At 61.2% G+C, this 54436-nt stretch carries 65 protein-coding genes and 1 tRNA gene (1 of these 66 cut by a window edge); 10 read left to right on the top strand and 56 right to left on the bottom strand.

What is annotated here, in order from left to right; all coding sequences use genetic code 11:
• A protein-coding gene (gene mfd / locus NDI72_RS15940) for a transcription-repair coupling factor (RefSeq protein WP_283800929.1) crosses the window boundary here: on the bottom strand, window positions 1-891 show its start. The gene continues 2613 nt to the left of window position 1, outside the view; 891 of the gene's 3504 nt are visible here — the first part of the coding sequence; the start codon lies at window positions 889-891; its stop codon lies off the left edge, out of view.
• A 12-nt stretch (window positions 892-903) separates the two neighbouring features.
• A complete protein-coding gene (locus tag NDI72_RS15935; RefSeq protein WP_113156306.1) occupies window positions 904-1182 on the bottom strand; it encodes an FAD assembly factor SdhE in 279 nt (92 codons plus the stop codon).
• Between the two features lie 131 nt (window positions 1183-1313).
• Between NDI72_RS15935 and recG the strand changes: the two genes are divergently transcribed.
• Window positions 1314-3422: an ATP-dependent DNA helicase RecG gene (gene recG / locus NDI72_RS15930; RefSeq protein WP_283800928.1), complete on the top strand. Its 2109-nt coding sequence runs from the start codon at window positions 1314-1316 to the stop codon at window positions 3420-3422.
• Here recG and NDI72_RS15925 read toward each other — a convergent pair.
• The 9 genes from NDI72_RS15925 to NDI72_RS15885 form a co-directional block, all read right to left on the bottom strand.
• Complete coding sequence (locus tag NDI72_RS15925) at window positions 3374-4078, bottom strand: DUF502 domain-containing protein (RefSeq protein WP_206545500.1); 705 nt, start codon at window positions 4076-4078, stop codon at window positions 3374-3376. The genes recG and NDI72_RS15925 overlap by 49 nt on opposite strands.
• A 121-nt stretch (window positions 4079-4199) precedes the next feature.
• Complete coding sequence (gene glmS / locus NDI72_RS15920; protein ID WP_283800927.1) at window positions 4200-6023, bottom strand: glutamine--fructose-6-phosphate transaminase (isomerizing); 1824 nt, start codon at window positions 6021-6023, stop codon at window positions 4200-4202.
• Window positions 6024-6162: 139 nt separating this feature from the next.
• Window positions 6163-7518 carry a bifunctional UDP-N-acetylglucosamine diphosphorylase/glucosamine-1-phosphate N-acetyltransferase GlmU gene (gene glmU, locus NDI72_RS15915; RefSeq protein ID WP_283800926.1) on the bottom strand — a complete coding sequence of 452 codons (1356 nt, stop codon included), beginning with the start codon at window positions 7516-7518 and terminating at the stop codon, window positions 6163-6165.
• A 73-nt stretch (window positions 7519-7591) separates the two neighbouring features.
• Entirely contained in the window at window positions 7592-8350 is a 759-nt protein-coding gene (locus NDI72_RS15910; protein WP_283800925.1) for a cytochrome c biogenesis CcdA family protein, read from the bottom strand.
• Between the two features lie 295 nt (window positions 8351-8645).
• Window positions 8646-8870 (bottom strand): hypothetical protein, encoded by a 225-nt coding sequence (locus NDI72_RS15905; RefSeq protein ID WP_283800924.1) that lies wholly within the window; start codon window positions 8868-8870, stop codon window positions 8646-8648.
• A gap of 139 nt (window positions 8871-9009) precedes the next feature.
• Window positions 9010-9085 (bottom strand) — tRNA-Lys (locus tag NDI72_RS15900).
• Between the two features lie 131 nt (window positions 9086-9216).
• Window positions 9217-10713, bottom strand: a complete 1497-nt coding sequence (gene glpK, locus NDI72_RS15895) for a glycerol kinase GlpK (RefSeq protein WP_283800923.1) — start codon at window positions 10711-10713, stop codon at window positions 9217-9219.
• 164 nt (window positions 10714-10877) lie between these two features.
• Window positions 10878-12413, bottom strand: a complete 1536-nt coding sequence (gene glpD, locus NDI72_RS15890; protein WP_283800922.1) for a glycerol-3-phosphate dehydrogenase — start codon at window positions 12411-12413, stop codon at window positions 10878-10880.
• A 98-nt stretch (window positions 12414-12511) separates the two neighbouring features.
• Window positions 12512-13285: a DeoR/GlpR family DNA-binding transcription regulator gene (locus NDI72_RS15885; RefSeq protein ID WP_206545245.1), complete on the bottom strand. Its 774-nt coding sequence runs from the start codon at window positions 13283-13285 to the stop codon at window positions 12512-12514.
• A gap of 194 nt (window positions 13286-13479) precedes the next feature.
• Here NDI72_RS15885 and NDI72_RS15880 point away from each other — a divergent pair, with 194 nt between their 5' ends.
• On the top strand, window positions 13480-13893 hold the full coding sequence (locus tag NDI72_RS15880) for a DUF4864 domain-containing protein (protein WP_113155250.1): 414 nt from the start codon (window positions 13480-13482) through the stop codon (window positions 13891-13893).
• Window positions 13894-13915: 22 nt separating this feature from the next.
• Here NDI72_RS15880 and NDI72_RS15875 read toward each other — a convergent pair whose 3' ends face one another.
• The 9 genes from NDI72_RS15875 to coaD form a co-directional block, all read right to left on the bottom strand.
• Window positions 13916-14644 carry a proteasome-type protease gene (locus NDI72_RS15875; RefSeq protein ID WP_206545244.1) on the bottom strand — a complete coding sequence of 243 codons (729 nt, stop codon included), beginning with the start codon at window positions 14642-14644 and terminating at the stop codon, window positions 13916-13918.
• 34 nt (window positions 14645-14678) lie between these two features.
• A complete protein-coding gene (locus NDI72_RS15870) occupies window positions 14679-15473 on the bottom strand; it encodes a transglutaminase family protein (RefSeq protein ID WP_206545243.1) in 795 nt (264 codons plus the stop codon).
• 10 nt (window positions 15474-15483) lie between these two features.
• Entirely contained in the window at window positions 15484-16425 is a 942-nt protein-coding gene (locus NDI72_RS15865) for an alpha-E domain-containing protein (RefSeq protein WP_206552522.1), read from the bottom strand.
• Between the two features lie 35 nt (window positions 16426-16460).
• Window positions 16461-17870, bottom strand: coding sequence for a circularly permuted type 2 ATP-grasp protein (locus NDI72_RS15860; protein WP_206545241.1), 1410 nt, complete (start codon window positions 17868-17870; stop codon window positions 16461-16463).
• 162 nt (window positions 17871-18032) lie between these two features.
• Entirely contained in the window at window positions 18033-19163 is a 1131-nt protein-coding gene (tgt, locus tag NDI72_RS15855; protein WP_283800921.1) for a tRNA guanosine(34) transglycosylase Tgt, read from the bottom strand.
• On the bottom strand, window positions 19160-20236 hold the full coding sequence (queA, locus tag NDI72_RS15850) for a tRNA preQ1(34) S-adenosylmethionine ribosyltransferase-isomerase QueA (RefSeq protein ID WP_206545239.1): 1077 nt from the start codon (window positions 20234-20236) through the stop codon (window positions 19160-19162). Before queA ends, tgt begins: the two co-directional genes overlap by 4 nt.
• A 54-nt stretch (window positions 20237-20290) precedes the next feature.
• Window positions 20291-20767, bottom strand: a complete 477-nt coding sequence (locus NDI72_RS15845; protein WP_113155257.1) for a peptidylprolyl isomerase — start codon at window positions 20765-20767, stop codon at window positions 20291-20293.
• 128 nt (window positions 20768-20895) lie between these two features.
• Window positions 20896-21486 carry a peptidylprolyl isomerase gene (locus tag NDI72_RS15840; RefSeq protein WP_206545238.1) on the bottom strand — a complete coding sequence of 197 codons (591 nt, stop codon included), beginning with the start codon at window positions 21484-21486 and terminating at the stop codon, window positions 20896-20898.
• Window positions 21487-21504: 18 nt separating this feature from the next.
• On the bottom strand, window positions 21505-22005 hold the full coding sequence (gene coaD / locus NDI72_RS15835; RefSeq protein ID WP_113155259.1) for a pantetheine-phosphate adenylyltransferase: 501 nt from the start codon (window positions 22003-22005) through the stop codon (window positions 21505-21507).
• A 220-nt stretch (window positions 22006-22225) separates the two neighbouring features.
• Here coaD and NDI72_RS15830 point away from each other — a divergent pair, with 220 nt between their 5' ends.
• Entirely contained in the window at window positions 22226-22360 is a 135-nt protein-coding gene (locus NDI72_RS15830) for a hypothetical protein (RefSeq protein ID WP_256370529.1), read from the top strand.
• A 48-nt stretch (window positions 22361-22408) separates the two neighbouring features.
• Here the strand turns inward: NDI72_RS15830 and gyrA are convergent, their stop codons facing one another.
• The gene (gene gyrA / locus NDI72_RS15825) at window positions 22409-25276 is read right to left on the bottom strand and encodes a DNA gyrase subunit A (RefSeq protein WP_206545236.1); all 2868 of its coding nucleotides are present in this window, start codon (window positions 25274-25276) and stop codon (window positions 22409-22411) included.
• A 231-nt stretch (window positions 25277-25507) separates the two neighbouring features.
• Here gyrA and NDI72_RS15820 point away from each other — a divergent pair, with 231 nt between their 5' ends.
• Together NDI72_RS15820 and lexA are read left to right on the top strand one after the other, a co-directional pair.
• Window positions 25508-26140, top strand: a complete 633-nt coding sequence (locus tag NDI72_RS15820; RefSeq protein WP_283800920.1) for a MarC family protein — start codon at window positions 25508-25510, stop codon at window positions 26138-26140.
• Between the two features lie 86 nt (window positions 26141-26226).
• Window positions 26227-26949 (top strand): transcriptional repressor LexA, encoded by a 723-nt coding sequence (gene lexA, locus NDI72_RS15815; protein WP_113155262.1) that lies wholly within the window; start codon window positions 26227-26229, stop codon window positions 26947-26949.
• Between the two features lie 92 nt (window positions 26950-27041).
• On the opposite strand, the gene NDI72_RS15810 is transcribed toward lexA, so the two are convergent.
• Window positions 27042-28547, bottom strand: a complete 1506-nt coding sequence (locus NDI72_RS15810) for an NAD(P)H-hydrate dehydratase (RefSeq protein WP_283800919.1) — start codon at window positions 28545-28547, stop codon at window positions 27042-27044.
• 281 nt (window positions 28548-28828) lie between these two features.
• On the opposite strand from NDI72_RS15810, the gene NDI72_RS15805 reads away from it, so the two are divergent.
• Both NDI72_RS15805 and glnA read left to right on the top strand, forming a co-directional pair.
• Entirely contained in the window at window positions 28829-29167 is a 339-nt protein-coding gene (locus NDI72_RS15805) for a P-II family nitrogen regulator (RefSeq protein ID WP_007009552.1), read from the top strand.
• Window positions 29168-29235: 68 nt separating this feature from the next.
• A complete protein-coding gene (glnA, locus tag NDI72_RS15800; protein ID WP_206545233.1) occupies window positions 29236-30645 on the top strand; it encodes a type I glutamate--ammonia ligase in 1410 nt (469 codons plus the stop codon).
• A gap of 63 nt (window positions 30646-30708) precedes the next feature.
• Here glnA and NDI72_RS15795 read toward each other — a convergent pair whose 3' ends face one another.
• Window positions 30709-31485, bottom strand: a complete 777-nt coding sequence (locus NDI72_RS15795; RefSeq protein WP_246746307.1) for a hypothetical protein — start codon at window positions 31483-31485, stop codon at window positions 30709-30711.
• 38 nt (window positions 31486-31523) lie between these two features.
• Here NDI72_RS15795 and NDI72_RS15790 point away from each other — a divergent pair, with 38 nt between their 5' ends.
• From NDI72_RS15790 to NDI72_RS15780, 3 genes are all read left to right on the top strand, one after another.
• Window positions 31524-31796 (top strand): DUF4212 domain-containing protein, encoded by a 273-nt coding sequence (locus NDI72_RS15790; RefSeq protein ID WP_113155266.1) that lies wholly within the window; start codon window positions 31524-31526, stop codon window positions 31794-31796.
• Window positions 31797-31808: 12 nt separating this feature from the next.
• Window positions 31809-33620, top strand: coding sequence for a sodium:solute symporter family protein (locus NDI72_RS15785; RefSeq protein ID WP_283800918.1), 1812 nt, complete (start codon window positions 31809-31811; stop codon window positions 33618-33620).
• Window positions 33621-33785: 165 nt separating this feature from the next.
• A complete protein-coding gene (locus NDI72_RS15780; RefSeq protein ID WP_210343937.1) occupies window positions 33786-34163 on the top strand; it encodes a YggT family protein in 378 nt (125 codons plus the stop codon).
• A 370-nt stretch (window positions 34164-34533) separates the two neighbouring features.
• Here the strand turns inward: NDI72_RS15780 and NDI72_RS15775 are convergent, their stop codons facing one another.
• From NDI72_RS15775 to NDI72_RS15615, 33 genes are all read right to left on the bottom strand, one after another.
• Entirely contained in the window at window positions 34534-35328 is a 795-nt protein-coding gene (locus tag NDI72_RS15775) for an ATP12 family chaperone protein (protein WP_283800917.1), read from the bottom strand.
• A 73-nt stretch (window positions 35329-35401) separates the two neighbouring features.
• A complete protein-coding gene (locus tag NDI72_RS15770) occupies window positions 35402-36382 on the bottom strand; it encodes an RluA family pseudouridine synthase (protein WP_283800916.1) in 981 nt (326 codons plus the stop codon).
• A gap of 51 nt (window positions 36383-36433) precedes the next feature.
• The gene (gene crcB / locus NDI72_RS15765) at window positions 36434-36811 is read right to left on the bottom strand and encodes a fluoride efflux transporter CrcB (protein ID WP_113156310.1); all 378 of its coding nucleotides are present in this window, start codon (window positions 36809-36811) and stop codon (window positions 36434-36436) included.
• Window positions 36812-36857: 46 nt separating this feature from the next.
• Complete coding sequence (locus NDI72_RS15760) at window positions 36858-38171, bottom strand: replication-associated recombination protein A (RefSeq protein WP_206545231.1); 1314 nt, start codon at window positions 38169-38171, stop codon at window positions 36858-36860.
• Window positions 38172-38241: 70 nt separating this feature from the next.
• Entirely contained in the window at window positions 38242-39747 is a 1506-nt protein-coding gene (locus NDI72_RS15755) for a DegQ family serine endoprotease (protein ID WP_283800915.1), read from the bottom strand.
• A 276-nt stretch (window positions 39748-40023) separates the two neighbouring features.
• The gene (gene rplQ, locus NDI72_RS15750; RefSeq protein ID WP_206545229.1) at window positions 40024-40455 is read right to left on the bottom strand and encodes a 50S ribosomal protein L17; all 432 of its coding nucleotides are present in this window, start codon (window positions 40453-40455) and stop codon (window positions 40024-40026) included.
• Between the two features lie 50 nt (window positions 40456-40505).
• Window positions 40506-41516, bottom strand: a complete 1011-nt coding sequence (locus tag NDI72_RS15745) for a DNA-directed RNA polymerase subunit alpha (RefSeq protein WP_113155272.1) — start codon at window positions 41514-41516, stop codon at window positions 40506-40508.
• A gap of 98 nt (window positions 41517-41614) precedes the next feature.
• Window positions 41615-42004 carry a 30S ribosomal protein S11 gene (gene rpsK / locus NDI72_RS15740; RefSeq protein WP_007009537.1) on the bottom strand — a complete coding sequence of 130 codons (390 nt, stop codon included), beginning with the start codon at window positions 42002-42004 and terminating at the stop codon, window positions 41615-41617.
• A 91-nt stretch (window positions 42005-42095) separates the two neighbouring features.
• Window positions 42096-42464, bottom strand: coding sequence for a 30S ribosomal protein S13 (gene rpsM / locus NDI72_RS15735; protein ID WP_113156312.1), 369 nt, complete (start codon window positions 42462-42464; stop codon window positions 42096-42098).
• Between the two features lie 208 nt (window positions 42465-42672).
• Window positions 42673-43257 carry an adenylate kinase gene (locus NDI72_RS15730; RefSeq protein ID WP_113155273.1) on the bottom strand — a complete coding sequence of 195 codons (585 nt, stop codon included), beginning with the start codon at window positions 43255-43257 and terminating at the stop codon, window positions 42673-42675.
• Entirely contained in the window at window positions 43254-44594 is a 1341-nt protein-coding gene (secY, locus tag NDI72_RS15725) for a preprotein translocase subunit SecY (protein WP_113155274.1), read from the bottom strand. The genes NDI72_RS15730 and secY overlap by 4 nt, the downstream gene beginning before the upstream one ends.
• 132 nt (window positions 44595-44726) lie before the next feature.
• Window positions 44727-45203 carry a 50S ribosomal protein L15 gene (rplO, locus tag NDI72_RS15720; RefSeq protein WP_206545498.1) on the bottom strand — a complete coding sequence of 159 codons (477 nt, stop codon included), beginning with the start codon at window positions 45201-45203 and terminating at the stop codon, window positions 44727-44729.
• Between the two features lie 19 nt (window positions 45204-45222).
• Window positions 45223-45423: a 50S ribosomal protein L30 gene (gene rpmD / locus NDI72_RS15715; protein ID WP_113156314.1), complete on the bottom strand. Its 201-nt coding sequence runs from the start codon at window positions 45421-45423 to the stop codon at window positions 45223-45225.
• Window positions 45424-45491: 68 nt separating this feature from the next.
• Entirely contained in the window at window positions 45492-46049 is a 558-nt protein-coding gene (gene rpsE / locus NDI72_RS15710; protein WP_283800914.1) for a 30S ribosomal protein S5, read from the bottom strand.
• Window positions 46050-46128: 79 nt separating this feature from the next.
• Entirely contained in the window at window positions 46129-46488 is a 360-nt protein-coding gene (rplR, locus tag NDI72_RS15705) for a 50S ribosomal protein L18 (RefSeq protein ID WP_113155276.1), read from the bottom strand.
• 11 nt (window positions 46489-46499) lie between these two features.
• Entirely contained in the window at window positions 46500-47033 is a 534-nt protein-coding gene (gene rplF / locus NDI72_RS15700; RefSeq protein ID WP_113155277.1) for a 50S ribosomal protein L6, read from the bottom strand.
• Between the two features lie 38 nt (window positions 47034-47071).
• Window positions 47072-47470, bottom strand: coding sequence for a 30S ribosomal protein S8 (gene rpsH / locus NDI72_RS15695; protein ID WP_025030949.1), 399 nt, complete (start codon window positions 47468-47470; stop codon window positions 47072-47074).
• 12 nt (window positions 47471-47482) lie between these two features.
• Window positions 47483-47788 carry a 30S ribosomal protein S14 gene (gene rpsN, locus NDI72_RS15690; protein WP_113155278.1) on the bottom strand — a complete coding sequence of 102 codons (306 nt, stop codon included), beginning with the start codon at window positions 47786-47788 and terminating at the stop codon, window positions 47483-47485.
• 27 nt (window positions 47789-47815) lie between these two features.
• The gene (rplE, locus tag NDI72_RS15685; RefSeq protein ID WP_113155279.1) at window positions 47816-48373 is read right to left on the bottom strand and encodes a 50S ribosomal protein L5; all 558 of its coding nucleotides are present in this window, start codon (window positions 48371-48373) and stop codon (window positions 47816-47818) included.
• Window positions 48366-48680 (bottom strand): 50S ribosomal protein L24, encoded by a 315-nt coding sequence (gene rplX / locus NDI72_RS15680; protein WP_113155280.1) that lies wholly within the window; start codon window positions 48678-48680, stop codon window positions 48366-48368. Before rplX ends, rplE begins: the two co-directional genes overlap by 8 nt.
• A 12-nt stretch (window positions 48681-48692) precedes the next feature.
• The gene (rplN, locus tag NDI72_RS15675) at window positions 48693-49061 is read right to left on the bottom strand and encodes a 50S ribosomal protein L14 (protein ID WP_007009523.1); all 369 of its coding nucleotides are present in this window, start codon (window positions 49059-49061) and stop codon (window positions 48693-48695) included.
• 69 nt (window positions 49062-49130) lie between these two features.
• Complete coding sequence (gene rpsQ / locus NDI72_RS15670; protein WP_113155281.1) at window positions 49131-49370, bottom strand: 30S ribosomal protein S17; 240 nt, start codon at window positions 49368-49370, stop codon at window positions 49131-49133.
• Between the two features lie 11 nt (window positions 49371-49381).
• Window positions 49382-49582 carry a 50S ribosomal protein L29 gene (rpmC, locus tag NDI72_RS15665; protein ID WP_113155282.1) on the bottom strand — a complete coding sequence of 67 codons (201 nt, stop codon included), beginning with the start codon at window positions 49580-49582 and terminating at the stop codon, window positions 49382-49384.
• Between the two features lie 14 nt (window positions 49583-49596).
• Window positions 49597-50010: a 50S ribosomal protein L16 gene (rplP, locus tag NDI72_RS15660; RefSeq protein WP_113155283.1), complete on the bottom strand. Its 414-nt coding sequence runs from the start codon at window positions 50008-50010 to the stop codon at window positions 49597-49599.
• 20 nt (window positions 50011-50030) lie between these two features.
• Window positions 50031-50738 carry a 30S ribosomal protein S3 gene (gene rpsC / locus NDI72_RS15655; RefSeq protein ID WP_113155284.1) on the bottom strand — a complete coding sequence of 236 codons (708 nt, stop codon included), beginning with the start codon at window positions 50736-50738 and terminating at the stop codon, window positions 50031-50033.
• Window positions 50738-51127: a 50S ribosomal protein L22 gene (gene rplV / locus NDI72_RS15650; protein WP_113155285.1), complete on the bottom strand. Its 390-nt coding sequence runs from the start codon at window positions 51125-51127 to the stop codon at window positions 50738-50740. Before rplV ends, rpsC begins: the two co-directional genes overlap by 1 nt.
• Before the next feature lie 2 nt (window positions 51128-51129).
• The gene (gene rpsS, locus NDI72_RS15645) at window positions 51130-51408 is read right to left on the bottom strand and encodes a 30S ribosomal protein S19 (RefSeq protein WP_009452531.1); all 279 of its coding nucleotides are present in this window, start codon (window positions 51406-51408) and stop codon (window positions 51130-51132) included.
• 16 nt (window positions 51409-51424) lie between these two features.
• The gene (gene rplB, locus NDI72_RS15640) at window positions 51425-52261 is read right to left on the bottom strand and encodes a 50S ribosomal protein L2 (protein ID WP_113155286.1); all 837 of its coding nucleotides are present in this window, start codon (window positions 52259-52261) and stop codon (window positions 51425-51427) included.
• A gap of 21 nt (window positions 52262-52282) precedes the next feature.
• Window positions 52283-52576: a 50S ribosomal protein L23 gene (locus tag NDI72_RS15635; protein ID WP_113155287.1), complete on the bottom strand. Its 294-nt coding sequence runs from the start codon at window positions 52574-52576 to the stop codon at window positions 52283-52285.
• Window positions 52573-53193, bottom strand: a complete 621-nt coding sequence (rplD, locus tag NDI72_RS15630; protein WP_206545228.1) for a 50S ribosomal protein L4 — start codon at window positions 53191-53193, stop codon at window positions 52573-52575. Before rplD ends, NDI72_RS15635 begins: the two co-directional genes overlap by 4 nt.
• Window positions 53193-53906, bottom strand: a complete 714-nt coding sequence (rplC, locus tag NDI72_RS15625; protein WP_113155289.1) for a 50S ribosomal protein L3 — start codon at window positions 53904-53906, stop codon at window positions 53193-53195. The genes rplD and rplC overlap by 1 nt, the downstream gene beginning before the upstream one ends.
• Window positions 53907-53991: 85 nt before the next feature.
• Window positions 53992-54300: a 30S ribosomal protein S10 gene (gene rpsJ, locus NDI72_RS15620; protein ID WP_007009511.1), complete on the bottom strand. Its 309-nt coding sequence runs from the start codon at window positions 54298-54300 to the stop codon at window positions 53992-53994.
• 60 nt (window positions 54301-54360) lie between these two features.
• Window positions 54361-54436: EF-Tu C-terminal domain-related protein (locus tag NDI72_RS15615; RefSeq protein WP_502888421.1), on the bottom strand; the 76-nt coding region annotated here is incomplete at its 5' end.

Raw genomic sequence — 54436 nt, 5'->3', positions numbered from 1 at the left:
AAGCGCTTCCTCGGCCAGATGGTCGAAGATAACGGGCGCATCGGGCAGATAATCCAGCGCGCTTTCGAGGCGTTCGTGAAAAAGCGGCAGCCAGTGCTCCATGCCGGCAAAACGCCGGCCCTCGCTGACGGCGGCATAAAGCGCATCGTCACGCGATGGGGCGCCGAACATCTCGATGTAATTGCGGCGAAACCGGCTGATAACCTCCGGCGTCAGCGTGATCTCGCTCATCGCCTGAAGCGCGACTTCGGTGCGCTGGCCGGTGGTGCGCTGTGTGGCGACATCGAAGGAGCGGATCGATTCCAGCGTGTCGCCGAAGAAATCGAGCCGCAGCGCTTCGTCCCAGCCGGGCGCGAAAAGGTCCAGAATGCCGCCGCGCACCGCATACTCGCCCACGTCGCGCACGGTGGAAACGCGCTCGAAACCGCTGGTCTCAAGCCGGCCCGTGAGCGCGGTCATGTCCACCTGGTTGCCGGGTTTGGCGAAAAAGCCCTGCGCGCCGATCTGATCTGCCGGCGGCATGCGCTGCAAGAGCGCGTTCGCGCTGACGATGACAATGGCGCGGTGCGGGTTCTTGCGCAGATCCGCCATGGCGTTCATGGCTGCAAGCCGGCGCGCAGCCGCATCGCCGCCCGGCGACACGCGGTCATAGGGCAAACAGTCCCAGGCCGGCAGGTCGAGCACGGGCAGGCCCGGATCGGCAAAGCGCAGCGTGTCGATGAGTGCTGGCAGACGCTGGCCATCGCGCAGAACGAAGATCACCGGCCCATTCGGGGCGATCTCACGCGCGACCGTTGCCAGTGCGAAGGCTTCAAAGCCGTCGGCAACACCGTCCACCGTTACCGCGCCAATGCCCTCGCGCGGCAGTTTCAAAGCAGTCATCAGGCTCATCAGCGTCGTGCCTCAGCGGCTCCGCGAGGCGAGAATGCGCCTCCAGAGTGGTGTGTCATACTCCGACGGCACCGGCGTTTCGCCCGTCACCCATTTGAAAAGCCGGGTGTCCGGCACGTCCAGAATGGTTTCCAGCTCGTCCATTTCCTGATCGCTGAGACGGTCGATTTCCGCATCGGCGAAACCGCCGAGAACGAGATCCATCTCGCGCGTTCCGCGACGCCAGGAGCGCACCAGGGCGCGGCGGCGGCGGGGGTCGAGATCGTGGCTGGAACGGGTGGTGCCTGTCATGGTCTGGCCTTCATGGTCTGCGGCATGGTCTGCGGCATGGTCTGCGGCGGTCGGTCGCCCGGGCGGATATAGCGTGTGCATGAGCGTCTGTCAGCCTTGCGTCGCCGAATTTGGGCTTTAATCATGACACCATGCGCCCTTCACTTCTTGATCCCCTGTTCGCCCCTGTCACGACGCTCGATGGCGTCGGGACCAAGGTTGCCGATCTTCTGGCCAATATCGTGCCGGGCGACGCCGCTGGCCGTGAGCTGCGCGTCGGCGACCTGATCTTTGTTCTGCCGCACTCGCTGATCGACCGGCGCAACCGGCCGGGCATCGCCAATGCGCCCGAGGGCGCGATCGTCACGCTTGAAGTGACAGTGGGCCGCCATCATCCTTCGCCGCAGGGGCGCAGGCACGTGCCCTACCGGGTCTTCGCGTTCGATGACACGGGCGAGATCACGCTGACCTTCTTCCATGCCCGCGCGCCATGGATCGAAAAGATCCTGCCGGAGGGCGAGAAGGTTCTGGTGAGTGGCCGGATGGAATGGTTCAACGGGCGCGCATCGATGGTGCACCCGGATTTCATCGTACCGCTTTCCGAAGCGCACACGCTGCCGGCGCTCGAACCGGTCTATCCGCTGACGGCCGGCCTTTCGGCAAAGGTGCTTCGGCGCACCATCGGCCAGTCGCTTGAACGCCTTCCAGACATGCCCGAATGGCAGGATGCCGCATTCCTGTCGCGCAACGGGATGCCGCCCTTCGCAGACGCACTGAAGCGGCTTCACGATCCGCAGACGCCCGAAGACGTGCAGCCGGAAAGCCCGTTCTGGCGGCGCATCGCCTATGACGAATTTCTGGCAGGGCAGCTCTCCCTGGCGCTTGTGCGGGCGAAGGTGAAGCGCCTTTCCGGCCGGCCGCTGACGGGCGATGGACGCCTTGAGCGCAAGATCCGTGCGGCGCTTCCCTATACGCTCACGGGCGCGCAGGAGGAGGCCGTCAAGGACATTCAAGCGGATCTGGGCAGCACAGAGCGCATGGTGCGGCTGCTTCAGGGCGATGTGGGTGCGGGCAAGACCGTTGTTGCACTGCTTGCCATGGCGCGCGCCGCCGAAGCCGGCGGACAGTCATCCCTCATGGCTCCGACGGAAATCCTCGCCCGGCAGCATGCCGCGACGATCACGCCGCTGGCGCAGGCGGCAGGCCTCTCCGTTGCCGTTCTGACGGGCCGGGAAAAGGGCAAGGAGCGCCAGCGCATTCTTGATGATATCGCATCGGGCGCGGTCGACTTCGTGATCGGCACGCATGCGCTCTTTCAGGAAAGCGTGCAGTTCAGGGATCTGGCGCTGGCCGTGGTGGACGAGCAGCATCGTTTCGGCGTGCACCAGAGGCTCGCCATGACCGCCAAGGGCAATGCGCCCGACATGCTGGTCATGACGGCGACGCCCATTCCGCGCACGCTGGTGCTTTCGGCATTCGGCGACATGGATGTTTCGCGCCTGACCGAGAAACCGGCGGGACGCCAGCCCATCCGTACGGTGACGCTGCCGGTGGAGCGCCTGCCGCAACTGGTCGACCGGCTGCGCAAGGCGCTGGACGAAGGCCAGAAGGTTTACTGGATCTGCCCGCTTGTCGATGAATCGGAGGAACTGCCGTTGATGTCGGCGGAGGACCGGCATGCTTCGCTGCAAAAGGTCTTCGGCAACGCGGTCGGCCTCATTCACGGTCGCATGAAGGCTGCCGAGAAAGACGAGGCTATGCGCGCCTTCAAGGCAGGCGAAACGCGCATTCTGGTTGGCACCACAGTGGTGGAAGTGGGCGTCGATGTGCCCGACGCCACGATTATCGTGATCGAACATGCCGAGCGCTTCGGTCTGGCGCAGCTGCACCAGCTTCGCGGACGCGTGGGGCGCGGCGCCCTCGCCTCGTCCTGTGTGCTCGTCTACAAAGGCCCGCTCGGCCAGACCGCCACCCGGCGGCTGGAAGTGATGCGCGAAACCGAAGACGGCTTCGTCATCGCCGAGGAAGACCTGAAACTGCGTGGCGAAGGTGACCTTCTCGGCACCAAACAGTCGGGCACACCCGGTTTCCGGGTGGCCCGCATCGAGGCGCATGTGGACCTGCTACAGGCCGCGCGTGACGATGCGCGGCTTATCCTGTCGCGCGACCCCGAGCTACAGACCCCGCGCGGTGAAGCGCTGAGGCTGCTTCTTTATTTGTTCGGTCGGGATGAGGCGGTGCGGCTCTTGCGCGCCGGCTGACTGTCTTCGTTCATCGCCTCGGCGGCCAGCGCTGCCGTCTGCTGCTGATATTCAGGCGCAACCAGACCGGCGGAGATAACGAGCTTTGCGCCCTCTTCCACAGTCATCTTGAGCTCGATCACATCCTGCTTCGGGACGAACAGCAGGTAGCCGGAAGTCGGGTTCGGCGTTGTCGGCAGGAACACGGCGATGGTCTGGCCTGCATCGTCATCCACCTTTGCCTGCACCTCGCCGCGCGTCTCTGTGGCAACGAAGACGAGCGCCCAGAGCCCCTTGCGCGGATATTCGATCAGACCGACCTTCTTGAACGTGTCCGAGCGCTCGGAAAGAACCGTTTCGAGGATCTGTTTCAGACCGCGATAGACGCTGCGCACCAGCGGCATGCGACCGAGAATGTTTTCACCGGTGTTGACGATGGTGCGACCGATGAAATTCGCTGTCAGGAAACCGATCAGCGTGATCACGACAAGCGCCACGATCAGACCGAAGCCCGGAAGGGCGAATGGCAGGTAATTGTCGGGATTGTAGCGGAAGGGAATGTAGGGTTTGACCCATGAATCCACCCATCCGATCATCGACCAGGCCAGATAGGCCGTGATTGCGAGCGGCGCAGTGACAATGAAACCCGTAAGAAAATAGTTGCGCAGGCGAGTCATCATGATGTGGGAACGGGCCTCAAGAGTGGCGAATTAACGGGAAGCAGCCCGGTGGACACTACGCCACCAAGCTGAACATTAGAATAGAAATTAGGGCCGCCGTATGACAGCCCTCCTTTCGTTATTCTACGGTAACCGACTTCGCCAGATTTCGCGGCTGATCGACATCCGTGCCCATGATGACTGCCGTGTGATAGGCCAGCATCTGGATCGGCAGTGCATAGATGATCGGCGCGACGAACTCGGGAACATCCGGCAGAACGATGGTCTCGAGCGTTTCGAGCGTGGCGTTCTGTGCGCCCTTCTCATCCGTAATCAGAACGATGCGGCCACCGCGCGCGGCGACTTCCTGCATGTTCGAGACCGTCTTCTCGAAAATGCGGTCATGCGGCGCGATCACGATCACCGGCATCTGCTCATCGATCAGTGCGATGGGACCATGCTTCAGCTCACCGGCGGCATAGCCTTCGGCGTGAATGTAGGAAATCTCCTTGAGCTTCAGCGCGCCTTCCAGAGCCAGCGGATAGTTCGTGTCGCGGCCGAGATAAAGCACGTGGCGCACATGGGAGAGCTCGCGCGCGACCTTCTCGATGCTGGCGCTGAGCTTGAGCGCCTGAGACGCGTAACGCGGTGCTTCGGAAAGCTCACGCACCAGCGCCTGTTCCTCCTCCGGCGAAATCGTTCCGCGCGCCTTGGCGGCCTTCAGCGTCAGCGCTGCAAGCACGCTCAACTGGCAGGTGAAGGCCTTGGTCGAGGCAACGCCGATCTCGGGCCCGGCCAGTGTCGGGAAGATGCCGTCGCTCTCGCGGGCGATGGTCGATTCGCGCACATTGACGATTGCCGAGATCGGGATGCCCTCTTCACGGCAATAGCGCAGCGACGCCAGAGTGTCGGCGGTCTCTCCGGACTGTGAGATGAACAGGGCGGCGCTGTTCTTCGGCAGCGGCATCTCGCGGTAGCGGAACTCCGAGGCGATATCGATATCGACCGGCAGGCGGGCATAACGCTCGAGCCAGTATTTCCCGATGAGACCGGCCAGATAGGCGGTGCCGCAGGCCGAGATTGCCAGACGCTCGATCTTTGCGAAATCGAACGGCAGATCGAAATCGGCAACCGTACCGTCGGCAAAGTTCAGGTAGTTGGCAAGCGTGTGGGAGATGACTTCCGGCTGTTCATGGATTTCCTTTTCCATGAAGTGCCGGTGGTTGCCCTTGTCGACCAGAAGGCTGGTGCCGACCGACTGCTGGCGGGCACGCTCGACCGGCTGGCCGGCCATGTCGAAGATCTCCATCCCGTTGCGGCGCAGCACCACCCAGTCGCCATCCTCCAGATAGGTGATGGCGTTGGTGAAGGGCGCAAGAGCGATGGCGTCAGAGCCGAGATACATCTCGCCCTCGCCATGGCCAACGGCAAGCGGCGGACCATTGCGCGCACCAACGATCAGGTCTTCATCGCCGCGGAACATGATGGCGAGCGCGAATGCACCGCGCAGACGCTTGAGCGCAGCAAAGGCCGCATCCTTCGGCGATGCGCCGTTTTTTACTTCGCGCGCCACGAGATGGGCGACCACCTCGGTGTCGGTCTGCGAAGCGAAGACGAAGCCGTCGCGCTTCAGTTCCTCGCGCAGCTCGGCAAAGTTCTCGATGATGCCATTGTGAACGACAGCCACATCCTCGGCAAAATGCGGGTGCGCATTGGCCTCATTGGGAACGCCATGCGTGGCCCAGCGCGTGTGGCCGATGCCGATCATGCCGCCGAGCGGCTCTTCGCCGAGGCGCTTTTCCAGATTGACCAGCTTGCCCTCGGCGCGGCGGCGGTCGAGCTGACCGTGGTCGAGCGTCGCAACGCCCGCAGAGTCATAGCCGCGATATTCGAGCCGCTTAAGAGCGTCGACGATGAGCGGCGCAACCGGCGTCTGCCCGACAATGCCTACAATTCCACACATATGGCTTCTCAGCCTCCCACCAAACCTAAAACCCCGATTCACGCAGGCGTTTTAGAACGCCCGGGAACTGGATGAAAATCAACAAGTCTTTCAATTCGTATCAAGCCTAATCTGGGTCTGCGACGCCCGCATGTCAGGCTTATCCACGCCGCGCCTTGATCGCTGCCAGACGGTCGCGCAGGCGCTTTCCGAGCCCGGCGCGATTGGACTGGCGGGCACGCCCGAAAGCCAGTGCATCGGCAGGCACCGATTCCGTGATCACGCTGCCGGAGGCCACATAGGCGCCCGCGCCAATGGTGAGCGGCGCGACGAGCGCCGAGTTGGTGCCAATGAAAGCGCCCGGCTCAATATCGGTAAAATGCTTGGAGAAGCCATCATAATTGCAGGTGATGGTGCCGGCGCCCAGATTGGCCTTCGCACCGACACGCGCATCGCCCACATAGGAGAGATGCGGAACCTTCGCACCCGGCTCGACGCGCGTCTTCTTGATCTCGACGAAATTGCCGATCTTCGCGCCTTCCATAATCTCCGCCCCCGGCCGCAGCCGTGCGAACGGACCAACGGATGCGCCTTCATCGACACGCGCTTCTTCCAGATGCGAGCTGGCCCTGATCGTTACATTCTCGCCGACCGTCACGCCCGGACCGAAGAACACGTTGGGCTCGATCACCGTGTCGCGGCCAATCACCGTGTCATGGGAGAAATAAACGGTCTGCGGGTCGATCATCGTCACGCCGTCGAGCATGACAGCGCGCCGGCGGCGGTTCTGCCAGATGGCCTCTGCACCGGCCAGTTCGGCGCGGTTGTTGATGCCAAGCGCGCTCTCGTAATCGGCCTCGATGGCGCGCACGGTCAGGCCGCGACCGGCGGCAATCTCCACGACATCCGTCAGATAATATTCGCCCTTGGCGTTGTCATTGCCGATGGCGTCGAGCAGCTCAAGCGCGCTGTTGCCAGCAATCGCCATCGCGCCGCCATTGCAGAAGGTGATCCTGCGCTCTTCGTCGGAACAGTCCTTTTCCTCACGGATGGCGACAAGCGCATCGCCGTCCGCGATCAAGCGGCCATAGCCGGTGGGGCGCTCGGTACGGAAACCCATCACGACCACATCCGCGCCGGCGGCAAGCCCTGCGCGCAGCGCGGCAAGCGCGTCGAGTGAGATGAGCGGCGTATCGCCGAATGTGACCAGAACATCGTCATAACCGCGGGCAATGGCCGCGCGGGCCGCCAGAACCGCGTGGCCGGTGCCGAGCCGCTCTGCCTGAATGAAGGTTTCCGCGCCCGGCGCAAAGCCTTCAGCAGCACGCGACACGGCTTCCGCGCCATGGCCCACGACCAGCGCCTTGTCGCCGGCACCAGCGGCGTCCAGCGCCCGGGTCACGTGACCGAGCATCTCCAGCCCGGCAATCTTGTGCAGCACCTTCGGTGTGGCGCTCTTCATCCGCGTCCCCTCGCCGGCTGCGAGAATGACGGAAAGGCAGGTGCGTTCGCTCATGGACTGGAAACCCGTTCTGCTTCTGACGATTCGCTTTCTCTTAGCATCCCGTCAGCGCGGCACCAATGGAGGGTTAGCCGAGTTTACCCAGCGCCGGGAAGGTTTCGAGCAGCCAGAAGGCCATGGACTGCATACCGCCCGTCAGGAAGAGCACGCCGGCAAGAACGAGAAGCGCGCCCATGACCTTCTCGACGCGGCCGAGATGCATGCGGAAACGCGACAGGAAGCGCATGAAACTGCCCGAAAACAGTGCGGCGAGAAGAAAGGGGACGCCAAGGCCGAGCGAATAGACGGCAAGAAGCAGTGCGCCATCGCCAACCGTCTCGCGTCCGCCGGCCAGTGTGAGGATCGGCCCCAGAACCGGCCCGATGCAGGGCGTCCACCCAAAGGCGAAGGCCAGCCCCATGATATATGCGCCAAGCCTCGTGGCGGGCTTTCCGCCGGACTGAAAACGCGCCTCGCGCGACAGAAAGGGAATGCGCACCAGACCCAGAAAGTTGAGACCCATGATGATGATGACAATGCCGGCGGCTATGGCAAGTTCCTGCTGCCAGGCGCGCAGGACGGCGCCGATGGTCGAAGCGCCCGCGCCGAGCATCACGAACACGGTGGTGAAGCCGAGCACGAAGGAAAGCGAAGCGGTGAAGAGTGCAAAGCGCGTTGCGCCACCGGAGCTTCCTGCCGGCTTGCCTCCGGCCTCGCCCTGAAACTGCTCAACGGAAACGCCGGCCATGTAGCAGAGATAAGGCGGCACAAGCGGCAGAACGCAGGGAGATAAAAACGACAGCGCTCCCGCACCGGCCGCACTCAAATATCCGACATCAATCGCCATGCTTCAATCTCAATACAACAATGACAGCACGCTCATGCGCGCGCAAAAACAATGGAGCCCATATAGGCAGGCGCGGTGGATGAGGCCAATCACCTTTCCGTGGCATAGGGTCGCCCCATGCGGAAAGAAAATGCGGCAGCGATGCACCGAAGACGCGTGTTGATGTTGCGAAGCATGGTCATGAGCGTTCAGCGTTCAACGCCTGGATCTGCTGATGAAAAGGGCGGTTGTGGGAAACCGTCAAACCTTGTCGATTGCAATGCTGCCTGTGGCCATCCTCTCGCAAGGGGACCACTCAATATGACGCTCCTTCGATAAACCACCTGTTCAGGCCAAATGCGCCTTCGGCCTGACGGCCCCACCAATAGTCATCTATGTCGTTGTAACCGTGCACCGGAAAACCCTGCTGCCATTGCGTGATCATGGCAATTGCAGCTTCACGGGTCTGGGCGGTCTGCTTCAACGTCTCATTGTGCACAATCTCGCCATCGCGGTTCAATATCTGCTTGCGAATATGCATGCCCTCACTCCCGAGCAGTCAATCCGATTGCCCGATCGTGGCAGGAAGCCGCAGACAATCAAGCGCGTCGACGCCCAAACGAACATGCGGCAAGGGCAGAAACTTGCCCGAAGAAGAATTTTGATCTGTTGGAGAATGGTGGTGAGCGCGCAGGGGCTCGAACCCTGGACCTACTGATTAAAAGTCAGTTGCTCTACCAACTGAGCTACGCGCTCCCGTGCGGGTTCTGGCGAACCCCGGAAAGTGGGCGGAACATAGATAGACGCTTATCCATGGTCAACCGGAAAAAAGCGTCTATCTCCCGACTTTTTTCGCCGGGCCCGAAACCGCCCTGTCTGCAAGGGTTTCAGGTGGTGCTCAGCGTGCGCCGCACCGCATCGCGCCAGCCTTTCAGCTTCTCCGCGCGTTCGGATTCGGCCATTTTGGGCTGAAACTGCCGGTCGAGCTCCCATCCTTTGGCGAAGGCCTCAGAATCGGGCCAGACCCCGGCCCGCGATCCGGCAAGCCAGGCGGCCCCGAGCGCCGTCGTCTCAAGCTGGGTCGGCCGGTCCACCGGCGCATCCAGCATGTCGGCGATGCATTGCAGCGTCCAGTCGCTGGCGACCATGCCCCCGTCCACGCGCAGAACCGTGTGTTCGGCGCTGTCGTCCTGCCAGTCCTTGCGCATGGCGTCGAGAAGATCGCGCGTCTGATAGGCCACCGATTCGAGCGTTGCCCTGGCGAATTCCGCCGGACCGGAATTGCGCGTGAGGCCATAGATCGCGCCGCGCGCTTCGGCATCCCAATAGGGAGCCCCCAGCCCCACAAAGGCGGGCACGAGGTAGAGGTTCTGGGTTGGATCGGCCTCGGCGGCAAGTGCGCCCGAATCGGCTGCCTGATCGATCACCTTCAAACCATCGCGCAGCCACTGAACCGCCGCACCGGCCACGAAGATCGAGCCTTCCAGCGCATAGGTGGTCTTGCCGTTCAGCCGATAGGCAATGGTCGTCAGAAGACGGTTCTTCGAGGCCACCATCGTCTCGCCGGTGTTGAGGACCGCGAAGCAGCCGGTGCCATAGGTGGCCTTGAGCATGCCGGGCTCGAAACAGGCCTGACCGATCACGGCTGCCTGCTGATCGCCGGCAACGCCGAGTATCGGGATTTCGGCACCGAAAAGCGATTGCTCCGTCACGCCGAAATCATCGGCGCTGTCCTTCACCTCCGGCAGAAGCGCTTTCGGCACATCGAGGATTTCGAGCAGTTCGTCGTCCCAGCGATTGGTCTCGATGTTGAACAGAAGCGTGCGTGAAGCGTTGGTGGCGTCGGTTACATGCGCCCTGCCCCCGGTCAGCCGCCAGATCAGGAACGTGTCGATGGTGCCGGCGAGCAATTCACCGTTCCGCGCCCGCTCCCGCGCGCCTTCCACATGATCGAGGATCCAGGAAAGCTTGGTCCCGGAGAAATAAGGATCGAGCAGAAGCCCTGTCTTGGCCGTGAAGGTCTCTTCCAGCCCCTTCTTTTTCAGCGTTTCGCACAGCGGCGCGGTGCGGCGGTCCTGCCAGACAATGGCCCGGTGGATCGGTTTACCCGTGTCGCGCTCCCAGACCACGATGGTTTCGCGCTGATTGGTGATGCCGATTGCGGCGATGTCGCCGGCAGTCAGCGCCGCTTCTTCCAGCGCATCATGCACGGTGGAGACGACACTGTCCCAGATGTCTTCGGGATCATGCTCCACCCAGCCTGATTTCGGGAAGTGCTGAGGGAATTCCTTCTGCCCGGTCGCCACGGCTTTCATGGCCCTGTCGAAAACGATCGACCTGCTGGATGTGGTTCCCTGGTCGATTGCCAGTATGTAGCCGCTCATGGTTCCTCCGGGTGTAACTGTCGTGCGCCTTGCAACTGACGACTTGAAACCGGCGCATCAAAACTGGCGCAGGCCATCCTCATCCAGACACGACCGCGCCTTGATCCGTCAAGGTCTGGCTCCTGTCCAGCTGGCGCAATTCATCGGCGCGCTGGCAATTCGGTTCAGCCGGCCTTCTGCGCTTCGCAAAGCGTCTGCATAAAACCGTCGACGGCCGCTGCTTCTTCTGCAGAAATGTGCAGGCCGCGCTTGGTGCGCCGCCAGAGCACATCCTCACCGCTGACCGCCCATTCATGCTCGACCAGATAGCGCAGTTCGGCCTCATAGAGATCGTGACCGAAATGCCGGCCCAGATCTTCCGTCGATTCTGCCTTGCCAAGCATGTTCCAGGCGCGCAGACCGTAAAGCCTGACGAGGCGTGCGGCATGGCCGCGCTCAAGGAACGGATAGTCCGCCACGAGCCTGTCCACCTGCGCGTCATATCCGTCGGCAGGGAACTCGCCACCCGGCAGCGCTTCGGCATGCGTCCACGGACGTCCCTTTGCGCCAATCGTGTCAGAGATCTTCTGCAGCGCAGATTCGGCGAGCTTGCGATAGGTCGTGATCTTGCCGCCGAACACGTGAAGCATCGGAGCGCCGGCCTTGCCGGCCTCGTCCTTCAGCACATAGTCGCGGGTTGCTTCCTGCGCCTTGGACGCGCCGTCATCATAGAGCGGTCGCACGCCGGAATAAGACCAGACGATATCGTCACGGGTGACGGGTTCGGCGAAATACTCGCTGGCGCAGGCGCACAGATAATCGGTTTCCTGATCGCTGATGGCGACATCCTTCGGATCGCCATCATAGTCCTGATCGGTGGTGCCGATGAGGGTGAAGTCTTCCTCATAGGGAATGGCGAAGATGATCCGCCCATCAGCGTTCTGGAAGAAGTAGGCGCGCGGATCGTCGAACTTCTTCTTCGTGACGATGTGGCTGCCCTTGACCAGACGCACATTGTGAACATCGTTCTGGCGAAGAACGCCGGAGATGATGTGATCCACCCAGGGGCCGGCGGCGTTCACCAGATAGCGCGCACGCACGGTCTCCTGCTCACCGGTCCGCAGATCCTCGATCTGCACCTTCCAGACGCCGTTCTCGTCTTCGGCGCGCATGACTTTGGTGCGCACCCGCACCTCGGCGCCGCGATCAGCCGCGTCGCGCGCATTGAGCACGACAAAGCGGGCATCATTCACCCAACAGTCCGAATATTCAAATGCGCGGCGGTAATCGGCCTTGAGCGGCTTTCCCGCCGGATCGGTGCGCATGTCCAGTGTCGCGGTCTTGGGCAGAAGCTTGCGGCCGCCAATATGGTCGTAGAGCCAGAGCCCGAGCCGCACGAGCCAAGCCGGACGCAACCCCTTGTGCACGGGCAGGACGAAGCGCATCGGCCAGATGATGTGCGGCGCGTTGCGCCAAAGCACTTCGCGCTCCATGAGCGCCTCGCGCACGAGGCGGAACTCATAATGCTCGAGATAGCGCAGACCGCCATGAATGAGCTTGGTGGAACCGGAAGACGTGCCGCTGGCCAGATCGTTCATCTCCGCCAGAAAGACGGAATAGCCCCGCCCGACGGCGTCGCGCGCGATCCCGCAACCATTGATCCCGCCGCCAACAACGAAAACGTCGTAGATCGCGGACGGATCGGTTTGGGAAGTGGACACGTTCTTCTCCTTCAAAACTCTGGGTAATCAGCAATTGCCAATTCAAAAAGGAATTATTTTGAAAGCATAACGAATGTCAAACGAAAATGAAACTCCGGTTACACACCGGTCTCGATCAATTGCACACCTGCTTCCTTGCAGAGCGCGCGCATGGAAGGTGCGGCGCAGCGGTCGGTGATGAAGGTATGCACCTGAGACAAATGCCCGATGCGCACCGGCGCGCTACGCTCGAACTTGGTGGAATCCGAAACCAGGATCACATGACGGGCATTGGCGATGATCGCCTGCGCCACTTTCACTTCGCGAAAATCGAAGTCGCACAACGCGCCATCCTGATCGATGGAAGAAACGCCGATCACCGCATAATCGACCTTGAACTGACGGATGAAGTCCACCGCGGCTTCACCGACAACACCGCCATCTGATCCGCGCACAACACCGCCAGCGATGATAACCTCCAGGGTAGGATAAACCCGCATCCTGTTGGCAACATTGATATTGTTCGTGATGACCAGAAGCCCCTCATGATCCAGAAGTGCATCACTGACGGCCTCGGTCGTCGTGCCGATATTCACGAAGAGCGACGCCTTGTCGGGGATCAGACGGGCGGCGGCCTGGCCGATGGCGCGCTTCTCATCGGCCGCAATCTTGCGCCGTGCCTCATATTCCATGTTCTCGATGCCGGACGGTATCAGTGCGCCGCCATGGATGCGGGTCAGGAAACGTTTTTCGCAGAGTTCATTCAAATCCCGGCGAATGGTCTGCGGCGTGACATCGAAATGGGCAGCCAGATCGTCGACAAGAACGCGGCCCTGCTCCTTCGCCAGATCGAGTATCTCGGAAAGTCGCGGTGTCAGAAAAGTGTTGTTCATGCCCACTCCAATGTTCGTTTTCGGTATTTAAAACTAAAAACGAACATTGAGCAAGCGCACCCCTAAGCTGGCAAGAACGAAACCATCCCCTATTTTCTTACGTAGCTGAAAGACAGGCGGCGCGGCTGCCTTTGAAAAGAGCCGTGATTGTGTACCGCCGTTCAAGTGGCCGCCGTTCAAGTGGAGGAGCGATCATGCAACGACTGTTACTGACCATCCTTATCTGCCTGACACCCGTTTTCGCTTTTGCAGGTGAGGCAGAAATCCGCGCGGCGCAATCATCCATCAAGGGGCAGATCGAGGCGTTCATCGCCGGCGACGACGCCCGCGCCTATTCCTATGCCGCCCCCAACATCAAGCGCATGTTCCCGACACTGGAGCGCTTCATGGCGATGGTCAGGCAGGGCTATCAGCCTGTCTACCGCCCGCGCAGTCTTGCATTCGACAAGGCTGTGGAGCTTTCCGGCGAAACCATCATGCAGCGTGTTCTGACAACTGCACCGAATGGCAGGAACTACGAAGCAGTCTACACGCTGAAGCGACAGGCAGACGGCACGTTCCGCATCACCGGCGTGAGCCTCAGGGAAGCGGCGTCGCTCGCGATCTGATCCGGCTCATGGTCAGGTTCGTTCAGCGCGTGAAGTCGGGAAGGCTCTTGAACGCAGACTTCAGCGCTTGCGACCAACCCTCTGAAATCGTGCGCATATAAGGATCTTCCGCCTCAATGCGCTTCTCATATCCGATGCGGAAACTGTCCTGTTCGTAATAGAGAAGGTCTATGGGCGGCGCGACCGACAGGTTGGAGCGAAGCGTGGAATCGAAGGAGACGAGAAGCAGCTTCACCGTCTCCTCAAAACTCATTGCGGGATCGAATGCGCGCACCAGAATGGGCTTGCCGTATTTTGTCTCGCCGATCTGGAAGAACGGCGTATCCGCGCTCGCCTCGATGAAATTGCCTTCCGGGTAGATCATGAACAGACGCGGCTCCATCCCGCGGATCTGTCCACCCAGAATGAACGAGGCTCCGAAAGCGTCAGCGCTCTGACCCGCTGGCGCGGACTGGCGAATGACCTCCTTCACCGTGTCGCCGACCAGGCGTGCGGCCTGATACATGGACGGCGTCTCGAGCATGGATGGCGTGCGCTCGTCGGGGGCCTTGGTCCGCTCTTCCAGCAGGCTGACAACAGCCTGCGTGGTCGCCAGATTACCCGCCGATAAAAGAACCAGAACCCGCTCGTCCTCTTTCTGCCAGCAATGCATCTTGCGGAAAACGGAGATGTTGTCGACGCCGGCATTCGTCCGCGTATCGGACATGAACACCAGCCCCTCATGGGTTTTCAGCCCGACGCAATAGGTCATGCGGACTGTGCCTCTTCAGTTTCGTCTGGATAGATTACTGCTCGACGGTGATCTGAACCGCAAGCTCTTCCTGCGCCTGGCCGATCCTGATCCCCATAATCGGCATGGCGTCGCGGTAATCGCGGCCGGTCGCCACACGCACATAGCGGTCGTCAGCCGATATCCCGTTGGAGCAGTCGAATGCGACCCAGCCCAGTCCGTCGAGATGCGCCTCCGCCCAGGCATGGCTCGCCGCCTGTTCGTCCGTATCGTCCATGCGCAGATAGCCGCTCACATAGCGCGCGGGAAAGCCCATCAGGCGCGCCGCCGTGAGAAAGATATGCGTGTGATCCTGACACACGCCCTCGCCATTTGTGAGCGCCTCTTCGGCAGGCGTTCCCGCATCCGTTGTTCCGATCCGGTAGGCCACCTGATCGCGCACCAGCGCCATCAGGCTGTGCAGGCGCTCGACGTCCGTTTCGCCTTCTGCTCGCTTTGCCAGCGCGGATATGCCGTCACCCGCGCTGCAAAGCGTGGTTTCCTGCTGAAACAGCCAGAGCGGCGCGAGCCCCTGATGCCGGCCGGTCACGCCGGCGGTGTCACGGGTCTCCACGATGCCCGAAGCCTCGATCACGATCGTATGGGGTTCGCCATCAATGCTGATAAGGCGCGTGTCGTTTCCAAACCCGTCGATGAACTGCACTTCCTGCGCTGCGCCATCGGTTCGAAGCGACCATTCGATCACCTCCTGCGTCGGGCCACTGCGGGGAACAAGGCGGAGACGCTGCAGCGCGTAGGCGAGCGGGGCGTCGTAGCGATATTCTGAATGATGCGTGATCCTGAGGCGCATGCGACCCTCCTCAATAAAAGCGGAAGTCTGCCGCGATCTGGTTGCCCAGCGCCGCATTGTCACGGATGAAGTCGCTCAGAAACTCGTGCAGCCCGTCATCGAAGACATCCGCAATGTCGGCTGATTTCAGCCGGGTCAGGCGGGCATGCGCGAGTTCGTGGCAGGGCTGGCGCTCTCCATACTCGTCGGCCAGATAATCGAGGGAATCGCAGATGCCGCGATAGGAAAAGGCCAGCGAGCGCGGCATGCGTCGATTGAGGATCAGAAAATCGGCGATCTTCGATGGATTGAAATCGCCATCATAGGTCCAGCGATAGGACCGCAGCGCCGAAACCGAGCGCAGAATGGTCTGCCACTGGCTGTTGTCGAGCGATGAGCCAACCCAGGCGGCCGAAGGCAGGAGAACGTAGTATTTCACGTCGAGAATGCGCGCCGTGTTGTCGGCCCGCTCGATCAGCGTGCCGATCTGCGCGAAGTCGAAAACCTCGTTGCGCAGCATGGTGCCCTGAAACGCCCCGCGAATAAGCGCCGTTTCCCGTTTCACCGCATCAAGAACGGCCGGCAGATCGGGTTCGTCCACGCGGTGCCTGAGCATGCGATGAAGCGCCATCCATGCTTCGTTGACGCTTTCCCAGGTCTCGCGCGTCAACGCCGTGCGCACCATCCGCGCGTTCATGCGCGCTGTGTCGATGGAGGAGAGGACGCTGGAGGGATTGTCCGTGTCGCGGAGCAGGAAGTTCGTCACCGTCGCCGTATCGAAATTGTCGTTCGTCTCTTCGAACAGATCGCGCACGCCGGCACTGGTGAGAACCGAGGCCCATTCATCGGAGGCGGCATTGCTCTGGGTCAGCGCCAGCCGGAGCCCCGTGTCGGCCAGACGCGCCATGTTCTCCGCCCGCTCGATATAGCGCGCCATCCAGTAGAGACCGTTCGCAGAGCGCCCCAAAAGCATGTCAGCCCTTGCTCCTTCCACTCATCGCGCAGCCCTTAATCATCGAGCACCCATGTGTCCTTGGTGCCGCCGCCCTGTGAGGAATTCACCACCAGAGATCCCTTCTTGAGCGCCACCCGTGTCAGCCCGCCCGGCACGATGCGGATGCGGTCGGAGACCAGAACGAAGGGGCGCAGATCGACATGCCGAGGCGCCAGCCCCTTGCCGGTCATGATCGGGCAGGTGGAAAGCGAAAGCGTCGGTTGTGCGATATAGTTCTTCGGCCGGGCCCTGAGCTTTGCGGCGAAGGCCGAAAGCTCCTTCTTCGAGGCAGCGGGACCCACAAGCATGCCGTAACCGCCCGAGCCGTGCACCTCCTTCACCACCAGTTCGTCCAGATGGTCGAGCACATAGGCAAGACTGTCGGGCTCCGAGCAGCGCCAGGTGGGCACATTGGGCAGGATGGCCTTGCTGCCCGTGTAGAACTCGACGATTTCCGGCATGTAGGAATAGATCGCCTTGTCATCGGAAATGCCGGTTCCGGGCGCGTTGGCGATGGTGATGTTGCCGGCGCGGTAGACATCCATGATGCCCGGCACGCCCAGCACGGAATCGGACCGGAAGGTCAGCGGGTCGAGATAGTCGTCATCGATGCGCCGATAGAGGACGTCGATACGCTTGTAGCCCTGTGTGGTGCGCATGGCGACGTGCCCGTCCACCACCCGCAGATCCGGCCCTTCGACCAGCTCCACGCCCATCTGGTCGGCCAGAAAAGCGTGTTCGAAATAGGCGGAGTTGAAGCTGCCCGGCGTGAGAACGGCAACCGTCGGCGCGCCTTCGCAGTTCTGCGGCTTCACCGCATTGAGCGACTGGCGCAGGAGCCGGGGGTAATGCTCCACCGGCAGCACCTTCACCTGCTGAAACAGCTCCGGAAAGAGCTGCATCATCGTTTCGCGGTTCTCCAGCATGTAGGAGACGCCCGACGGCGTGCGCGCATTGTCCTCCAGCACGAAGAAATCATCCTCGCCGGTGCGCACGATATCGACACCGGTGATGTGCGTGTAGACGCCACCCGGCGGCCGCACGCCGATCATCTCGGGCAGGAAGGCCTCATTGTTGGAAATGATCTCCCTGGGAATGCGCCCTGCCCGCAGGATTTCCTGCCGGTGATAGATGTCGTCCAGAAAGGCGTTGAGCGCCTGTACCCGCTGCTCGATGCCCTGAACGAGCCTGCGCCACTCCTTGCCGGAAATGATGCGCGGAACGATGTCGAAGGGAATGAGACGTTCAGCCGCTTCCTGCTCGCCATAGACCGCGAAGGTGATGCCCGTTCTGCGAAACACGCGCTCCGCGTCGTCGGCCTTCTTCTTGAGGCGTTTGGGATCCTGCCGGTCGAACCAGCGCTGATAATCTTCGTAGGGATCTCGTGCCTGGCCCCCCAGGCGCATCTCGTCGAATGGCGTCAAGAAATGCTCCTCTCACGAGCATTTCAACGGGGATACAGCCAAAAAGCAAGTCGTTTCTATAACTTACCGAAAACGCGCCCGGATTGGGCGCGTTCTGCGCATGATCCGGGCACTGCGCTGGCCCCGCGCTGGCCCCTTGAGCAGCGATCACGGCGCGGCCGGTCAGAGCGGCGGCAGGTCGCCTTTTTCCCAGGCAGCGGTGATTTCGGCAGCGCGCTCGGCAAAGCGGCCGGCCTCGATGGCGTCGCGAATATCCTGCATCAGAGACTGGTAATAGGCGAGGTTGTTCCAGGTCAGAAGCATGCCTGCGAGCGACTCGCCCGACTTCACCAGGTGATGCAGATAGGCGCGCGAATAATCACGGGCTGCCGGGCAATCGCTCTCTTCATCCAGCGGGCGCAGATCTTCCGCATGGCGGGCATTCTTCAGATTAATCTTGCCCCGGCGCGTGTAGGCAAGGCCGTGCCGGCCGGCGCGCGTCGGCATCACGCAGTCGAACATGTCTATCCCGCGCGCCACCGATTTCAGAATGTCGTCAGGCGTGCCGACGCCCATGAGATAGCGCGGCTTTTCGACCGGCAGAACAGGGCAAGTGGCTTCCAGCATCTCAAGCATCACCGCCTGCGGCTCGCCCACGGCCAGACCGCCAACCGCATAGCCCTTCAGGTCCATTGCGGCGAGTGCTGAGGCGGAACGCTCGCGCAGATGCGGTTTGTCGCCGCCCTGCACGATGCCGAACATGGCCTTGCCCGGCTGATCGCCAAAGGCGGTCTTGCAGCGCTCGGCCCAGCGCAGCGAAAGCTCCATCGCGCGCTCGATCTCTTTTTCTTCCGCCGGCAGCGCAACGCATTCGTCGAGCTGCATCTGGATATCGGATCCGAGCAGCCCCTGAATTTCGATGGAGCGCTCCGGCGGCATCTCGAACACCTGGCCGTCCACATGCGAGCGGAAGGTGACGCCTTTCTCGGTGATCTTGCGCAGTTCCGACAGCGACATCACCTGAAATCCGCCTGAATCCGTGAGGATCGGATAGGGCCAGCGCGCGAATTCGTGCAGTCCGCCCAGCCGCGCCATGCGCTCCGCACCCGGCCGAAGCATCAGGTGATAGGTGTTGCCGAGAATGATGTCGGCCCCCAGATCGCGTACCTGGTCCATATACATGGCCTTGACGGTGCCCGCCGTTCCCACCGGCATGAAAGCCGGTGTGCGGATCGTGCCGCGCGGCATGGTGATCTCGCCACGGCGGGCCTTTCCGTCCGAAGCGAGAAGGCGAAAGGTGAACCGGTCACTCACGGTTGGTCATCCCTGAAAAGCAGGCTGGAATCGCCATAAGAATAAAAGCGGTACTCATTGCTGATCGCGTGCTCATAGGCGCGCTTCATGCGTTCCGTGCCGCAGAAGGCCGAAACCAGCATGAACAGCGTCGAGCGCGGCAGGTGAAAATTCGTCATCAGCACATCGACGGTGCGGAAGCGATAGCCGGGCGTGATGAAGATGTCGGTCGCGCCGGACCAGGCTTCAAGCGCGCCCGTTCGTTGCGCCGCACTTTCCAGAAGCCTGAGCGATGTGGTGCCGACCGAGACGATCCTGCCACCCCGCGCCCGCACCGCGTTCAGCGCGGCAGCGGTCTGCGCGCTCACCTCGCCACGCTCAAAATGCATCTTGTGGTCGTCCGTATCGTCGACCTTCACGGGCAGAAAGGTGCCAGCCCCCACATGCAGCGTCACGAAGTGCCGCTCAATGCCGGCCGCATCCAGCGCCTGCATGAGTTCCGGCGTGAAGTGGAGCCCGGCCGTGGGCGCAGCCACCGCACCTTCCTCGCGGGCGTAGACCGTCTGATAATCGGTATCGTCGCGCGCATCTTCGGCGCGCTTTCCGGCAATGTAGGGCGGCAGGGGCATGTGGCCCGCAGCCGCAATCGCCTCATCAAGAACCGGACCGGAAAAGTCGAACACCAGCAGGGCTTCGCCGCCCTCGCCCTTTTCGGCGACGGTTGCTTCCAGCGTTCCCAGAAAGCAGCTTTCGCCATCATGGCCGAACTGGATGCGTTCGCCCTGCTTCACCCGCTTTGCGGGTTTCAGGAAGGCGCGCCAGCGGTCCGGGCCTTCGCGCATATGCAGCGTGGCCTCGATGCGGGCCTGAGCCTCGCCACGGCGGCGGATGCCGGAAAGCCGGGCCGGAATAACCTTGGTATCGTTGAAAACGAGTGCGTCGCCGGGCTGAAGCAGCGACGGCAGGTCGCGGACCACGCGATCTTCAAGCGTGTCATCGCGAACCAGAAGCATGCGCGCGCAATCGCGCGGACTGACAGGCCGCAGCGCAATGCGCTCTTCGGGGAGATCGAAATCGAAAATATCTACGCGCATGGCAGGTAAGGCCGGAAAGAGACCGGGCGGCGACTGCCGCCCGGTGTCAGAAATTTAAGCGACGTCAGCCGCAACACGCATGGTGATGATGGAATCGGGCTCCGAAACCGGCTCACCGCGCTTGATCTTGTCGATGCTGTCCATGCCTTCGACCACCTGGCCCCAGGCCGAGTACTGACGGTCAAGCCACGGAGCCTTGTCGAAGCAGATGAAGAACTGCGAGTTGGCGGAATTCGGGTTCTGCGAACGGGCCATCGAGCAGGTGCCGCGCTCATGCGCCGTGTTGGAGAATTCGGCCTTGAGGTCCGGCTTGTCGGAACCGCCCATGCCGGTGCCCGTCGGGTCGCCGGTCTGCGCCATGAAACCGTCGATCACGCGGTGGAACACGATGCCATCGTAGAAGTTCTCACGGGCCAGTTCCTTGATGCGCTTCACATGCTCGGGCGCAACGTCCGGGAAGAGCTGGATCACGACCTTGCCCTTGGTCGTCTCCATCACGATCGCGTTTTCCGGATCCTTGATATCAGCCATTTTTGTACCTTTCTTGTATCGACGCGGTTAGAGCGTTTGCGCTTTTCGGTGAATCGGGAAAACGCTCTAATGCATTGGTTTTGCGCAGTTCCGGACGGAAAAATGTTCCCGCTTATCCTGGAACCGCTTTAATTCGCGCTGTCGCTCGCCATGCGTGCTTTCAGAACCTTGTCCGGGTTCTGCACCATGCCGTTTCTTGCGGAATCACCCTTCTTGATCTTGTCGACCAGCTCCATGCCCGATTCGACCTCGCCGATCACGGTATATTGGCCGTTGAGGTGCGAGGCGGGGGCAAACATGATGAAGAACTGGGAATTTGCGGAATTCGGATCCTGCGAGCGGGCCATGCCGACCGTGCCGCGCGCAAAGTCTGCATCGGAGAACTCAGCAGGAAGATCGGGCTTTTCCGAACCGCCGGTGCCAACCAGACGCGCATCGAAACCATCTTCCACATCGCCGAACTGGACATCGCCGGTCTGCGCCATGAAGCCGTCGATCACGCGGTGGAACGCGACATTGTCGTAAGCGCCTTCTGCCACCAGAGCCTTGATCTGTTCGACATGCTTGGGAGCCAGGTCAGGCCGCAGTCCGATGGTGACATCGCCGTTCTTGAGCGTGAGAATCACCGTGTTTTCGGGTTCGGCTGCAGTAGCAACGCCAAGACCGATCATGAGTGCACCGGCCACGAGCGCAGACGAGGCAAGCTTGCGAAGCTGCATGAAACTCTCCTTTTGGTTTCAGGCGGGGAATTTGGCTTTGAGCGCTTCCAGAACAACGGAAGGAACGAATGGCGCTATATTTCCGCCCATGGAAGCGATCTGCCGTACAAGTGTGGCGGTAATTGTGCGCACGGAAGGACTTGCCGGCAAAAAAACAGTCTGCAGGTCGGGCGCCATGGTTTCATTCATGCCCGCCATCTGCATTTCATAATCAAGATCAGTGCCATCGCGCAGGCCGCGGATCATGATCGATGCGCCATGCTCGCGCGCCGCATCGATGACCAGCCCGTCAAACGCGACAACCTCGATGCGCCCGGCATCGTCACCAAGCTCGGCCAGCGCAGAGCGCTGGATCAATGCGACGCGCTCCTCGTAGGAAAAAAGCGGCTTCTTGCCCGGGTGAAGGCCGATCCCGACGACAATGCGGTCAGATACCGTGAGCGCGCCCTTGAGCACATCCAGGTGGCCATTTGTCAGTGGATCGAAGGACCCGGCATAAAAGGCTGTTCGTTCGGTCATGGCGTGCTTTTATCCGTCTTGCCGGGCGATGGCAATTCAGCAATCACGCCAGGGCAGCCCCGTCGGGCACAAGGCCGCAGAGCGCATGAACGAGGCATGAACGCCCCATTCAAGAACGGTTCGAACCAGTTGGGCTAGTCAGGACACCAATGGCAGGGAGAGCGCCAGCCATGAAACCAAATGGCGTCTCTCTTCGTTAACAGGCCAAAGGAGACAAGCCATGCTTATCTTTACGCTCGCTGCCGCAATGACCGTCGCCATGCTGATCGCAACGGCGGTCGGCCTTCATGAAGAGGCCAACCGCATCAAGCTGGAAAACCGCGTGCGCAACACGGGCCATAGCCGCCTGCGCTAAAAGGCAGGAACGGATCCCTGCCCCTTACGTTTGGAAGAAGGCTGCCGTTTACTCGGCAGCGCCCTCGCCGCCAGAAGCACCGTCTTCGCCAGCGCCATTGTCGGCACCAGTGTCAGCAGCGGTGTCAGGCGTATCCGCGTTGGCCGCAGGAGCATCCCCCGCCTCGGCTGCGGCTTCTCCGTCCAGCGCTTCCATCTCTTCTTCTTCGGCCTGCGTATCGGAAATACGCTCAACCGAAACGACCTTCTCGCCCTTGGCCGTGTTGAAGATGGTCACGCCCTTGGTGGCGCGGCTTGCGATGCGGATGCCACCGACCGGAACGCGGATGACCTGACCGGCATTGGAAACCAGCATGATCTGGTCTTCCTGCTCGACCGGGAACGCCGCGATGAGCGGACCGATCTCGCCGGTTTTGGAGACATCGGTGGCGCGAATGCCCTTGCCGCCACGTCCTGTGACACGGAAGTCGTAGCTGGACGAGCGCTTGCCATAGCCGAACTCGCTGACGGTCAGCACCATCTGCTCGCGCGCCTGAAGCTCTTCGAAGCGCTCCGTGGACAGGCTTTCCTCCTCACCGACATCCTCGTTGGTGAGCGCCACTTCCTCTTCTTCACCCGAAGCCTGACGCCGCTCGGCGGCGGCCTGCTTGAGATAGGCAGCGCGTTCGGCCGGGCTTGCCTCCACATGGGCCAGGATGGCCATGGAGATGACCCGGTCGCCCTCGGCCAGATTGATGCCGCGCACGCCAATCGAGTTGCGCCCGGCGAAGACGCGTACATCGGTGACGCAGAAGCGGATGCACTGGCCCGAAGCCGCCGTCAGCAGAACGTCGTCGTCTTCGGTACAGGTGAAGACGCCGAGGATCTCGTCGCTCGGATCATCCAGCTTCATGGCGATCTTGCCATTGCGGTTGACCTGAACGAAATCCGACAGCTTGTTGCGCCGCACCGTGCCGCGCGTGGTGGCGAACATGACGTCCAGCGCGCCCCAGCTCTCTTCATCCTCCGGAAGCGGCATGATCGTGGTGATGCTCTCGCCCTCTTCGAGCGGCAGCATGTTGCGCAGGAACTTGCCAACCGATTGCGGCGTACCGACCGGCAGACGCCAGACCTTCTCCTTGTAGACAATGCCACGCGAGGAGAAGAACAGGATCGGCGTGTGGGTGTTGGCGACGAAGAGCTGGGTGACGAAATCCTCGTCCTTGGTCGACATGCCCGAGCGGCCCTTGCCGCCACGCGCCTGCGCCCGGTAGATCGAAAGCGGCACGCGCTTGATGTAGCCCTTGCGCGTGACCGTGACGACCATGTCTTCACGCTGGATCAGGTCCTCATCGTCGAGATCTGCGCCACCTTCGGTGATCTCGGTGCGGCGCGGCGTGCCGAACTCGTCGCGCACGCCGATCAGCTCGTCCTTGACGATCTGCTGAATGCGGGCGCGCGAAGACAGAATCTCGAGGAAATCCGCGATCTCCACGCCGATCTTGTTCAATTCGTCGGCGATCTCGTCGCGTCCGAGCGCGGTGAGGCGCTGGAGACGCAGCTCGAGGATCGAACGCGCCTGTTCTTCGGACAGATTGTAGGTGCCATCCTCGTTGATGCGGTGACGCGGATCATCGATCAGCAGGATCAGCGCTTCCACATCGGAGGCCGGCCAGCGGCGCTCCATCAACTGCTCGCGCGCGGTCTGCGGATCGGGCGCGTGACGGATGAGCTTGATCACCTCGTCGATATTGGCAACGGCAATCGCCAGGCCAACGAGGACGTGCGCGCGCTCGCGCGCCTTGCGCAGCAGGTACTTGGTGCGCCGGCTGACCACTTCCTCGCGGAAGTATACAAAGGCCTGGAGCAGATCAAGCAGGTTCATCTGTTCCGGCTTGCCGCCGTTGAGCGCCACCATGTTGGCGCCAAAGGAGGTCTGAAGCGGCGTGAAGCGGTAAAGCTGGTTCAGCACCACATCGGCAACGGCGTCGCGCTTCAGCTCGACCACGACGCGGTAACCCTGACGGTCACTCTCGTCGCGAATGTCGGAAATGCCTTCAATGCGCTTGTCGCGGACCAGCTCGGCCATCTTTTCGATCATCGACGCCTTGTTCACCTGATAGGGAACTTCGGTGATGATGATGGCTTCGCGATCATTGCGCGCCGGCTCGATCGAGACCTTGCCGCGCATGAGGATCGAGCCGCGGCCCGTCTCATAGGCGCTGCGAATGCCCGAACGGCCGAGAATCAGGCCGCCGGTCGGGAAATCGGGACCGGGAATGATCTCCTGCAACTGCGGCAGGCCGAGTGCGGGGTTCTCGATCAGCGCCACGCAGCCATTGATGACTTCGACCAGATTGTGCGGCGGAATGTTCGTCGCCATGCCGACGGCGATACCACCCGAACCATTGACCAGAAGGTTCGGATAGCGCGCCGGAAGCACGCGCGGCTCGCTGGAGGAGCCGTCATAGGTGTCCTGAAAATCGACCGTGTCCTTGTCGATGTCTTCCAGGAGCTCATGCGCGCCCTTGGTGAGACGCGACTCGGTGTAACGCATTGCCGCCGGCGGATCGCCGTCGATGGAGCCGAAATTGCCCTGCCCGTCGACCAGCGGCAGGCGCATGGACCAGTTCTGCGCCATACGCACCAAGGCGTCGTAGATGGCGGCATCGCCGTGCGGGTGATACTTACCCATCACGTCGGCAACAGGACGGGCCGATTTCACATATTTGCGGTTCCAGTGGTAACCGCTCTCATGGGATGCATAGAGAATGCGCCGATGCACCGGCTTCAGACCATCGCGTGCATCCGGCAGGGCGCGGCTCACGATCACGCTCATCGCATAATCGAGATAAGAGCGCTGCATCTCCTCGACAATGGAAATCGGCTCGATTTCGTCGGGCTCGCCCGATCCGTTCGGCGTCGTCTGGTCAGTCAAAACGTGTCACATTCTTAATGAGGAATCACATACTCTTTATATATGAGCCGTCAGCGATTCTCCAATTGAGCATCCGTTTTTGATGACGGAAATCCAACGCAATTTCAGGCGCATACGAACCTCCTGGGGATGAGCGCCTTGACAAATTGCCGCAGGAAGCGAGCCTGCGTGAAGAATGAGGGCTTTTCCCTCGCATCCAAGCTGGGCTAGAGAGGCCGCAAGGAGAACCCGATGCCTGGTTACGATACCGTTTTCAACGCCTTCGTCACATTGCTGGTAACCGTCGATCCGCCAGGGCTTGCGCCGCTCTTTCTGGCGCTGACAGCGGGCATGAACCGCTCGGAGCGCAATCAGGTGGCCGTGCGCGCAGCCGTCATCGGATTCGCCGTTCTGGCCCTGTTCGGCGTCGCTGGCAGCGCCATTCTGGCCGTGTTCGGCATCACGCTTCCCGCCTTCCGCGTGGCAGGCGGCCTGCTTCTGTTCTTCATCGCCTTCGAGATGATCTTCGAGCGCCGCCAGGAGCGCCACGAAAAGAGCGCCGAGCGCGCGATCACGCGCGACATGATCCGCAACATCGCCGCCTTCCCGCTGGCCATTCCGCTGATCGCGGGTCCCGGCGCCATCTCGGCCACCGTGCTTCTTTCGGGCGAGTTCAATTCAATTCTTGGCACCATTGCGCTGCTCGGCATCCTGCTTGGAACGATCCTCCTCACCTATGCCGTTTTCACGCTGGCGGAGCGCGTGGACCGCTTTCTGGGCGAAACGGGACGCTCCATCCTGACGCGCCTCCTGGGCGTCATTCTGGCAGCCCTCGCGGTCCAGTTCGTGGCAGACGGAGCCAAGGCGCTTTTCGCTGCGCCATAGGCGCTGCAACCGGACGGTTGCGGAACACAACTGGAACATATAGAGTATGTTCTGGTTTTGTTTTTAACTGATTCTCGGTGGCGCCCATGCTGACCCGCAAGCAGCACGAACTTCTTCTGTTCATCCATGAACGACTGAAGGAGACCGGAATCCCGCCCTCCTTCGATGAAATGAAGGAGGCGCTCGACCTCGCCTCCAAGTCCGGCATTCACCGGCTGATCACGGCTCTGGAGGAGCGCGGCTTCATTCGCCGGCTCCCGAACAGGGCGCGTGCGCTGGAGGTTCTGCGGCTTCCCGATTCCATCGCGCCGGGCCTCAATTCCGCCGCGCGCGGCTTTTCGCCAAGCGTTATCGAGGGCAGCCTCGGCAAGACGCCCGCGCCAGCGGCCTCCAAGCCTGCCGCCAGCAATGATGACGCGCTTTCCGGCGTCGTTTCCGTGCCTGTCATGGGCCGCATCGCTGCCGGTGTCCCCATCGACGCCATTCAGCACCAGACCCATTCCATCGCGGTTCCGCCGGACATGCTGACCGGTGGCGATCACTACGCGCTTGAGGTCAAGGGCGACTCGATGATCGATGCGGGCATTTTCGATGGCGACACGGTGATCATCCGCGAGACGCAGACCGCCAATCCCGGCGAGATCGTCGTGGCGCTGGTGGATCAGGAGGAAGCAACGCTGAAGCGCTTCCGCCGCAAGGGCGCATCGATTGCCCTTGAAGCCGCCAATCCGGCTTACGAAACCCGTATCTTCGGCCCCGACCGCGTCAAGGTGCAGGGTCGCCTCGTCGGCCTGATGCGCCGCTACTGAGTTTAAGACTATCCGGGGCGGCTTCAGGCATGCCCCGGCTCCGATGCCATCCGGCATCCAGAATGCGCGCTCTTTTCAAGCTCCGCGTCGGTTCAGCTAACATCGTCCGGGAAGAGCGCCTGGAAGACATGCGGAAGCATCTCGGGGAGGTCTTCCGCAATCAGGCCCCGGCCAAACATCCCGCCAGCCTCTGCATGCAGCCACACGCCGGCTGATGCCGCCTCGAAGACCGGCATGCCCTGCGCCAGAAGGCTGGCCACAATCCCGCACAGAACATCGCCAGAGCCCGCCGTCGCCAGGAAACGCGATCCGTTGGTGTTAATCGCGGCGCGCCCGTCCGGGCAGGCGACGACCGTGTCCGCCCCCTTCAGGATGATCACCGCTCCTGAGCGCTCTGCCGCTGCGCGCGCACGCTCCACCTTGGACATGGAAGCATCGGCCGCGAGATCGCCGAAGAGGCGCGCGAATTCACCGTCATGCGGCGTCAGCACGGTCGCTACGGCAGAGCTTCTCACGGCCTCGAAGAGCGTATCGGGCGCATCGGCAAAGGCGGTGATGGCGTCGGCATCCAGCACCAGCCCTTTCAGCCCTTCATCGCGCTCCAGAAAACCCAGCGCGAAGCTGCGCGTGCGCTCGCCTGTGCCGGCTGCCGGGCCGAGAACAGCGGCTGTCGGTTTTCGCTCATCGAGGAAGGCGATGAGTTCATCCACTGCTTCCGCCTTGCGCAGCATGATCGAGGTCAGGTGCATCGCATTCACCGACAGGGCGTTTGCAGGCGAAAGCACCGTCACGGCCCCTGCCCCGGCGCGCGCCGCGCCACGCGCGGCAAGCCGCGCTGCACCAGTGGATGCGCCACCGCCCGAAACAACCGCCACATGACCACGCACATATTTGTGCGCATCGATCTCCACCGCCGGCACGCTGTCACGCCAGAGCGCCGGACCATTTTCCCAAAGGGCGATATCCATTGATGCAAGCGCCGTCTCGGCAATGCCGATATCGGCCACGACCAGCTCGCCACACAGGCGTCGACCGGGCATGAGCAGATGCCCCGGCTTTCTGCGGAAAAACGTGACGGTCAGGTCCGCATTGAAGCAGCTGCCGAGGAGCTTGCCCGTGAGACCCGAAAGACCGGACGGAAGATCGACGGCAACCACCGGGACGCCCGCAGCCGCAACCCGCTCGATGAGTTCGGCCTCGATGCCCGCGATTGGCTTTGAAAGCCCGGCGCCATAGAGCGCGTCAACCACCACCCAGCCGGCCTCGGGGCGAAAATCGGCCAGCGCCTCAGGCGTTACAAAACAGTCCTCGCGCGCCCTGGCGGCATCGCTGTCTTCCCGCGGCGCAGCATCGGCGAACAGGCGGACATTCACGCCGCGCTCGGCCAGAAGCCGCGCAATGACATAGCCGTCACCGCCATTGTTGCCCGGTCCGCAGAGAACCGCGACGCCGGCAGCGCCGGAAAACCGCTCGAGGATAAGATCAGCCACCGCCGCGCCGGCATTGCGCATCAGCCCGTACCCGTCATGAGGGCCGGCTGCGATGGCCGCGCGATCCACATTGCCCATTTCTTCAGGTGTCAGAACAACCATACGCATAACAAGCTGCCGCTTTCTTCGGCTCATTGCATATTTTTTAAGCAAGTCTCAAACTGCGAACCGCACCGCATGGTTCCCATCTTGCTATCCGGGGGCGCTCGCCTAGCATGCCAAAGCCGGAGAAAACCGCGTCGCGCCAATTCTCAAGACGCAGAATGCAGCGTTTGGCACGCAACATGCAAGGCTCTGTCACGAGTTGGCATGTTTCGTGCTTCAACCGAACCGGAGCAATAAGGGATGCGGACCATCCGTCCCTGAACCCATTTGGAGGCCACCGAGGCATGAAAAAGGTCGAAGCGATCATCAAACCCTTCAAGCTCGATGAGGTGAAGGAGGCCCTTCAGGAAATCGGCCTTCAGGGCATCACTGTCATCGAGGCGAAGGGTTTCGGACGCCAGAAAGGCCACACCGAGCTCTATCGCGGGGCGGAATATGTCGTCGACTTCCTCCCCAAGGTGAAGATCGAGGTCGTCCTGCCGGACGAAACCGTCGACGCCGCCATCGAGGCGATCCGCAAGGCGGCCCAGACAGGCCGCATCGGCGACGGCAAGATCTTCGTCACCAATGTTGAAGAGGTCATCCGCATCCGCACCGGCGAGACCGGCGCAGACGCAGTCTGACCCCAACCACCAGTTCCCGGACCCGGTCCGGATCATCAGGCAAGCTCATCGCAAACAGGAAAGCGAATATGACCACAGCACAAGACATCATGAAGCAGATCAAGGAAAACGACGTAAAGTTCGTCGATCTTCGCTTCACGGATCCAAGAGGCAAGCTTCACCATGTCACGATGGATGTCACGGCCGTGGATGAGGACATGTTCGCCGATGGCGTCATGTTCGACGGCTCGTCCATTGCCGGCTGGAAGGCGATCAACGAGTCCGACATGGTTCTGATGCCGGAGCCCGACACCGCCCATATGGACCCGTTCTTCGCCCAGTCCACCATGGTCATCATCTGCGACATTCTCGACCCGATCTCCGGCGAGGCCTACAACCGCGACCCGCGCGGCACCGCAAAGAAGGCAGAAGCCTTTCTGAAGTCCGAAGGCTTTGGCGACACCGTTTATGTGGGTCCGGAGCCGGAATTCTTCGTCTTTGACGATGTGAAGTACAAGGCTGATCCCTTCAACACCGGCTTCAAGCTCGACTGCAGCGAGCTGCCGTCCAACGACGACGCCGACTATGAGACCGGCAATCTGGGCCACCGTCCGCGCATGAAGGGCGGCTATTTCCCGGTTCCGCCGATCGATTCCGCGCAGGACATGCGCTCGGAAATGCTCACGGTCCTGTCCGAAATGGGCGTGATCGTTGAAAAGCACCACCACGAGGTTGGCGCTGCCCAGCACGAGCTCGGCATCAAGTTCGAGACGCTCCTGAAGAGCGCCGACAGCGTGCAGAAGTTCAAATACGGCGTTCACCAGGTCGCCAATGCCTATGGCAAGACGGCAACCTTCATGCCGAAGCCGGTCTATGGCGACAACGGTTCGGGCATGCACGTCCACCAGTCGATCTGGAAAGACGGCAAGCCGACCTTTGCCGGCAATGAATATGCCGGTCTGTCCGAGAGCTGCCTCTACTATATCGGCGGCGTCATCAAGCACGCCAAGGCGATCAACGCCTTCACCAACCCGATCACCAACTCCTACAAGCGTCTTGTGCCCGGTTTTGAAGCCCCGGTCCTGCTCGCCTATTCGGCGCGCAACCGTTCGGCATCCTGCCGCATTCCGTTCGGCTCCTCGCCGAAGGCAAAGCGCGTCGAGGTTCGCTTCCCCGATCCGGGCGCAAACCCCTACCTCGCATTCGCAGCGCTGCTGATGGCCGGCCTCGACGGCATCAAGAACAAGATCCATCCTGGCCAGGCCATGGACAAGGATCTCTACGACCTGCCGCCGAAGGAGCTCAAGAAGGTGCCGACCGTCTGCGGTTCGCTGCGCGAAGCACTCATGGCGCTCGACAAGGACCGCGGCTTCCTGAAGGCCGGCGGCGTGTTCGACGACGATCAGATCGACGCCTATATCGAGCTGAAGATGTCGGAAGTGCTGCGTTACGAGATGACGCCGCACCCGGTCGAGTTCGACATGTACTATTCCGTTTGATCGCTACTGTTGGGGCGATCAGGGCTCCGTCTTCGGACGGGGCCCTTTTTTATTGCGGCGTGCTCAAGTGACCGACTGCGCCCGCCAGTCCTGCGCCAGTTCAGGAAGCTCTGCGCGTTCGCGGAACGAGCGCGTCACTTCACTGAAGGCGAAGCGGATCGAGTTCTCCACGATCTCACGGTCATACCGCTTGAGTTCGTCAGCGATCGGCGCCCATTTGAAAAGCGCCTTTGGGCTTTCGGTAAAGCAATCTGCGGCCAGCGCCGCATTCTGCCAGTGAACATCCGCGATACGCTTCACGAAAGCGCTGCGCCAGGCCTCCACCGTACCGGCATCGGGCAGCACATCGCCATTGTCCGCCAGTCCGGCCTCGTGACAATGAAGCGCCAGCGTGCGTGCCTCTTCCCCCTCCAGCGCGCCGCCAGAGGCCACCCTGGCAACGGCATGAACCGTCAGATCAGAGAGGCAGGCGGCAAACACATGCAGCTTGGCGATGTTGATGGATTCAACAAAGACATCATCCTCGAACATGGATGGATAGCGCGTGCCCATGCGCGCCTTCAGGTATCCATAGAGCTTCTTCTGTGCGACGAAAGATGAACGTGTGCAAACAAAGTCGCACATGATCCCGACAGTATTGATCGCTGTATTTTCACGCCGGAAACGCATGCGTGCTGCGGCTTCCCGCAAGAATAAAATGCCTTTCGACCACTCAACACCCATTGCGTGCTTCCCGTTACATACGACCAATGTCTCGATTTTCATTGAACTTGAGATGCCCAATGCTTGAGGCATTCCATTGTGATTCCAATTCCACAGAACCGCAATGGTGACATCCAACGACTTTCGTCGCTGACGTTTTTAGGGAGGAGGACAGCATGTCCGCTAATAACGCAGATGATGTGAGGGATCGCTACTGGGCAAAGACCAGAAACCTGACGATTGTGGTTCTGACGCTCTGGGCATTCTTCGCGCTTGTCGTGCCAGCCATGGTTTCGACGCTGGATCAATACACGTTCCTGGGCTTCCCACTCGGTTACTACATGATCGCCCAGGGTTCTCTGCTGGCCTTTGTCATCATCATCTGGGTGCAGAACTGGCGCCAGGATGCAATCGATGACGAGTTCGGCTTCGGCGAAGAAGACGAATAGGGAGGAACCGGCATGGCCTTATTACAGGGACGGTTCATTGATAATATCGGCTGGGTGTACACGCTCTACACCGGCGGTTTTCTAGCATTCATCCTCTTGATGGCGCTGTTGGAGCAATTCGGCGTCGGCGCCGACACGATCGGCATTCTGTTCGTGGCCTTCACCATCGGCATCTATGCTCTCATCGGCTGGTTATCGCGCACAATGGAGGTCGACGCCTACTATGTCGCCGGCCGACAGGTCCCTGCCGTCTATAACGGCATGGCGACGGCGGCCGACTGGATGTCGGGCGCATCTTTCGTGGCTCTGGCCGGCGGTGTCTATTTCGGTGGTTACGGCTACATGGCCTTCATCGTCGGCTGGACCGGCGGTTACGTGCTCGTCAACTCGCTGATGGCGCCCTATCTGCGCAAGTTCGGCTGCTACACGGTTCCAGACTTCATCGGCACGCGCTATGGCGGCAATCTTGCCCGTCTGTGCGCCGTGATCGTGCTTGTGGTCGCGTCCTTTACCTATGTGACGGCGCAGATCAACGCCACCGGCACCATCGCCGCCCGCGCACTTCACATTCCGTTCTCCTGGGGTGTCTGGTTCGGCCTTCTGGGCATTCTCTTATGCTCGATGCTCGGCGGCATGCGCGCCGTGACATGGACGCAGGTCGCACAGTACATCGTTCTCATCGTCGCCTATCTGGTGCCGGTGATCTGGATGTCCAACGTGCAGGGTTTTGGCCTGATCCCGCACTTCACCTATGGCGATGCAGCCTCCACCATGGCGCAACTCGAAGCGCAGTTCGGGCTCAACCCGCCAGCCGAGGCCATTCCGGGTCTCTCGGTGCTCACCACCCCGCATACCGGACCGGTGGGCGATTACGCGGAGTGGAGGTTCATCACGCTCGCACTCGTCATGATGTGCGGCACGGCATCCCTGCCCCATATCCTGATGCGCTACTTCACCACGCCGACCGTGCGCGCTGCGCGTAAATCGGTCGCCTGGTCGCTGCTCTTCATCTTCCTGCTGTACTTCACGGCGCCGGCTCTCGCCACGCTGACGAAGCTGCAGCTTCTCGATCCCAGCCTGCCGACGGCAATCATCGGCAAGCCGTTTGAAGAAGTGGCGTCGCTTGCGTGGATTCAGAACTGGGCAAGCGTGGGCTTCCTGGCCATCGCCGACCAGAATGGCGACGGTATCCTGCAGCTGAACGAGTTCTTCATGCGGCCGGACATCGTGGTGCTGGCAACGCCTGAAATCGCGGGTCTTCCCTATGTGATTTCCGGCCTGGTCGCCGCTGGCGGCATGGCGGCAGCCATGTCGACTGCCGACGGCCTTCTGCTGGCCATCGCCAACGCACTCAGCCACGATCTCTACTACAAGATGATCGACCCGAAGGCAGACACTGCCGTCCGACTCGTCGTCGCCCGCATCCTGCTTCTGGGCATCGGCGCACTGGCGGCCCTGATCGCATCGCTGCAGCTCACCGGCATTCTCGGTGCAGTCGCGTGGGCGTTCTGCTTCGCGGCATCCGGCCTCTTCTTCCCGCTCTGTCTGGGTGTGTGGTGGAAACGGGCAAACCGTGCAGGCGCAGTCGCCGGCATGGCCGCCGGCTTCACCGCCGGCACGCTCTACCTCTACTATGTCTACACCGGCGGAACGCCATGGTTCGGTCTCGACCATCTGCGCTTCGGCATTGTGGGCATGGCGGTGAGCCTGGTCTCCATGGTGGTGGTCACCCTGCTGACACCGGCTCCGGATGAGGAAATCCAGCGCATGGTGGAAGAAACCCGCGTGCCGACAGGCCCGTCCATTCTTTCCGACCAGCACTGAACAGTGCCAGTTCGCCGTGCATCCATTCGAACGCACGGCGATCTAAACAATTGATCGAGCACCGGAACAGCCGAAAACCGGATTCCACTTTTCGATCCGATGCTCTAGGGTTTCGAAGTCAGGGGCGGGTTCTCCCGCCCCTGAATCACGCGGGGGAGATACTGCATGCAGGAAACGGTCGCCATACAGGAAACGATGGCCGCATTCCCGATCTGGGTGCTGGCGCTGGATTACATTCTCGGCGTCGTCATGTGGACGCTGATCGGCCGCGCCGCCATGAGCATTTTCCTGCCGGAAGATTCCAGTTTCTTCTTCATGCGCTTTTTCGTCCGTGCGACGAACCCGATCCTGAAATTCTTTCGCCCCATCACGCCCCGTTTTCTGCTGGAACCGCTGGTGCCGATCTATGTGGCGTGGTTCTTCTTCATGATCCGGTTCTATCTCATGCCCTGGCTGCTCGGCTATTCGGTGATGGGCATGCTGTCATTCCCGCTCGAAAGCGAGATCTCCGCCGTGCTCTACAAGATGTTTGGTGGAAGCTAGATAGCCGCGCGTCCATTCGGACACAGCGGGGCGCAACGCCCTGCTGCATAGACCCGGTGCGTGGTTCGACAGGCTCACCATGAGGGAAGTCGCGCCCGGCAGTGAATCCTGATCAAAGGCATTACCGCAGGTTTGACCGCCAATGCCCTTCCTCATGGTGAGCCTGTCGAACCACGCACCGCACTGTCAACACGAAATGACCGCGTTCCGACGAACACAGGAGCAGCCGTGTTCTCAATCGAAAAGCGGCTTCCACTTGTCAGCCCAACGCCTTTAAAACCCGCACACAAATGCGAAACCGCCCTGCCTTCCGGCAGAGCGGTGGAGTTTCTCACTGCTTGATGGACTGATGCCGCCCGGAAATACGCCGTCAGTCGTCCAGCGCACGCAGGAGCGTTGCAGCGCCCATCATGTCACGCTGACGCGCGGAGCGCCGCAGCGTGGCTTCTGAATCCGCACCCCACAGGCCGATGTTCCAGTCCTCATCCACATGCGCCGCCGACCAGGCCTCATCTGGCGTGAGCTCCCGCGCCTCGACGGCAAGCGACAGAAGAGCCGATCCCATCAGCGTCGTCATCACGTGGAGAGCGGCAAGGCGGAACGGCTCGTTCTTCTGGCGCATATAAGCGCTGACGGCGGCAATCGCTTCACGCGGCTGCTCCACATGGATCACGCCTTCGGCCAGAACGAAATGTGCGCCCATATGCTGCTGCGCCCAGTCCAGAACCGGGTCCCAGGCCTGCGCCTGCAATTCCACGAGACGTTCGGGAGATGGGGCGCGGTAGCAGACAAGATCGCCGGTCACATAGCGCAGAACATCTTCGAGAACCGTCTGCGCGTGAGCCGCGACACCGTCGATGGCGGTGTTCACCAGCCGGGTCACCGGCATGGTCGCCGGATCAATCTCGTCGCCCTGCGCTTCATATTCGCGCGCCACCAGAAGCGCCGTCGCTTCATTCGGCAGCAGAACGGTGTTCGCGCTCGGCGTGCGTACGCTCTTGCCGTCGAGCTGCACGGCAAAACCGCCCTCTTCCTGTGCGGCAACCGCCACATCCTTGTAGAAGCGCTTGGGCAGCGGCTTCTTCATTGTGCTTTGCGCACGCCGGATCGGGTCCAGCTCCGCTGGCGTCTTTCCGTCTTCGAGGTCGTTCAGAAGGTCACGCATGGCTGTTCATATAGTGAGTGTTGGCAATTTGGCGAGTGAAACGACGCAAAGGGTGCGCGATTCAACACCGCCATCAATCTTCGGCGGAGGCTTCGTCAAAGCCCAGAAGGTTCCAGCTCTGACGCATGTGTGGCGGCAGCGGCGCCGTCACATCGATCTTGCCGCCGCCCGGATTGGGAATGATGATGCGCCGCGCATGCAGGTGCAGACGCTTCTGAATGCCGCCCGGGAACTCCCAGTTCTGATCGGCCTCGAAATATTTCGGATCGCCGATGATCGGGCAGCCGATATGGGCGGCATGCACGCGCAGCTGGTGGGTACGGCCGGTATAGGGCTCCATCTCGAGCCACGAGAGCGCGCTGCCGGCGGTTTCAATGACCCGGAAGTTGGAAACCGCATGGTCGGAATCGGGTTCGCCATGCTTGACCACCCGCATGCGGTCGCCATCCGGCGTCTGCTCCTTGGCGAGCCAGGTGGAAATGCGCGCCTCATCCCGGTTCGGAACGCCCTTCACAAGCGCCCAATAGGTTTTCTTGGTGTCGCGCGCGCGAAACGCCTCGGCAAGCCGCATGGCAGCCTGGCGCGTGCGTGCAACCACAAGAACACCGGAAGTGTCGCGGTCCAGACGATGCACCAGCCGGGGCTTCTCGCCCTTCTTGTTGCGCAGCGCTTCCAGCATGCCGTCGACGTGCCGGTTCACACCGGAGCCACCCTGCACGGCAAGGCCGGCCGGCTTGTTGAAGACATAGACCTTCGGGTCTTCATAAAGCAGCATCTGCATCAGAGCTTCAGCGTCGCCCGTGTTGCGCAGGCTGTGCGCGGTGGTCTGTCCGCCGCCCTTGCGGTCCACTTCCAGCGGCGGCACGCGCACCATCTGCCCCGGCTCAAGCCGCGTATCGGCCTTGGCGCGGCTGCCGCTCACCCGGATCTGGCCGGAGCGCAGAAGCTTCTGCAAATGCCCGAATCCGAGCCCCGGAAAATGCGCCTTGAACCAACGGTCCAGCCGCATTCCGTTCTCGTCCTTGTCCACTTCGATCTGCTGAACGCCAGCCATTTCACCTATCCATTGAAAACACCGCCCCGGGCGAGATGTGAAAACATCGCCTCAGGCGAAATGCCGAACCAGCCACAGGCCGGCAAAAAGCGCGGCAATCGCGCCGCAAACACTGACGAGCACATAAGACGCCGCAACCAGCCCTTCGCCGCGTTCCCACAGAACCGCGACATCAAGCGAGAAGGCCGAGAAGGTGGTGAACCCGCCAAGCAGCCCCGTCGCCATGAAAAGCCGCAGCTCGGGAGACGCCCCCGTTCGCCGCGCCAGCCATTCGATGAATGCACCCATGACGAAAGACCCGACCAGGTTCACCGTCAGCGTTCCCCAGGGAAAGCCCAGCCCCAGAAGGCGCATGGCGGCAAGCCCCGTAAGATGTCGAAGGCTCGCTCCGACGGCACCGCCGATGGCGACGATCAGCAAATGACTCATGGCGCTCTTTTCGCAGAAGCTGCGCAAAAATCAACAACTGCGCGCATTACGGTTCACCGCGCTCCCTGCGCAATCGCGCCCAGTAGTCGAGCCGCTTGCGGATTTCGCGCTCAAAGCCGCGCTCTGGCGGGTCGTAGTAGCGCCGGCGCCCCATCTCCTCGGGGAAGTAGTTCTGGCCCGAAAACGCATCCGGCGCGTCATGGTCATAGGCATAGCCTTTGCCATAACCGCTTTCCTTCATCAGCTTGGTCGGCGCGTTGAGAATGTGTTTGGGCGGCAAAAGAGAACCGTTCGCCTTGGCGTCGGCAAAAGCCTGTTTGAAGGCGGTATAGACGCCGTTGGATTTCGGCGCGGTCGCCAGATAAACACAGGCCTGCGCAAGCGCCAGTTCGCCTTCGGGAGACCCCAGATATTCATAGGCATCCTTGGCGGCGGTGGCGATGCCCAGCGCCTGCGGATCGGCAAGCCCGATATCCTCCACCGCCATGCGCACAAGCCGGCGGCCGATATAGAGCGGATGCTCACCGGCATCGAACATGCGGCAAAGATAATAGAGCGCGGCGTCGGGGTCGGAACCGCGCACCGATTTGTGCAGCGCCGAGATCAGATTGTAATGCCCGTCCTGTCCCTTGTCGTAGACTGGTGCACGCCGCTGCGCCACGCGCTGAAGACCTTCGGCATCGAACACCTCGCCCTCACGCGCGGCGCGCCAGACCTCTTCGGCAAGCGTCAGCGAAGCGCGTCCGTCACCATCCGCCATGCGCACGAGCACGGCCCGCGCTTCCTCGTCCAGCGGCAGCGCCTTGCCTTCCAGCGCTTCCGCCCGCTCCAGAAGCCGCATCAGGCTTTCCGCATCAAGCGTGTTGAAGTTCAGGACACGCGACCGCGATAAAAGAGCGGCGTTGAGTTCGAAGGACGGATTTTCGGTTGTTGCGCCAACCAGAACCACGGTCCCGTCTTCCATGACCGGTAGAAAGGAATCCTGCTGCGAACGGTTGAAACGATGGATCTCGTCCACGAAGAGCAGCGTCTGCCGCCCCTGGCTGCGCCGCAACCTGGCGGCCTCAAACACCTTTTTGAGATCCGCCACACCGGAAAAGATAGCCGAAATCTGCTCAAACGCGAGATCCGTTTCGCCCGCGAGAAGCCGCGCGACCGTGGTCTTGCCCGTGCCGGGCGGCCCCCAGAAGATCAACGAACCGAGCGACCGGCTCGCAATCATGCGGGTCAGAATGCCGTCCGGTCCGGTCAGATGCTCCTGCCCGACGACTTCGTCCAGCTTCATCGGCCGCAGGCGATCCGCCAATGGCCGGTTCATGGCCGGCTGGGCATCGTCGGTCTTGGCGAAAAGGTCACTCATCGGTCATTCGTTTCCAAGTGGCATTTCCAGTGGCGCGGTCCCAGACAGGAAACTGCCAGGGTTTCGGGCGTCAGAAACGCAGTCTCTGGCGCAGTATGCGTCCATCGCGTTCGATGGCAAAGGCCCAGCGACGGCCAGTGTCTCGCGCCACCACCTGCATGGTGTCAGCATCCTCGATCTCTATCCCATTCACCTCGCGAATGATATCGCCGGGGCGCAGGCCCACACTGCCGGCAGGCGAACGGCGCTCCACATCAAGGATCACGACACCCTTCTTGTTGAGCGGCAGTTTCAGGCGCTGGGCAAGCCGTGGCGAAAGCGTCGCGATGGATGCGCCGGCGAACGGCCCCTGCCCATCGAGCTGAAGGGTCTGTGGTTCGCCGCCATCCGACAGGCGCTCCAGACGGAATTTCAGTTCCTGTGTGTTGCCGTCACGCAGGATGCGGATAACGCCTTCGTCCTCCAGTGGATGCGTGACCAGCCGGTATTCAAGCGCATCGGGATGCTGGATATCCGCATCATCCATGGCCACCACCACATCGCCTGGACGCAGACCTGCCTTGACCGCCGGGCTCTCCGGCGCGATTTCACGCACCAGCGCTCCGACAGGACGGTCCATGCCGAGCGCTTCTGCAATCTGGGCGGTAACGGGATCGAAGGATGCGCCAAAGAAGGGACGCTCAAACGTCTCCGCGCCATCAAGCGCAGCATTGACCACCGCGCGCACCATATTGGCCGGAATGGCGAAACCGATGCCGATGGAACCGCCACTGCGGCTGACGATGGCCGTGTTGATGCCGATTACCTGTCCACGCATGTCGATCAGCGCACCACCGGAATTGCCCGGATTGATGGCGGCATCGGTCTGAATGAAGAAACCGAAATCCGACACGCCCACATGGCTGCGCGCAAGGGCTGAAACGATGCCGCTCGTGGTCGTCTGGCCCACACCGAAGGGATTGCCGATGGCCAGAACCAGATCACCGACCTCAAGTGCGTCGGAATCGCCAAGCTGAACGGCCGGAAACGCCTCATCGTCCTGAATTTTGAGCACCGCCAGGTCGAGGGCCTTGTCCTTCAGGAGAATCTCGCTCTCAAATTCGCGGCCATCGGCAAGCGCAACCTTCACCTCATCCGCATCGCTGATGACGTGATTGTTCGTCACGATCACGCCGCTCGGGTCAACCAGAACGCCGGAGCCGAGTGATGAGCGTACGCGCGGCGGCATTTGCGGCCGGCCGAAAAACTGTTCGAAGAACGGGTCACCCATGAACGGTGAACGGACCTGCACGGTCGACGAGGCGTAGACATTCACCACGGCAGGCGATGTTTCGCGCACAAGCGGCGCAAAGGAAAGCTGAATGTCCTCGCGTCCGAATGGCACGCGCCGCTCAGCGCCATCGGAAACCGGGGCCTGAAGCTCAGCCGGCGCATCAGCGTCACTCTTCAAAAGCCCGGAAAGAAATCCGCGCAGGGTCCCGCCCCCGCTTTCCTGGGCAAGCGCTGCCCCGGTGGCGATTACGCCCACCGCTACGACGAGAGCAACGACCCTTAGAAAATCAGAACGCATCCGCATATGCCTGGCCTCGATCAATTCTGGACCGGTTCAGCGCCTGGCGGAGACGCGGCTCCAGTCGATATCCAATGGATCCGGGCATCTATGCCATCTCGACTGTCTCCAGCCGACTGCAAAACGCCCCGGGAAGTGAAACCGGAAGAGATACCGGTCGCGCATCCTTGTTCCAGAGGATTGTGCATTTTGAAAGGCGTCGCCGGGTCAGCCCCGCCATTTTCGCGCAACAAAAAAGGGGCCGCGAAGCCCCTTTTTTATGTGTGCTCAAGGCGCACAATATTATGCGGCTTCGGCCTCTTCGTTGCCACCCTCGGCTTCGAGACGTGCGCGGTCTGCTGCGCCCTTCGCCTCGAGGTCGCGGTCCACGAACTCAATGACAGCCATCGGCGCATTGTCGCCGTGGCGGAAGCCGGCCTTCATGATGCGGGTGTAGCCGCCATTGCGCTCTGCATAACGCGGAGCGAGCGTGTCGAACAGACGACGGACCAGCGCTTCGTCGCGGATGGCCGAAATGGCCTGACGACGGGCGTGCAGGTCGCCGCGCTTGCCGAGCGTCACCAGCTTTTCCACGATCGGGCGAAGTTCCTTCGCCTTCGGCAGAGTGGTGACGATCTGTTCGTGTTCGATCAGCGAAGCCGCCATGTTGGCAAATAGCGCCTTGCGGTGGCTTGCCGTCCTGTTCAGCTTGCGGCCGGATTTTCCGTGACGCATGGCCTTTCTCCTTCAATCCCCGTCGCCCGAACTTGGCGGGCTCTACGGGCCTAGTATTGGTCTTCGTAACGCTTGGCGAGTTCTTCGATGTTTTCCGGCGGCCAATCCTCGACTTCCATGCCGAGGTGGAGCCCCATCGAGGCCAGCACTTCCTTGATTTCATTGAGCGACTTGCGGCCGAAGTTCGGCGTACGCAGCATCTCGGCTTCCGTCTTCTGGATCAGGTCGCCGATATACACGATGTTGTCGTTCTTCAGGCAGTTTGCAGAGCGAACCGAAAGCTCCAGCTCGTCCACCTTCTTGAGAAGCGCCGGGTTGAAAGCGAGCTCGGCCACCTGTTCGGCGGGCTGCTCCTTCTGCGGCTCTTCGAAGTTGACGAACAGCGCCAGCTGGTCCTGCAGGATGCGAGCAGCAAAAGCCACTGCGTCCTCGCCCGTCACCGAACCGTTGGTCTCGATGGTCATGGTCAGCTTGTCATAGTCGAGAACCTGGCCCTCGCGGGTGTTCTCAACCTTGTAAGAGACCTTCTTGACCGGCGAGTAGAGGCTATCGACCGGGATGAGTCCGATCGGCGCATCTTCTGCACGGTTGCGGTCAGCCGGGACGTAGCCCTTGCCGTTGTCGACGGTGAACTCCATGCGGATTTCCGCGCCCTCGTCCAGCGTGCAGAGCACGTGATCGGGGTTGAGAACTTCCACATCGCCCACGGTCTGGATGTCGCCAGCCGTTACGGCGCCCGGACCCTGCTTGCGCACAACCATGCGCTTGGGGCCTTCGCCTTCCATGGAGAGCGCGATTTCCTTGATGTTCAGGACAATGTCCGTCACATCTTCACGCACGCCGGGGATCGACGAGAATTCGTGCAGCACGCCATCGATCTGCACAGCAGTCACAGCCGCGCCGCGCAGCGACGACAGCAGAACGCGACGCAGCGCATTGCCGAGGGTCAGACCGAAGCCACGCTCAAGAGGCTCGGCCACCAGCGTGGTGATCGTGCGACCCTTGGACGAAAACTCGACCTTGTTCGGCTTGATAAGTTCTTGCCAGTTCTTCTGGATCATTCCGGGTTCCTTCCGTTACCCCGCCACCATCCATTCGTGACGGGCGTCCTGGAAACCGCAGAGGAGCGCGCAAGGCGCTCTTACGGCAAAAACTCTGGTTAGACGCGGCGCTTCTTGCGCGGACGGCAGCCATTGTGCGGGATCGGCGTCACATCACGGATCGAGGTGATGGTGAAACCTGCAGCCTGCAGCGCGCGAAGAGCGGACTCACGACCCGAACCCGGACCGGAAACCTCTACCTCGAGCGTGCGCATGCCGTGCTCGGCAGCCTTGCGGGCGCAATCTTCGGCAGCAACCTGTGCAGCGAAGGGCGTGGACTTACGCGAGCCCTTGAAACCCTGCGCGCCTGCAGACGACCAGGCAATCGCGTTGCCCTGTGCGTCAGTGATGGTGATCATCGTGTTGTTGAAGCTCGAATTGACGTGAGCAACACCCGACGAAATGTTCTTACGTTCGCGACGACGAACGCGTGCGGCTTCCTTGGCCATACTCTTCCTTTCAGTCGATCTCTACACCGCCGTAGCACCAGCGGCTCCACCTGAGAAAAGCCGCGCTCCGGAGAAGCGCGGCCAACCCAAATTACTTCTTCTTGCCGGCAATCGCCTTGGCAGGGCCCTTGCGGGTGCGCGCATTGGTGTGCGTGCGCTGACCGCGGACCGGAAGCGAACGACGGTGACGCAGACCGCGGTAGCAGCCCAGGTCCATCAGACGCTTGATGTTCATAGAAACTTCGCGACGCAGATCGCCTTCAACGCGCAGGTCACGGTCGATCGTTTCACGGATCGCGAGAACCTCGGCGTCCGTGAGTTCGTTGACGCGACGCTCGAGCGGGATGTTGACGAGCTTGACGATATCCGCAGCGGTCTTGGGACCAATGCCGTGGATATACTGAAGCGCGATCACAACGCGCTTGTTGGTCGGAATATTGACGCCAGCAATACGGGCCATCTTCTTCTCCATTTGAGCCGGATAATCCGGCGCTGCGTTTGCCCGCGTCCGGTGGAGGCCGGCCCTTGCGGGAATGAATTGTTCCTAAGAACAACGAGGCCGAGCCAGAAGGCCCGACCAACGTTACGTTCGATCAGGGAACCGGCTGGCATTAATCGATAACCGCTCTTTAGTCAAGCGGCACCGCACCAGCCTGGAAACTCCCTGATCAGAGCGATGCGAGGATCTGCTCGATATCTGCCGTCACTTCATCGATGCTCTTCATACCATCGACGCGGCGCAGAGCGCCCTTCGCATGGTAGTAGCCGATGAGAGCGGCGGTCTTCTTGTAGTACTCACGCAGGCGCTCGTCGAACACCGCGGCATTGTCGTCCTTGCGCGGCGTCTGGCCTGCGGCAATCGCATCCTGTGCCCGCTTTTCGATGCGCCCCACGAGGGCCGTATCGTCAACCACCAGTTCGATGGTCGCATCAAGCTTCAGGTCGCGCTCGGCGAGCATTGCCTCGACGGCATCGGCCTGGGCAAGCGTGCGCGGGTATCCATCAAGGATGAAACCGTTGGCGCAATCAGCCTGGTCGATACGCTCGGCGACGATCGCATTCACGATCTGGTCGGAGACGAGCTCGCCGGCATCCATCACAGCCTTGGCGCGTTTGCCGACATCGGTGCCGGCGGCAACCGCGGCCCGCAGCATATCACCAGTGGAGAGCTGCGGAACACCGTGCTTCTCGACCAGCCGCTGGGCCTGCGTGCCCTTCCCCGCTCCCGGCGGTCCAAGAAGTATAAGCCTCATCGTCCCCTCTTACCCCCACGCAACTTGGATTTCTTGATCAGCCCTTCGTACTGATGGGCGATCAGGTGGCCTTGCATCTGCGCAACCGTATCGAGCGTCACGCTCACCACGATCAGCAGCGACGTGCCGCCAAGGTAGAAAGGAACGCCAGTCGCCGAAATAAGGAACTCAGGCAGAAGACAGATCAAGACAAGATAGATAGCGCCAACGACCGTAATGCGGGTCAGCACGTAGTCAATGTACTCAGCGGTACGCTCACCCGGACGGTAGCCAGGAATGAAGCCGGAATGCTTCTTCAGCTGGTCGGCCGTTTCCTTCGGGTTGAACACGATCGCCGTGTAGAAGAAGGCGAAGAAACCGATCAGCGCAGCATAAAGGACCATGAACAGCGGCTGGCCGTGGCCGAGCGACGCAAGCATGGTGGACGCCCAGCCCGGAAGCTGCGTGGTGTCCGAGAACCCCGCAACGGTCGCCGGCAGAAGCAGCAGCGACGAAGCGAAGATCGGCGGAATGACACCGGCCGTGTTCAGCTTGAGCGGCAGGTGCGACGTGTCGCCCTGGAACATGCGGTTGCCGACCTGACGCTTCGGATACTGGATCAGGAGGCGGCGCTGGGCACGCTCGAAGAACACGATCACACCGATCACGGCAACCACGAGAACGATGATGCCGAGGATCAGGCCGGTGGACAGAGCGCCGGTGCGGCCGAGCTCAAGCGTACCACCGATGGCGGACGGCAGACCAGCAACGATGCCCGCGAAGATGATCAGCGAAATGCCGTTGCCGATGCCGCGCGCCGTGATCTGCTCACCGAGCCACATCAGGAACATGGTGCCGCCCACAAGCGTGATGACGGCGGAAATCTTGAAGAACCAGCCCGGGTCGGTCACGATGTTCGCGCCGCCTTCAAGACCAACGGCAATTCCGTAAGCCTGAACCGTCGCCAGAATCACCGTTCCGTAGCGCGTGTACTGGTTGATGACCTTGCGGCCCTGCTCGCCTTCCTTCTTCAGCTGCTCCAATGACGGCACAACGGACGTCATGAGCTGCATGATGATGGAGGCGGAAATGTAAGGCATGATGCCAAGCGCAAAAATGGCCATACGCTCAACAGCACCGCCGGCGAACATGTTGAACATGCCCAAAACGCCGCCAGACTGCTGCTGGAATGCCTGCGCAAATGCTTCCGGGTTGATGCCCGGCATGGGAATGTAGGTGCCGAGGCGGTAGACCAGCAACGCGCCAAGCGTAAACCAGATGCGTTTCTTGAGGTCCTCGGCCTTTGCGAAGGCCGCGAAATTGAGATTAGACGCAAGCTGTTCCGCTGCCGATGCCATGAAGAATTCTCCGCTTCGTCACGAGCCCGCAGACTGAATATGCGATTCGGGCGCGTGTTGCCGAAAACCGAAATAGGTTTTTGGACGCATAGATGCAAGCGGCGGACTGTCGCCCGCCGCCTGTCATTCGGATTATTCGGCTTTCGCCGCTGCCTCGGGCAGCTTGACCGTTCCGCCGGCCTTCTCGATTTTCTCGAGAGCCGCCTTGGAAGCGCCAGCCACGTCGAGCGAAATCTTCGCCTTCAGCTCACCGTCGGCGAGAACGCGAACACCGTCCTTTGCGCGACGAACAACGCCGGCTGCGATGAGTGCGGCAACGTCGATGACGGCCTTCTCGTCGAGCTTCTTCGCGTCGATGGCTGCCTGGATGCGGCCGAGGGAAACTTCATTGAAGTCCTTGCCGAACAGGTTTTTAAAGCCGCGCTTGGGAAGACGACGGTAGAGCGGCATCTGGCCACCCTCGAAACCGTTGATCGAAACGCCCGAACGCGATTTCTGACCCTTCACACCGCGACCACCGGTCTTGCCGGAGCCGGAACCGATACCACGGCCGACGCGCTTGCGCGACTTGGTGGCGCCTTCGTTGTCCCTGAGTTCGTTGAGTTTCATCATGTCTCTCCTGGGATCCTCAGGCCTCGTCCACAACGCGGACGAGATGCTGCACGGCTGCGATCATGCCACGAACGGACGGGGTGTCCTCGAGCGTGGAGCGCTTGTGCATCTTGTTCAAACCGAGGCCGATCAGCGTCTGGCGCTGGCTGGCCGGGCGACGAATCGGGCTGCCGATCTGTTCAACAGTGACCGTCTTGCCCTTCTTCTTCTCTGCCATCTTCATCAATCCTTGCAAACCTGGGCGATCAGAGCCCGCAAAACTGCGGGCCGATCAGCCTTTGATCCTTATTCCTCGCCGCCAGCAGCAGCGCCGCGGCGCGCCTGGAGCGTGGAATATTTGATGCCGCGCTGTGCAGCAACGTCCTTGGGATGCAGCTCATGCTTCAGGGCATCGAAGGTGGCGCGAACCATGTTGTACGGGTTCGAGGAGCCGAGCGACTTGGCAACAACGTCCTGAACGCCGAGCGTCTCGAAGACAGCGCGCATGGGGCCGCCGGCGATGATGCCGGTACCGGGCTTTGCTGCACGCAGGAACACGCGGCCAGCACCGTGGCGGCCTGCGACGTCATGGTGAAGCGTACGACCGCCACGCAGCGGAACGAAAACCATGTCGCGCTTGGCGCTCTCGGTTGCCTTGCGGATGGCTTCCGGCACTTCGCGCGCCTTGCCATGACCGAAGCCAACGCGGCCCTTCTGATCGCCGACCACGACGAGTGCGGCGAAACCGAAACGACGGCCGCCCTTCACCACCTTGGCGACGCGATTGATATGTACAAGCTTGTCGACGAATTCGCTGTCGCGTTCTTCACGCTCGCGGCGATCGTCCCTACGTCCTTGTGCCATTGCCCTTTTCCTTGTTCTTTTCCGGAAGCACGGGTTTTTAAATGATAATCCGGGCGCTCCAGAGGAACGCCCGAACGGTTTAGAACTTCAGGCCGCCTTCGCGGGCTGCGTCGGCGAGTGCCTTGACGCGGCCGTGGAAGAGATAAGGACCGCGGTCGAAAACCACTTCCTCAACTCCAGCCTTCTTGGCGCGCTCTGCGACCAGCTTGCCAACGGCTGCAGCAGCCGAGGAATCCGCGCCGGTCTTGAGCTGACCCTTGAGATCCTTGTCGAGGGTCGATGCGGCCGCGAGCGTGTGGCCCTTGGCGTCGTCGATAACCTGGACATAGATGTTCTTCGAGGAACGGTAAACCGAAAGACGGGGCTGGCCGTTGGAGACTGCCTTGATCTTCCGGCGAACACGTCCCGCACGCCGCTTGACGGAGACTTTCGAGACCATGTTTCGAGTTCCTACTTCTTCTTGCCTTCTTTGCGAACGATCGTCTCGTCCGCATACTTGACGCCCTTGCCCTTGTACGGCTCGGGGCCACGCTTCTTGCGAATCTCGGCCGCAACCTGGCCAACCACCTGCTTATCAATGCCGGCGATGACGATTTCGGTCGGCTTCGGCACAGTGATCGTGATTCCTTCCGGAGCCTCGTAAATCACTTCGTGGCTGTAGCCAAGCGAAAGCTGCAGGTTTTTACCCTGCATTGCGGCACGATAACCAACGCCGTTGATCTCGAGACGCTTTTCGAAGCCGTCCTTCACACCGCTGAGGATGTTCGAGATCTGCGTGCGCGACATACCCCATTTGGAGCGCGCGTCCTTGGACTGGTCGCGCGGGTCGACGGTGACAGCGTCGTTTTCGAGCTTCACCAGAACTTCGTCGTTGACGACGAATTTCAGTTCGCCCTTCGGACCCTTGGCCGTAACGGTCTGGCCCTCGACTTGCGCGGTGACACCCTGCGGCACCGGGACCGGCTTTTTGCCAATGCGAGACATTTGTCTGCCCTCGTTCTTTGTGTGTGCTATCTGCCGGATCAGAAGATCTGGCAGAGCACCTCGCCGCCCACATTCTGCTCGCGAGCTTCGTGATCGGCCATCACGCCCTTCGGCGTCGAAAGGATGGCGATGCCAAGCCCATTGGCGACCTGCGGGATGGATTTCACCGACACGTAAACGCGACGGCCCGGCTTCGAAACACGCGCGATTTCGCGGATCACGGAACCGCCCTCTGCGTATTTCAGCTCGATTTCGATCTCGGACTTGCCGTTATCGTAGTCGATCTGGCTATAATCACGGATATAGCCTTCGGACTTCAGAACATCGAGCACACGGGCGCGAAGACGGGAGGCCGGCGTCGACACCTTCGGCTTGTTACGGCCGATGGCGTTGCGGATGCGGGTCAGCATATCGCCGAGCGGATCATTCACGGACATCGTTCTTACCCCTTACCAGCTCGACTTGACCAGGCCCGGGATGAGCCCGTTGTTGCCCAGTTCACGCAGCGCGACACGCGACATCTTCAGCTTGCGGTAATACGCACGCGGACGACCGGTCACATCGCAACGGTTGCGGATACGCGTCTTGGACGAGTTGCGCGGGAGAGCAGCAAGCTTGAGCTGCGCCTGGAAGCGCTCCTCGATCGGCTTGGACTGATCCATGATGATCGCCTTGAGACCTGCACGCTTTGCAGCGTAACGGTCGACCATCTTGCGCCGACGCTTGTTCTTTTCGACTGCGCTGACTTTTGCCATTTAAGTTGTCCTTCTTCTCGCCTGCCGTTACTGCCGGAACGGGAAGTTGAAGGCCTTGAGCAAGGCCCGCGCTTCGTCGTCGGTCTTAGCAGTCGTACAGACGATGATGTCCATTCCCCAAATCTGATCGACCTGATCGTAGTTGATCTCGGGGAACACGATGTGCTCCTTGAGGCCCATGGCGAAGTTGCCACGGCCGTCAAAGCTTTTCGGGTTCAGACCGCGAAAGTCGCGGACGCGCGGCAGCGCGATCGTCACGAGACGGTCCAGAAACTCATACATGCGGTCCTTGCGGAGCGTGACCTTGGTGCCCAGCGGCATGCCTTCACGCACCTTGAAGCCGGCGATCGACTTGGAAGCGTGCGTGATGACCGGCTTCTGACCGGCGATCTTGGCGAGATCCGCAGCAGCCGAAGCCGGCTTCTTGGAATCGCCCGTCGCTTCACCAACACCCATGTTGATGACGATCTTCTCGATGCGCGGCACCTGCATCTCGTTGTCGTACTTGAAGGTCTCGAGGAGCTCCTTGCGGATCACCTCGTCATACTTCGTCTTCCAGCGCGGCTGGTACTGAGCATTAGCCATCGATCAATTCTCCAGAGCGCTTTGCCACGCGCACCTTCTTGCCGTCTTCCTGGACCTTGAAGCCAACGCGGGTCGGCTTGCCATCCTTCGGATCGGCCAGCGCGAGATTCGAAAGATGAATCGGCGCTTCCTTGGTAATGATGCCGCCCTCTGCCTGAGCGGACTGCTTCTGATGGCGGCGAACCTGGTTGACACCGCGCACGAGCGCCTTGTCTTCCTTCGGCATCACCTTCATCACTTCGCCGGTACGGCCCTTGTCCTTGCCGGCCAGAACGACGACGTTGTCGCCTTTTTTAATCTTCTGCATATCCCCGGCCTCCTAGAGCACTTCCGGCGCGAGCGAAATGATTTTCATATGGTTCTTGGCGCGAAGCTCGCGCGGAACCGGCCCGAAGATGCGCGTACCGACGGGCTCTTTCTTGTTGTCGACCAGAACTGCTGCGTTCTTGTCGAAACGGATGACGCTGCCGTCAGCGCGGCGAATGTCTTTCGCCGTGCGCACAACAACCGCCTTCATCACGTCGCCCTTCTTGACGCGGCCGCGCGGGATTGCCTCTTTCACGGAGACGACAATGATGTCGCCCACGGAGGCATATTTCCGCTTCGAACCGCCAAGCACCTTGATGCACATGACACGACGGGCGCCGGAATTGTCCGCCACATCGAGGTTTGTTTGCATCTGAATCATGACTGGCCGCCTTCTCGTTCAATGGAAAGCGGTTCAGATAACCCGCTTTCCGGCAATTTCAATCTTTTTTTACGCCTGGGCGTCTTTAAGGACGACCCAGTTCTTGTCCTTAGAAATCGGCGCGGTCTCCTGGATGGTCACCAGATCACCGACCTTGCACGCGTTCTCTTCGTCGTGTGCCTTGTATTTCTTGGACATACGCACCGTCTTTTTCATCATCGGATGGGTAAAGCGACGCTCGACGCGGACGACTACAGTCTTGTCGTTCTTGTCGCTCACCACGGTGCCCTGCAAAACGCGCTTTGGCATGTTCGCTGTCCTCAGGCCTTGCTAGCAGCCGACTTCTCGGCTGCGATTGTCTTAATGCGCGCAATATCCCTACGGATTTCTTTAACGCGTGCGGTTTTTTCGAGCTGTCCGGTCGCTTTCTGGAAGCGGAGGTTGAACTGCTCTTTCTTCAGTTTGACAAGCTCGTCGTTGAGCTGGTCCGGCGTCATCGCCCTGACATCAACAGACTTCATCGCGTCCGCCTTTCCTACTCTGCAATACGCTGCACGAAGCGCGTCTTGACCGGCAGCTTGGCAGCACCGAGACGGAGAGCTTCACGAGCGATATCCGGGCCAACACCGTCGATCTCGAACATCACGCGGCCGGGCTTAACACGGCACGCCCAATAATCAACAGAGCCCTTACCTTTACCCATGCGGACTTCGGTCGGCTTCGAGGTGACCGGAAGGTCCGGGAAGATACGGATCCACACACGGCCCTGACGCTTCATGTAGCGGGTGATCGCGCGGCGGGCCGCTTCGATCTGACGCGCCGTAACGCGCTCCGGTTCAAGAGCCTTCAGACCGAAGGATCCAAAGTTGAGTTCCGTGCCGCCCTTGGCTGCGCCGTGAATACGGCCCTTGAACTGCTTGCGGAACTTTGTGCGCTTTGGTTGCAGCATCGTTCTCTACTCCAAAATTCCTAAGCGTTCTCGCGACGCCGGTTGCTGCTGCCGCCCTGGTCGCCCTCGGTGGCGCGGCGCTCGGAAGCCATCGGATCGTGCTCGAGGATCTCGCCCTTGAACACCCAGACCTTTACGCCACAGATGCCGTAAGCGGTCTTTGCCTCGGCCGTGCCGTAATCGATATCAGCGCGCAGCGTGTGCAGCGGAACGCGACCCTCACGGTACCATTCCATACGGGCGATTTCCGCACCGCCAAGACGACCCGCGCAGTTGATTCGGATGCCCTCTGCGCCGAGACGCATCGCCGACTGAACGGCACGCTTCATGGCGCGACGGAAAGCAACACGACGCTCAAGCTGCTGTGCAATCGACTGAGCGATCAGCGCAGCGTCGATCTCCGGCTTGCGGACTTCGACGATGTTGAGGTGCGTTTCCGCATTGGTCATCTGCGAGACCTTGCGGCGCAGCTTCTCAATGTCGGCGCCCTTCTTGCCGATGATCAGGCCAGGACGAGCCGAGTGGATGGTGACGCGGCACTTCTTGTGCGGACGCTCGATCACGACCTTGGAGATGGCAGCCTGCTTCAGCTCCTTCTCGATATAGTCGCGGATCTTGAAATCCTCGTGCAGCAGATCGCCATACTCGCCATCATTGGCGTACCAGCGGGAATCCCACGTGCGGTTGATACCGAGACGGAACCCGATCGGATTGATTTTGTGACCCATCAGGCGGCCTCCACTTTCTCTTCCACTTCGCGCACGACGATGGTCAGGTGCGAGAAGGGCTTCTCGATGCGGCTGGCGCGGCCACGGCCACGTGCATGGAACCGCTTCATGACGATCGACTTGCCGACATGGGCTTCGGCCACGACCAGCGCATCCACGTCCAGGTCGTGATTGTTTTCCGCGTTTGCGATCGCCGATTCCAGCGTCTTCTTGACGGTACCGGCGATCCGCTTGCGCGAGAACTCCAGATCAGCGAGAGCAGTGCCCACCTTCTTGCCGCGGATCAACGCAGCAACGAGGTTCAGCTTCTGCGGGCTGACGCGGATCGTGCGCAATACGGCACGGGCCTCATTGTCAGCAAGCCTGCGCGGCGCTTTGGCCTTGCCCATTGTTATTTCCTCTTTGCCTTCTTGTCCGCCCCATGGCCGTAATAGGTGCGGGTCGGAGCAAATTCACCAAACTTGTGACCGACCATCTCCTCGGAGACGGAAACGGGGATGTGCTTCTGGCCGTTGTAAACACCGAAGGTCAGCCCAACAAACTGGGGCAGGATGGTGGAGCGACGGCTCCACATCTTGATAACCTCGTTACGGCCGCTATCGCGCACCTTCTCGGCCTTCTTCAGGAGATAGCCGTCGACGAAGGGGCCTTTCCAGACTGAACGGGACACTTGCCGCTACCTTTCCTTAGCTCTTGCGCTGATGGCGCGAGCGCATGATGAATTTGTCGGTCGACTTGTTCGACCGGGTCTTCATGCCCTTGGTGGGTTTACCCCAGGGCGACACCGGATGACGACCACCGGAGGTGCGGCCTTCACCACCACCGTGCGGGTGGTCGACCGGGTTCATGACAACACCGCGGTTGTGCGGGCGCTTGCCCATCCAACGCTTGCGGCCAGCCTTACCAAGGCTGATGTTGCTGTGATCCGGGTTAGATACTGCACCAACGGTGGCGAAGCAAAGACCCGAAACAAGGCGCTGTTCGCCAGAGTTGAGGCGAAGGATCGCCATGCCCTGATCGCGACCGACGAGCTGAACATATGCGCCAGCCGAACGTGCGATCTGACCGCCCTTCTCGGGCTTCATCTCGACGTTGTGCACGATCGTGCCGATCGGCATCGCAGCAAGCGGCATCGCATTGCCCGGCTTCACGTCGACGGCCTTGTTGCTGGCGATAACGGTATCGCCCGCTGCAAGACGCTGCGGCGCCAGGATGTAGGACAGCTCGCCGTCCTCGTAGCGAACCAGCGCGATGAACGCGGTGCGGTTCGGGTCGTACTCGATGCGCTCGACCGTGGCCGGTACGTCAAGCTTGCGACGCTTGAAGTCGATCAGACGGTAGGTGCGCTTGTGACCACCACCCTGAAAGCGAGCGGTGATGCGACCCGTGTTGTTGCGGCCGCCCTTGCCCGTCAGACCTTCGGTCAGGCCCTTGACAGGCTTGCCCTTGTGAAGGCCCGAGCGGTCAACGATGACCAGCTGGCGCTGGCCTGGGGTTACCGGTTTATACTTCTTCAGTGCCATTGTCTCTTCCTCGCCGCCCGATTAGAGGCCAGTCGCGATGTCGATGGAATGACCTTCGGCCAGCGTGACGATCGCTTTCTTCACGTCGCTCTGGCGGCCAATCGTTCCGCGAAAACGCTTCACCTTGCCCTTGCGAACAAGCGTGTTGACACCGGTAACCTTGACGCCGAAGAGCGCCTCGACTGCAGCCTTGATCTCAGGCTTCGTCGCATAGCGGTCCACATTGAAGACCACCTGGTTGTTTTCCGACGCCATGGTCGATTTCTCGGTGATCGCCGGGCTGACGATCACGTCATAGTGGCGAAGCTCCGTCATTTGAAACGCTCCTCAAGGGCCTCGACGGCGGCCTTGGAAAGGACCAGCGTGCCGCGGCGCAGAATGTCGTAAACATTGATGCCCTGCACTGGCAGAACGTCGATGTTGGCGATGTTTTGAGCCGCACGCTTGAAGCCGGCATCGACTTCCGGGCCGCCGATAAGCAGGGCGTTGTTCAGGCCGAGCTTTGCGAAGTTCTCAACGAGCGTCTTCGTCTTGCCGTCCTCGAGCGCCAGATCGTCGATGACGATGAGGCTGGAACCCTTTGCTTTCGCCGACAGGGCGAGCTTCAGGCCGAGTGCGCGGACCTTCTTGGGAAGGTCATGGCTGTGATCGCGAACGACCGGGCCATGAGCGCGACCACCGCCGCGGAACTGCGGAACACGGGCAGACGAGTGACGGGCGCGGCCCGTACCCTTCTGACGGTACATCTTTGCACCGGTGCGCGCGATTTCCGAGCGCCCCTTGGTCTGGTGCGTGCCCTGCTGCTTCTTTGCAAGCTGCCAGCGCACGACGCGGTGCAGGATGTCTTCGCGGGGCTCGAGACCGAAGATCTCGTCAGAGATCTTCAGCTTACCAGCGTCCTTGCCTGCAAGGGTCGTAACTTTAATGTCCATTATTCAGCCCCCTCGCTGGCGGCAGCTTCTTCAGCCTTGGCAGCGCGAATTGCAGCCGGCATCGGCACGTTGTCGGGCAGCGGAGCCTTGACGGCGTCGCGGACCATGATCCAGGCGCCCTTGGAGCCCGGTACGGCACCGCGGACCAGAATGAGGCCACGCTCAGTGTCGGTGGAGACCACTTCCAGGTTCTGGGTGGTGACGCGATGGTCGCCCATGTGGCCGGCCATCTTCTTACCCTTGAAGACCTTACCAGGATCCTGACGCTGACCGGTAGAACCATGCGAACGGTGCGAGACCGAGTTACCATGGGTTGCACGACCGCCGCCAAAATTGTGGCGCTTCATGACACCCTGGAAGCCCTTACCGATCGAAGTACCCGTCACGTCGACCTTCTGGCCGGCGACGAAATGCTCGACCGTGATCTCCGCGCCGACATCAAGAAGATTGTCGGGCGACACACGGAACTCGGCCACTTTGGCCTTCGGCTCGACGGAAGCGGTCGCAAAATGACCGCGAAGCGCCTTCGACGTGTTTTTCACCTTGGCCAGTCCAACGCCAAGCTGCACCGCCGTGTAGCCGTTCTTCTCCTCGGTACGCTGCGCAACGACCTGACAGTTCTCCATGCGCAGAACCGTCACGGGCACATGTTCGCCCGCTTCGTTGTAGACGCGTGTCATACCGATCTTTTGTGCGATAACACCTGAACGCATCGGTTCGATTTCCTTTCGGGGTTCCCAGCCACCTCTCCCGCAGTTGCGGACGGTGGCGCAGGTTCCAGACTTTTTGTCTTGCGCCCTAGAGCTTGATCTCGACGTCCACGCCGGCAGCCAGGTCGAGCTTCATCAGAGCATCGACGGTCTGCGGCGTCGGATCGACGATGTCGAGCAGCCGCTTGTGGGTGCGCATCTCAAACTGTTCGCGGCTCTTCTTGTCGATGTGAGGAGACCGGTTAACAGTAAACTTCTCGATGCGCGTGGGCAGCGGCACAGGGCCGCGCACATTGGCGCCCGTGCGTTTAGCCGTAGACACGATTTCCCGCGTCGAGGCATCAAGAACGCGATGATCAAACGCCTTGAGGCGGATACGGATATTCTGTCCGTTCATGTGTCAAATCCTTGTTCCGCTGCGGCGCGGAGGTCCGCGCCGCGCCGGAAGTTTCCCGTTCTACTCAATGATGGCTGCGACGATGCCGGCACCGACGGTGCGGCCGCCTTCGCGGATAGCGAAGCGCAGCTTCTCT

The organism is Nitratireductor sp. GZWM139 (assembly GCF_030068685.1).
Taxonomy (GTDB): Bacteria; Pseudomonadota; Alphaproteobacteria; order Rhizobiales; family Rhizobiaceae; genus Nitratireductor; species Nitratireductor aquimarinus.
Note: the sequence above shows the minus strand (reverse complement) of the source record. Positions and strands in the feature narration are given on the sequence as shown.

Excerpts from the sequence above, each read along its gene's own strand:
- rpsM (WP_113156312.1), bottom strand. The coding sequence starts at position 42,464 with ATGGCCCGTATTGCTGGCGTCAATATTCCGACCAACAAGCGCGTTGTG.
- rplR (WP_113155276.1), bottom strand. The coding sequence starts at position 46,488 with ATGGTCTCGAAAGTCTCCGTCAAGCGGCGTGCGGGACGTGTTCGCCGG.
- NDI72_RS15925 (WP_206545500.1), bottom strand. The coding sequence starts at position 4,078 with ATGACTCGCCTGCGCAACTATTTTCTTACGGGTTTCATTGTCACTGCG.
- NDI72_RS15730 (WP_113155273.1), bottom strand. The coding sequence starts at position 43,257 with ATGAGGCTTATACTTCTTGGACCGCCGGGAGCGGGGAAGGGCACGCAG.
- glpK (WP_283800923.1), bottom strand. The coding sequence starts at position 10,713 with ATGAGCGGCTACATACTGGCAATCGACCAGGGAACCACATCCAGCAGG.
- rplX (WP_113155280.1), bottom strand. The coding sequence starts at position 48,680 with ATGCAGAAGATTAAAAAAGGCGACAACGTCGTCGTTCTGGCCGGCAAG.
- NDI72_RS15840 (WP_206545238.1), bottom strand. The coding sequence starts at position 21,486 with ATGCAGCTTCGCAAGCTTGCCTCGTCTGCGCTCGTGGCCGGTGCACTC.
- NDI72_RS15760 (WP_206545231.1), bottom strand. The coding sequence starts at position 38,171 with ATGAGTGACCTTTTCGCCAAGACCGACGATGCCCAGCCGGCCATGAAC.
- NDI72_RS15885 (WP_206545245.1), bottom strand. The coding sequence starts at position 13,285 with ATGAACAACACTTTTCTGACACCGCGACTTTCCGAGATACTCGATCTG.
- rpsJ (WP_007009511.1), bottom strand. The coding sequence starts at position 54,300 with ATGAACGGACAGAATATCCGTATCCGCCTCAAGGCGTTTGATCATCGC.
- NDI72_RS15635 (WP_113155287.1), bottom strand. The coding sequence starts at position 52,576 with ATGACGGAGCTTCGCCACTATGACGTGATCGTCAGCCCGGCGATCACC.
- rplC (WP_113155289.1), bottom strand. The coding sequence starts at position 53,906 with ATGCGTTCAGGTGTTATCGCACAAAAGATCGGTATGACACGCGTCTAC.
- NDI72_RS15875 (WP_206545244.1), bottom strand. The coding sequence starts at position 14,644 with ATGACCTATTGCGTCGGGCTGAAAACCCATGAGGGGCTGGTGTTCATG.
- rplN (WP_007009523.1), bottom strand. The coding sequence starts at position 49,061 with ATGATTCAGATGCAAACAAACCTCGATGTGGCGGACAATTCCGGCGCC.
- rplO (WP_206545498.1), bottom strand. The coding sequence starts at position 45,203 with ATGAAACTCAACGAACTCAGGGACAACGAAGGCGCCACCAAGTCGCGC.
- crcB (WP_113156310.1), bottom strand. The coding sequence starts at position 36,811 with ATGAGTCATTTGCTGATCGTCGCCATCGGCGGTGCCGTCGGAGCGAGC.
- rplP (WP_113155283.1), bottom strand. The coding sequence starts at position 50,010 with ATGCTGCAACCAAAGCGCACAAAGTTCCGCAAGCAGTTCAAGGGCCGT.
- rpmD (WP_113156314.1), bottom strand. The coding sequence starts at position 45,423 with ATGGCAGAGAAGAAGAAGGGCAAGACGGTCACTGTTGAACAGATCGGC.
- NDI72_RS15775 (WP_283800917.1), bottom strand. The coding sequence starts at position 35,328 with ATGCGTGACCTTCTGAACGACCTCGAAGACGGAAAGACGCCAGCGGAG.
- rplB (WP_113155286.1), bottom strand. The coding sequence starts at position 52,261 with ATGGCACTGAAGAAGTATAAACCGGTAACCCCAGGCCAGCGCCAGCTG.
- rpmC (WP_113155282.1), bottom strand. The coding sequence starts at position 49,582 with ATGAAGTCTGTTGATGTCAGGGCGATGACGCCGGACCAGCTCAACGAC.
- NDI72_RS15870 (WP_206545243.1), bottom strand. The coding sequence starts at position 15,473 with ATGCGCCTCAGGATCACGCATCATTCAGAATATCGCTACGACGCCCCG.
- NDI72_RS15935 (WP_113156306.1), bottom strand. The coding sequence starts at position 1,182 with ATGACAGGCACCACCCGTTCCAGCCACGATCTCGACCCCCGCCGCCGC.
- rplV (WP_113155285.1), bottom strand. The coding sequence starts at position 51,127 with ATGGGCAAGGCCAAAGCGCCGCGCAGGCTTGCTGACAATGAGGCCCGT.
- glmU (WP_283800926.1), bottom strand. The coding sequence starts at position 7,518 with ATGAGCGAACGCACCTGCCTTTCCGTCATTCTCGCAGCCGGCGAGGGG.
- NDI72_RS15780 (WP_210343937.1), top strand. The coding sequence starts at position 33,786 with ATGCAGGAAACGGTCGCCATACAGGAAACGATGGCCGCATTCCCGATC.
- recG (WP_283800928.1), top strand. The coding sequence starts at position 1,314 with ATGCGCCCTTCACTTCTTGATCCCCTGTTCGCCCCTGTCACGACGCTC.
- NDI72_RS15785 (WP_283800918.1), top strand. The coding sequence starts at position 31,809 with ATGGCCTTATTACAGGGACGGTTCATTGATAATATCGGCTGGGTGTAC.
- glmS (WP_283800927.1), bottom strand. The coding sequence starts at position 6,023 with ATGTGTGGAATTGTAGGCATTGTCGGGCAGACGCCGGTTGCGCCGCTC.
- coaD (WP_113155259.1), bottom strand. The coding sequence starts at position 22,005 with ATGACCGAACGAACAGCCTTTTATGCCGGGTCCTTCGATCCACTGACA.
- rplD (WP_206545228.1), bottom strand. The coding sequence starts at position 53,193 with ATGGACATTAAAGTTACGACCCTTGCAGGCAAGGACGCTGGTAAGCTG.
- NDI72_RS15790 (WP_113155266.1), top strand. The coding sequence starts at position 31,524 with ATGTCCGCTAATAACGCAGATGATGTGAGGGATCGCTACTGGGCAAAG.
- rpsK (WP_007009537.1), bottom strand. The coding sequence starts at position 42,004 with ATGGCCAAGGAAGCCGCACGCGTTCGTCGTCGCGAACGTAAGAACATT.
- NDI72_RS15770 (WP_283800916.1), bottom strand. The coding sequence starts at position 36,382 with ATGGCTGGCGTTCAGCAGATCGAAGTGGACAAGGACGAGAACGGAATG.
- NDI72_RS15820 (WP_283800920.1), top strand. The coding sequence starts at position 25,508 with ATGCCTGGTTACGATACCGTTTTCAACGCCTTCGTCACATTGCTGGTA.
- rpsQ (WP_113155281.1), bottom strand. The coding sequence starts at position 49,370 with ATGCCAAAGCGCGTTTTGCAGGGCACCGTGGTGAGCGACAAGAACGAC.
- NDI72_RS15755 (WP_283800915.1), bottom strand. The coding sequence starts at position 39,747 with ATGCGGATGCGTTCTGATTTTCTAAGGGTCGTTGCTCTCGTCGTAGCG.
- NDI72_RS15905 (WP_283800924.1), bottom strand. The coding sequence starts at position 8,870 with ATGCATATTCGCAAGCAGATATTGAACCGCGATGGCGAGATTGTGCAC.
- rplF (WP_113155277.1), bottom strand. The coding sequence starts at position 47,033 with ATGTCTCGCATTGGCAAAAAGCCGGTCCCGGTGCCGCAGGGTGTCACC.
- queA (WP_206545239.1), bottom strand. The coding sequence starts at position 20,236 with ATGCGCGTAGATATTTTCGATTTCGATCTCCCCGAAGAGCGCATTGCG.
- NDI72_RS15805 (WP_007009552.1), top strand. The coding sequence starts at position 28,829 with ATGAAAAAGGTCGAAGCGATCATCAAACCCTTCAAGCTCGATGAGGTG.
- NDI72_RS15830 (WP_256370529.1), top strand. The coding sequence starts at position 22,226 with ATGCTTATCTTTACGCTCGCTGCCGCAATGACCGTCGCCATGCTGATC.
- NDI72_RS15845 (WP_113155257.1), bottom strand. The coding sequence starts at position 20,767 with ATGGCTGATATCAAGGATCCGGAAAACGCGATCGTGATGGAGACGACC.
- NDI72_RS15745 (WP_113155272.1), bottom strand. The coding sequence starts at position 41,516 with ATGATCCAGAAGAACTGGCAAGAACTTATCAAGCCGAACAAGGTCGAG.
- rplQ (WP_206545229.1), bottom strand. The coding sequence starts at position 40,455 with ATGCGTCACGGAAAATCCGGCCGCAAGCTGAACAGGACGGCAAGCCAC.
- rpsH (WP_025030949.1), bottom strand. The coding sequence starts at position 47,470 with ATGTCCGTGAATGATCCGCTCGGCGATATGCTGACCCGCATCCGCAAC.
- NDI72_RS15910 (WP_283800925.1), bottom strand. The coding sequence starts at position 8,350 with ATGGCGATTGATGTCGGATATTTGAGTGCGGCCGGTGCGGGAGCGCTG.
- secY (WP_113155274.1), bottom strand. The coding sequence starts at position 44,594 with ATGGCATCGGCAGCGGAACAGCTTGCGTCTAATCTCAATTTCGCGGCC.
- NDI72_RS15880 (WP_113155250.1), top strand. The coding sequence starts at position 13,480 with ATGCAACGACTGTTACTGACCATCCTTATCTGCCTGACACCCGTTTTC.
- NDI72_RS15865 (WP_206552522.1), bottom strand. The coding sequence starts at position 16,425 with ATGCTTTTGGGGCGCTCTGCGAACGGTCTCTACTGGATGGCGCGCTAT.
- NDI72_RS15810 (WP_283800919.1), bottom strand. The coding sequence starts at position 28,547 with ATGCGTATGGTTGTTCTGACACCTGAAGAAATGGGCAATGTGGATCGC.
- rpsE (WP_283800914.1), bottom strand. The coding sequence starts at position 46,049 with ATGGCACAAGGACGTAGGGACGATCGCCGCGAGCGTGAAGAACGCGAC.
- glnA (WP_206545233.1), top strand. The coding sequence starts at position 29,236 with ATGACCACAGCACAAGACATCATGAAGCAGATCAAGGAAAACGACGTA.
- rpsC (WP_113155284.1), bottom strand. The coding sequence starts at position 50,738 with ATGGGTCACAAAATCAATCCGATCGGGTTCCGTCTCGGTATCAACCGC.
- lexA (WP_113155262.1), top strand. The coding sequence starts at position 26,227 with ATGCTGACCCGCAAGCAGCACGAACTTCTTCTGTTCATCCATGAACGA.
- rplE (WP_113155279.1), bottom strand. The coding sequence starts at position 48,373 with ATGGCTAATGCTCAGTACCAGCCGCGCTGGAAGACGAAGTATGACGAG.
- rpsN (WP_113155278.1), bottom strand. The coding sequence starts at position 47,788 with ATGGCAAAAGTCAGCGCAGTCGAAAAGAACAAGCGTCGGCGCAAGATG.